48 protein-coding genes, 1 pseudogene and 1 riboswitch (1 of these 50 running past the window's edge) are annotated in these 57,671 nt (G+C 67.9%); of the genes and pseudogenes, 22 read left to right on the top strand and 27 right to left on the bottom strand.

Annotation, left to right across the window (positions count from 1 at the left end; genetic code table 11):
* The 5 genes from ACFC09_RS22155 to hisC all read right to left on the bottom strand — a co-directional run.
* Positions 1-1,212: the 5' portion of a GAF domain-containing sensor histidine kinase gene (locus ACFC09_RS22155; protein WP_376530949.1), read on the bottom strand. Its footprint begins 483 nt before the window's first position; the window shows 1,212 of its 1,695 coding nt (coding positions 1-1,212); its start codon is at positions 1,210-1,212; the stop codon falls past the left edge of the window.
* A 61-nt stretch (positions 1,213-1,273) separates the two neighbouring features.
* Entirely contained in the window at positions 1,274-4,924 is a 3,651-nt protein-coding gene (gene cydD / locus ACFC09_RS22150; RefSeq protein WP_376530947.1) for a thiol reductant ABC exporter subunit CydD, read from the bottom strand.
* A 70-nt stretch (positions 4,925-4,994) separates the two neighbouring features.
* A complete protein-coding gene (gene cydB / locus ACFC09_RS22145; protein WP_376530944.1) occupies positions 4,995-6,002 on the bottom strand; it encodes a cytochrome d ubiquinol oxidase subunit II in 1,008 nt (335 codons plus the stop codon).
* Between the two features lie 18 nt (positions 6,003-6,020).
* Positions 6,021-7,529: a cytochrome ubiquinol oxidase subunit I gene (locus ACFC09_RS22140; protein WP_376530942.1), complete on the bottom strand. Its 1,509-nt coding sequence runs from the start codon at positions 7,527-7,529 to the stop codon at positions 6,021-6,023.
* 319 nt (positions 7,530-7,848) lie between these two features.
* The gene (hisC, locus tag ACFC09_RS22135) at positions 7,849-8,928 is read right to left on the bottom strand and encodes a histidinol-phosphate transaminase (protein WP_376530938.1); all 1,080 of its coding nucleotides are present in this window, start codon (positions 8,926-8,928) and stop codon (positions 7,849-7,851) included.
* Between the two features lie 437 nt (positions 8,929-9,365).
* Between hisC and ACFC09_RS22130 the strand changes: the two genes are divergently transcribed.
* From ACFC09_RS22130 to ACFC09_RS22120, 3 genes are all read left to right on the top strand, one after another.
* The gene (locus ACFC09_RS22130; protein ID WP_376530936.1) at positions 9,366-10,478 is read left to right on the top strand and encodes a LacI family DNA-binding transcriptional regulator; all 1,113 of its coding nucleotides are present in this window, start codon (positions 9,366-9,368) and stop codon (positions 10,476-10,478) included.
* Between the two features lie 370 nt (positions 10,479-10,848).
* A complete protein-coding gene (locus tag ACFC09_RS22125) occupies positions 10,849-11,925 on the top strand; it encodes a metallophosphoesterase (protein WP_376530934.1) in 1,077 nt (358 codons plus the stop codon).
* A 180-nt stretch (positions 11,926-12,105) separates the two neighbouring features.
* Positions 12,106-12,975: a hypothetical protein gene (locus ACFC09_RS22120; protein WP_376530932.1), complete on the top strand. Its 870-nt coding sequence runs from the start codon at positions 12,106-12,108 to the stop codon at positions 12,973-12,975.
* Positions 12,976-13,197: 222 nt separating this feature from the next.
* Here ACFC09_RS22120 and ACFC09_RS22115 read toward each other — a convergent pair whose 3' ends face one another.
* Positions 13,198-13,344 carry a hypothetical protein gene (locus ACFC09_RS22115; protein ID WP_376531156.1) on the bottom strand — a complete coding sequence of 49 codons (147 nt, stop codon included), beginning with the start codon at positions 13,342-13,344 and terminating at the stop codon, positions 13,198-13,200.
* Positions 13,345-13,417: 73 nt separating this feature from the next.
* On the opposite strand from ACFC09_RS22115, the gene ACFC09_RS22110 reads away from it, so the two are divergent.
* On the top strand, positions 13,418-14,977 hold the full coding sequence (locus ACFC09_RS22110) for a recombinase family protein (protein ID WP_376530931.1): 1,560 nt from the start codon (positions 13,418-13,420) through the stop codon (positions 14,975-14,977).
* Positions 14,978-15,115: 138 nt separating this feature from the next.
* Here ACFC09_RS22110 and ACFC09_RS22105 read toward each other — a convergent pair whose 3' ends face one another.
* The 4 genes and pseudogenes from ACFC09_RS22105 to ACFC09_RS22090 all read right to left on the bottom strand — a co-directional run bounded on the left by ACFC09_RS22105 (position 15,116) and on the right by ACFC09_RS22090 (position 18,635).
* Positions 15,116-16,477: a replication initiator gene (locus tag ACFC09_RS22105; RefSeq protein WP_376531140.1), complete on the bottom strand. Its 1,362-nt coding sequence runs from the start codon at positions 16,475-16,477 to the stop codon at positions 15,116-15,118.
* A gap of 305 nt (positions 16,478-16,782) precedes the next feature.
* Entirely contained in the window at positions 16,783-16,980 is a 198-nt protein-coding gene (locus ACFC09_RS22100; protein WP_376530930.1) for a hypothetical protein, read from the bottom strand.
* Positions 16,977-18,281 carry an FtsK/SpoIIIE domain-containing protein gene (locus tag ACFC09_RS22095; RefSeq protein ID WP_376531138.1) on the bottom strand — a complete coding sequence of 435 codons (1,305 nt, stop codon included), beginning with the start codon at positions 18,279-18,281 and terminating at the stop codon, positions 16,977-16,979. Before ACFC09_RS22095 ends, ACFC09_RS22100 begins: the two co-directional genes overlap by 4 nt.
* Positions 18,281-18,635, bottom strand: a pseudogene (locus tag ACFC09_RS22090) (hypothetical protein). The gene ACFC09_RS22095 and the pseudogene ACFC09_RS22090 overlap by 1 nt, the downstream one beginning before the upstream one ends.
* A gap of 166 nt (positions 18,636-18,801) precedes the next feature.
* On the opposite strand from ACFC09_RS22090, the gene ACFC09_RS22085 reads away from it, so the two are divergent.
* A complete protein-coding gene (locus tag ACFC09_RS22085) occupies positions 18,802-19,581 on the top strand; it encodes a GntR family transcriptional regulator (protein WP_376530928.1) in 780 nt (259 codons plus the stop codon).
* 410 nt (positions 19,582-19,991) lie between these two features.
* Here the strand turns inward: ACFC09_RS22085 and ACFC09_RS22080 are convergent, their stop codons facing one another.
* Both ACFC09_RS22080 and ACFC09_RS22075 read right to left on the bottom strand, forming a co-directional pair.
* Entirely contained in the window at positions 19,992-20,288 is a 297-nt protein-coding gene (locus ACFC09_RS22080; RefSeq protein WP_376530926.1) for a hypothetical protein, read from the bottom strand.
* A gap of 322 nt (positions 20,289-20,610) precedes the next feature.
* On the bottom strand, positions 20,611-21,165 hold the full coding sequence (locus ACFC09_RS22075; protein WP_376530923.1) for an ATP-binding protein: 555 nt from the start codon (positions 21,163-21,165) through the stop codon (positions 20,611-20,613).
* 206 nt (positions 21,166-21,371) lie between these two features.
* On the opposite strand from ACFC09_RS22075, the gene ACFC09_RS22070 reads away from it, so the two are divergent.
* The gene (locus ACFC09_RS22070; RefSeq protein WP_376530921.1) at positions 21,372-22,754 is read left to right on the top strand and encodes a sporulation protein; all 1,383 of its coding nucleotides are present in this window, start codon (positions 21,372-21,374) and stop codon (positions 22,752-22,754) included.
* Positions 22,755-22,757: 3 nt separating this feature from the next.
* Here ACFC09_RS22070 and ACFC09_RS22065 read toward each other — a convergent pair whose 3' ends face one another.
* Positions 22,758-23,672 carry an aminoglycoside phosphotransferase family protein gene (locus tag ACFC09_RS22065; RefSeq protein ID WP_376530919.1) on the bottom strand — a complete coding sequence of 305 codons (915 nt, stop codon included), beginning with the start codon at positions 23,670-23,672 and terminating at the stop codon, positions 22,758-22,760.
* 1,590 nt (positions 23,673-25,262) lie between these two features.
* On the bottom strand, positions 25,263-27,101 hold the full coding sequence (thiC, locus tag ACFC09_RS22060) for a phosphomethylpyrimidine synthase ThiC (RefSeq protein ID WP_376530916.1): 1,839 nt from the start codon (positions 27,099-27,101) through the stop codon (positions 25,263-25,265).
* Positions 27,094-27,271, bottom strand: a riboswitch (TPP riboswitch). It overlaps the preceding gene by 8 nt.
* 71 nt (positions 27,272-27,342) lie before the next feature.
* Between thiC and ACFC09_RS22055 the strand changes: the two genes are divergently transcribed.
* A complete protein-coding gene (locus ACFC09_RS22055; RefSeq protein WP_376530913.1) occupies positions 27,343-28,866 on the top strand; it encodes a YibE/F family protein in 1,524 nt (507 codons plus the stop codon).
* Between the two features lie 85 nt (positions 28,867-28,951).
* Here ACFC09_RS22055 and ACFC09_RS22050 read toward each other — a convergent pair whose 3' ends face one another.
* The 4 genes from ACFC09_RS22050 to ACFC09_RS22035 all read right to left on the bottom strand — a co-directional run bounded on the left by ACFC09_RS22050 (position 28,952) and on the right by ACFC09_RS22035 (position 31,280).
* A complete protein-coding gene (locus ACFC09_RS22050) occupies positions 28,952-29,389 on the bottom strand; it encodes an SsgA family sporulation/cell division regulator (RefSeq protein WP_376530910.1) in 438 nt (145 codons plus the stop codon).
* 98 nt (positions 29,390-29,487) lie between these two features.
* Positions 29,488-30,348, bottom strand: a complete 861-nt coding sequence (locus tag ACFC09_RS22045; RefSeq protein ID WP_376530907.1) for an IclR family transcriptional regulator — start codon at positions 30,346-30,348, stop codon at positions 29,488-29,490.
* 198 nt (positions 30,349-30,546) lie between these two features.
* Entirely contained in the window at positions 30,547-30,759 is a 213-nt protein-coding gene (locus ACFC09_RS22040) for a DUF5326 family protein (RefSeq protein WP_376530904.1), read from the bottom strand.
* A 203-nt stretch (positions 30,760-30,962) separates the two neighbouring features.
* Positions 30,963-31,280 (bottom strand): cupin domain-containing protein, encoded by a 318-nt coding sequence (locus tag ACFC09_RS22035; protein ID WP_376530902.1) that lies wholly within the window; start codon positions 31,278-31,280, stop codon positions 30,963-30,965.
* Between the two features lie 59 nt (positions 31,281-31,339).
* Between ACFC09_RS22035 and ACFC09_RS22030 the strand changes: the two genes are divergently transcribed.
* The 5 genes from ACFC09_RS22030 (at position 31,340) to ACFC09_RS22010 (ending at position 35,064) form a co-directional block, all read left to right on the top strand.
* Entirely contained in the window at positions 31,340-31,720 is a 381-nt protein-coding gene (locus ACFC09_RS22030; protein ID WP_376530899.1) for a phage holin family protein, read from the top strand.
* A gap of 7 nt (positions 31,721-31,727) precedes the next feature.
* Entirely contained in the window at positions 31,728-32,219 is a 492-nt protein-coding gene (locus tag ACFC09_RS22025; protein WP_376530896.1) for a low molecular weight protein-tyrosine-phosphatase, read from the top strand.
* A complete protein-coding gene (locus ACFC09_RS22020) occupies positions 32,216-33,364 on the top strand; it encodes a cystathionine gamma-lyase (protein ID WP_376530894.1) in 1,149 nt (382 codons plus the stop codon). Before ACFC09_RS22025 ends, ACFC09_RS22020 begins: the two co-directional genes overlap by 4 nt.
* Before the next feature lie 224 nt (positions 33,365-33,588).
* The gene (locus tag ACFC09_RS22015) at positions 33,589-34,494 is read left to right on the top strand and encodes a LysR family transcriptional regulator (protein ID WP_376530891.1); all 906 of its coding nucleotides are present in this window, start codon (positions 33,589-33,591) and stop codon (positions 34,492-34,494) included.
* Positions 34,495-34,581: 87 nt separating this feature from the next.
* Positions 34,582-35,064 carry an NUDIX domain-containing protein gene (locus ACFC09_RS22010; protein ID WP_376530889.1) on the top strand — a complete coding sequence of 161 codons (483 nt, stop codon included), beginning with the start codon at positions 34,582-34,584 and terminating at the stop codon, positions 35,062-35,064.
* A gap of 22 nt (positions 35,065-35,086) precedes the next feature.
* Here the strand turns inward: ACFC09_RS22010 and ACFC09_RS22005 are convergent, their stop codons facing one another.
* A complete protein-coding gene (locus ACFC09_RS22005; RefSeq protein ID WP_376530886.1) occupies positions 35,087-36,649 on the bottom strand; it encodes a globin domain-containing protein in 1,563 nt (520 codons plus the stop codon).
* 533 nt (positions 36,650-37,182) lie between these two features.
* On the opposite strand from ACFC09_RS22005, the gene ACFC09_RS22000 reads away from it, so the two are divergent.
* From ACFC09_RS22000 to ACFC09_RS21990, 3 genes are all read left to right on the top strand, one after another.
* Positions 37,183-38,049 (top strand): GNAT family N-acetyltransferase, encoded by an 867-nt coding sequence (locus tag ACFC09_RS22000; RefSeq protein ID WP_376530883.1) that lies wholly within the window; start codon positions 37,183-37,185, stop codon positions 38,047-38,049.
* Between the two features lie 469 nt (positions 38,050-38,518).
* Positions 38,519-38,977 carry a MarR family winged helix-turn-helix transcriptional regulator gene (locus ACFC09_RS21995; RefSeq protein ID WP_376530880.1) on the top strand — a complete coding sequence of 153 codons (459 nt, stop codon included), beginning with the start codon at positions 38,519-38,521 and terminating at the stop codon, positions 38,975-38,977.
* 9 nt (positions 38,978-38,986) lie between these two features.
* Positions 38,987-39,439, top strand: coding sequence for a GNAT family N-acetyltransferase (locus tag ACFC09_RS21990; protein ID WP_376530877.1), 453 nt, complete (start codon positions 38,987-38,989; stop codon positions 39,437-39,439).
* Positions 39,440-39,538: 99 nt separating this feature from the next.
* On the opposite strand, the gene ACFC09_RS21985 is transcribed toward ACFC09_RS21990, so the two are convergent.
* Both ACFC09_RS21985 and dnaB read right to left on the bottom strand, forming a co-directional pair.
* Positions 39,539-40,924 (bottom strand): serine hydrolase domain-containing protein, encoded by a 1,386-nt coding sequence (locus tag ACFC09_RS21985; RefSeq protein ID WP_376530874.1) that lies wholly within the window; start codon positions 40,922-40,924, stop codon positions 39,539-39,541.
* 400 nt (positions 40,925-41,324) lie between these two features.
* Positions 41,325-42,803 carry a replicative DNA helicase gene (gene dnaB / locus ACFC09_RS21980; RefSeq protein ID WP_376530872.1) on the bottom strand — a complete coding sequence of 493 codons (1,479 nt, stop codon included), beginning with the start codon at positions 42,801-42,803 and terminating at the stop codon, positions 41,325-41,327.
* A 460-nt stretch (positions 42,804-43,263) separates the two neighbouring features.
* On the opposite strand from dnaB, the gene ACFC09_RS21975 reads away from it, so the two are divergent.
* Complete coding sequence (locus ACFC09_RS21975; RefSeq protein WP_376530869.1) at positions 43,264-44,601, top strand: MATE family efflux transporter; 1,338 nt, start codon at positions 43,264-43,266, stop codon at positions 44,599-44,601.
* A gap of 145 nt (positions 44,602-44,746) precedes the next feature.
* Here ACFC09_RS21975 and rplI read toward each other — a convergent pair whose 3' ends face one another.
* The 4 genes from rplI to rpsF all read right to left on the bottom strand — a co-directional run bounded on the left by rplI (position 44,747) and on the right by rpsF (position 46,470).
* A complete protein-coding gene (gene rplI, locus ACFC09_RS21970) occupies positions 44,747-45,193 on the bottom strand; it encodes a 50S ribosomal protein L9 (protein ID WP_376530866.1) in 447 nt (148 codons plus the stop codon).
* An 18-nt stretch (positions 45,194-45,211) separates the two neighbouring features.
* Entirely contained in the window at positions 45,212-45,448 is a 237-nt protein-coding gene (rpsR, locus tag ACFC09_RS21965; protein WP_003949403.1) for a 30S ribosomal protein S18, read from the bottom strand.
* Between the two features lie 70 nt (positions 45,449-45,518).
* Positions 45,519-46,106 carry a single-stranded DNA-binding protein gene (locus ACFC09_RS21960; RefSeq protein ID WP_376530864.1) on the bottom strand — a complete coding sequence of 196 codons (588 nt, stop codon included), beginning with the start codon at positions 46,104-46,106 and terminating at the stop codon, positions 45,519-45,521.
* 73 nt (positions 46,107-46,179) lie between these two features.
* Positions 46,180-46,470: a 30S ribosomal protein S6 gene (gene rpsF / locus ACFC09_RS21955; protein ID WP_376530862.1), complete on the bottom strand. Its 291-nt coding sequence runs from the start codon at positions 46,468-46,470 to the stop codon at positions 46,180-46,182.
* 262 nt (positions 46,471-46,732) lie between these two features.
* On the opposite strand from rpsF, the gene ACFC09_RS21950 reads away from it, so the two are divergent.
* The 3 genes from ACFC09_RS21950 (at position 46,733) to ACFC09_RS21940 (ending at position 49,459) form a co-directional block, all read left to right on the top strand.
* On the top strand, positions 46,733-47,044 hold the full coding sequence (locus tag ACFC09_RS21950; protein ID WP_376530859.1) for a hypothetical protein: 312 nt from the start codon (positions 46,733-46,735) through the stop codon (positions 47,042-47,044).
* Between the two features lie 178 nt (positions 47,045-47,222).
* The gene (gene femX / locus ACFC09_RS21945) at positions 47,223-48,344 is read left to right on the top strand and encodes a peptidoglycan bridge formation glycyltransferase FemX (protein WP_376530857.1); all 1,122 of its coding nucleotides are present in this window, start codon (positions 47,223-47,225) and stop codon (positions 48,342-48,344) included.
* A gap of 83 nt (positions 48,345-48,427) precedes the next feature.
* A complete protein-coding gene (locus tag ACFC09_RS21940) occupies positions 48,428-49,459 on the top strand; it encodes an alanine racemase (RefSeq protein WP_376530853.1) in 1,032 nt (343 codons plus the stop codon).
* Between the two features lie 193 nt (positions 49,460-49,652).
* On the opposite strand, the gene ACFC09_RS21935 is transcribed toward ACFC09_RS21940, so the two are convergent.
* Together ACFC09_RS21935 and ACFC09_RS21930 are read right to left on the bottom strand one after the other, a co-directional pair.
* Positions 49,653-51,161: a glycosyltransferase family 87 protein gene (locus ACFC09_RS21935; protein ID WP_376530850.1), complete on the bottom strand. Its 1,509-nt coding sequence runs from the start codon at positions 51,159-51,161 to the stop codon at positions 49,653-49,655.
* A 128-nt stretch (positions 51,162-51,289) separates the two neighbouring features.
* A complete protein-coding gene (locus tag ACFC09_RS21930; protein ID WP_376530848.1) occupies positions 51,290-54,025 on the bottom strand; it encodes a transglycosylase domain-containing protein in 2,736 nt (911 codons plus the stop codon).
* 363 nt (positions 54,026-54,388) lie between these two features.
* Here ACFC09_RS21930 and ACFC09_RS21925 point away from each other — a divergent pair, with 363 nt between their 5' ends.
* From ACFC09_RS21925 to ACFC09_RS21915, 3 genes are all read left to right on the top strand, one after another.
* Positions 54,389-55,072, top strand: a complete 684-nt coding sequence (locus ACFC09_RS21925; protein WP_376530845.1) for a helix-turn-helix transcriptional regulator — start codon at positions 54,389-54,391, stop codon at positions 55,070-55,072.
* A gap of 43 nt (positions 55,073-55,115) precedes the next feature.
* Positions 55,116-56,198: an inositol-3-phosphate synthase gene (locus ACFC09_RS21920; RefSeq protein WP_376530843.1), complete on the top strand. Its 1,083-nt coding sequence runs from the start codon at positions 55,116-55,118 to the stop codon at positions 56,196-56,198.
* Between the two features lie 86 nt (positions 56,199-56,284).
* On the top strand, positions 56,285-57,598 hold the full coding sequence (locus ACFC09_RS21915) for an MFS transporter (RefSeq protein WP_376530841.1): 1,314 nt from the start codon (positions 56,285-56,287) through the stop codon (positions 57,596-57,598).
* The last annotated feature ends 73 nt before the right edge of the window (positions 57,599-57,671 follow it).

Genomic DNA, 57,671 nt, shown 5'->3' with positions numbered 1-57,671 from the left:
GTCGACCGCCTTCCCCACGCCCTCCCGCACCTCGGGCACGACCGACCTGCGCTGCGCGCTCGCCAGCATCGTCCCCGTCGCGAACAACCGCTGGATGACCAGGTCGTGCAGGTCACGGGCGATCCGGTCGCGCTCCTCGAACACGGCGAGCCGTTCCCGGTCGCGCTGGGCCCCGGCCATCATCAGTGCCAGCGCGACCTGCGCGGCGAACCGCACCGCGAGGCTGCGTTCCGCCCGGGTGAAGGGCCGCTCCCCCTGCGCCCGCGGCATGACCAGAGCGCCGAGAACGCGGCCGTCGCTCTGCAAGGGCACCATCATGACCGGCCCGTAGCCGCTCGCGTACTCGGTGCTGGGGCGTCCGTCGGCGGCCACGTCGTCCATGAAAACCGGCTGCCCGGCCAGCAGTTCGGCGACGATCGCGCTCCGCGCCGGAAGCACCGCGCCCAGCAGGTTCGAGGACCGGTCCGAGGCGACGGCGACGGTCTCCAGGCCGCCGTCGGCGGCGGGCAGCAGCACGGTCCCGGCCGCCGAACCGGAGAGCCTGCGTGCCTGCTCCGCGACGACCTGAAGGGCGTCGTGCGGGTCTTTGCCGGACAGCAGGGCGGTGGTGACGGCCACCGCCCCGTCGATCCAGCGCTCCCGCTGCCTGGCGGCCTCGTACAGCCGGACGTTGCCGATGGCGATGCCGGCTTCCCCGGCCAGCACCCGGACGATGGTCAGATCGTCGTCGTCGAACGACCCGCCGCCGCGTTTCTCGGTCACGCAGAGGCTGCCGAAGATCTCCCCCTGCGCCCGGATTGGGGCGCCGACGAAGCCGGTCATCGGCGGATGGTGCGGCGGAAAGCCGCAGGAGCGCGGGTCCGCGGTCAGATCCCCGATGCGTACCGGGACCGGGTCGTGGACGAGCGCGCCGAACAGCCCGCGGTGCCCGTCCGGAAACCGGCCGATGCGCCGGGCGACGGTCTCGTCGACGCCGTGGTGGACGAAGTCGGCGAGCCCCTTGCCGTCCTCGGCGACGATTCCGATCGCCGCGTACCGGGCGTCGGCCAGATCGGCGGCCGTCCGGCAGATCCGGTCGAGCGTGGAGTGCAGTTCGAGGCCGCCGCTGTCCGCGCACCGGACACGCTTCGGCTGCGGAGGCACGGCCGGTAACGGCTCGGGCGAGGGGCGCGGGGGATGCGCCCCGGCGTCAAAGGGCGGTACGACGGACATGGAGCAGAGCGTAGATAGTCCCGTTTGCCAGGGAAAATCGAAGCCCGGCGGGGACACCTGGTTACGCTGCCGCGACCAGCAGTTCCGCTGCTGCCTCCCGCTCCGCCATCGTCCGCAGCGGCCCGTCCGCCGCGGCCAGTTCCGCGTACGTACCGCGCTGCACCACGCCGCCCTCGTCCAGCACGATCACCTCGTCCACGGCGTCGAGTCCGGCCAGCCGGTGCGTGATCAGCAGCGTGGTACGGCCCTCGGTGGCGGCCAGCAGATCTGTTGTGAGCGCGTCGGCCGTGGGCAGGTCCAGGTGCTCGGCGGGCTCGTCGAGCACGAGGACCGGGAAGTCGGCCAGCAGCGCACGGGCGAGCGCCAGCCGCTGCCGCTGCCCGCCCGACAGCCGCGCCCCGTGCTCACCGACGAGGGTGTCCAGCCCGTCGGGCAGAGCGTCCGCCCAGTCGAGCAGCCGGGCCCGAGCGAGTGCGTCCCGCAGTTCGGCGTCACCGGCATCCCTCCGTGCGAGCAGCAGGTTCTCCCGTACGGAGCTGTCGAAGAGGTGCGCGTCCTGGGCGCACAGCCCGACCAGGCGCCGTACGTCGTCGCCGTCGACAGCGCAGGCGTCCACGCCGGCCAGCGTGTAGGAGCCCGCGACCGGATCGACGAACCTCAGCAGGACCTGGCCGAGGGTCGTCTTACCGGCCCCGGACGGGCCCACCACGGCCACCCTGCGCCCCTGTTCCAGCGTCAGGTCGAGCCCGGTGAGCGCGTCCCGCCGCTGTCCCGGGTGCCGGGCGGTGAGTCCCTTCACGACGAGCGGGAACGGGGAGACGGGTGCTTGCCGGGGCCGCTGCGGCTCCCGTACGGGCTCCGCCGCGTCCAGGATTTCGTGCACGCGCTCGGCGCTGCGCCGCACCCGCTGGCGGTGGCGCACGGCGAGCGGCAGTCCGAGCACGGCCTCGAAGGCGGCCAGCGGTGTGAGGACGACCACGGCCATGGCCACGCCGTCGAGCCGTCCCGCGGCGACCGCCTGGGCGCCCAGCAGCGCGGTCGCCGCCACGGTCAGGCCGGAGATCAGCGCGGTGAGGCCGTCGCCGAGTGCGGTGGTGGCGGCGGCGCGCGAGGCGATCCGGGTGAGTGTGCCGTCGGCCTGCCGCGCCTGGCCGGTACGGGCGGGCAGCGCACCGGCGACGGTCAGTTCGGCGGTGCCGGTGAGCAGGTCGGTCACGCGGGTGGCGAGCAGCCCTCGGGCGGGCGCCAGTCGCCGCTCGGCGTGCCGGGCCACCGTGCCGGTCAGCAGCGGTACGCCGACGCCGGCCGCGAGCAGGCCCACCGCGAGCGCGGCCCCGGCCTCGGGCAGCAGCCACGCCGTGAACGCCACGGACCCGGCGGAGACGGTGAGCGCGACCCCGGCGGGCAGCAGCCAGCGCAGCCAGTAGTCCTGGAGTGCGTCCACGTCGGAGACCAGCCGGGACAGCAGGTCGCCCCGGCGGGCGGTACGGAGCCCGGCGGGGGCCAGCCGTTCCAGCCGCCGGTACACCGTGACCCTCGTGTCGGCCAGCATCCGCAGGACCGCGTCGTGTGCGACCAGCCGCTCCGTGTACCGGAACACGGCCCGCCCGATACCGAAGGTCCGCGTCGCCGTCACGGCCACCATCAGATACAGCACCGGCGGCTGCTGGGAGGCGCGTGAGATCAGCCATCCGGAGGTGGCCATCAGCCCGACGGAACTGCCGAGAGCCAGGCTGCCCAGCAGCAGCGCCAGCGCGAGGCGGCCGCGGCGGAGGCCGGCCATGGCCCGGACCCGGGCGAGGACACCGGATACAGGGACACGGGACCGGTCGCCGCCGTCGAGGGCGAGAGCAGGGGCGGACGTCCGGGTGGCGTCCGGGGCCGACGTCCGGACGGTGTCCCGGGCATCCACGGACGGGCCGTGTTCCGCCACTACGGGCGAGGACACGGACGCAGCCTCCACCGGAAAGGTCGGCATGGATACGGCCTCGGACGCAGCCTCCACCGGAAAGGTCGGCATGGATACGGCCTCGGACGCAGGCCGGCGGGTGGCCGCGGTCTCCGTCGACGGGCGGACAGACGCGCTCCCCTCCAGCCGCACCACCCGGTCCGCCACCCCCAGCAGCGCGGGCCGGTGTACGACGAGCAGGACCGTGCGCCCCACGGCCAGCCGCCGTACCGCCGCCACGACCTCGGCTTCGGTCGCCCCGTCCAGCGCGGCCGTCGGCTCGTCCAGCAGCAGCACGGGGCGGTCCGCCAGGAAGGCCCTGGCCAACGCCAGCCGCTGCCGCTGACCGGCGGACAGCCCGGCCCCATCCTCGCCGAGCGCGGTCGCCGCGCCGTCGGGCAAGGCATCCACGAACTCCAGCGCGCCCGCGTCACGCAGCGCACGGCGCACGGCCTCGTCGTCCGCGTCCGGACGGGCCAGCCGCACGTTCTCCGCGATCGTCCCCGCATACAGGTGCGGCCGCTGCGGCACCCAGGCGATTCGTGCCCGCCACTGCTCCGGATCGATGTCCGCGAGGTCGGCTCCCCCGATGCGCACCCGGCCTCCGACGGGCCGTACGAAGCCCAGCACCACGTTCAGCAGCGTCGACTTGCCCGCACCGCTCGGTCCGACGAGGGCAACGGTCTCGCCGGGTTCGACGGTGCAGGACACATCCGTCACGGCGTCCGCGGACCGCCCGGGATAGCGGACGGTGACCCCTTCGAAGGTCAGCGCGCCCGAGGGCACCGCGCCCTTCCCGGCCTCCGGAAGGGGGGTTTCCAGCACGGCGAAGATCTCTTCCGCCGCCGCCAGCCCCTCCGCCGCCGCATGGAACTGCGCGCCCACCTGACGTAGCGGCAGATATGCCTCCGGAGCCAGGACGAGGATGACCAGTCCGGTGTACAGCTCCATGTCGCCTTGGACGAGCCGCATGCCGATCGTCACGGCGACCAGCGCGACGGACAGGGTCGCCAGCAGTTCCAGCGCGAAGGAGGAGATGAACGCGATCCGCAGGGTGCGCATCGTCGCCTGCCGGTACTCGCCGGTGATCCGCCGGATGGACTCGGCCTGCGCCTTGGCCCGCCCGAAGACCTTCAGGGTCGGCAGACCCGCGACCACGTCCAGGAAGTGGCCGGACAGCCGGGACAGCAGCCGCCACTGCCGGTCCGTCCGGGACTGGGTGGCCCAGCCGATCAGCACCATGAAGACCGGGATGAGCGGCAGGGTACCGACGATGATCGCCGCCGACACCCAGTCCTCGGTGACGATCCGCGCGAGCACGGCGACCGGCACGACCACGGCGAGCCCCAGCTGCGGCAGATAGCGCGAGAAGTAGTCGTCGAGGGCATCGACTCCACGGGTGGCGAGGGTGACCAGCGATCCCGTCCGCTGTCCGCTCAGCCAGCCCGGACCGAGCGCCGCCGCCCGTTCCAGGAGCCGTCGGCGCAGCTCCGACTTCACCGAGGCGCTCGCACGGTGTGCGGCGAGTTCGGTGAGCCAGGAGACGACCGCACGACCGACCGCGACAGCGGCCAACAGCAGTAGGGGAGTGCGCAGTTCACCGACCGACAGGTGGTGCTGGAAAGCACCGACGACCACCTCGGCGATGAGCATGGCCTGGGCGATGAGCAGGCCGGCTCCGAGCGCTCCGAGGCCGACGACCGCGGCCAGGAAGAGGCGGGTTGCACGGGCGTAGTGAAGGAGACGCGGATCGATCGGTTTCACGTGAAACATGCCCTTCGGTCCGTGGAGGGGTGTTTCACGTGAAACATCGTGAAGACCCCTCCCGACAGACTCAGTGACCGGCTTCGGGAGCGATGTGCTGCGTCCCGATCCGCTTGCGGAACACCCAGTACGTCCAGCCCTGGTAGAGCAGCACGATCGGCAGAGCGATCACCGCGCACCAGGTCATGATCTTCAGGGTGTACGGACTCGACGAGGCGTTGGCGACCGTGAGGTTCCAGTCCGCGTTGAGCGAGGACGGCATGACGTCCGGAAAGAGCGACAGGAAGAACATCGACACAGCCGCCACGACAGTGACGCCGGAGAACGCGAACGACCAGCCTTCTCGGCCCGCCCGGTTCGCCACGAGTGCGGCCACCAGCGCGACCACCGCCACGACCATGGCCACCAGGCTCCTGTCGTTACCGCTGTCGACCTGTGTCCACAGCAGGAAGACGAAAGCCAGCACCGCCGTCACGAGACCGACCCACAGCCCGAGCTTCCGGGACCGCACCCGGATGTCTCCGACGGTCTTGAGCGCGACGAACACCGCACCGTGGAAGGTGAACAGCGTCAGTGTGACCAGACCGCCGAGCAGTGCATAGGGATTGAGGAGGTCACCGAGGCCGCCGACGTAGTCGAAGTGCTGGTTGATCTTCACACCGCGCACGATGTTGGCGAAGGCGACGCCCCACAGGAAGGCCGGAATCAGCGAGGCCCAGAAGATCGCCCGCTCCCAGTTGCGCTGCCAGCGCTCCTCGGGACGCTTCACCCGGTACTCGAAGGCGACACCCCGGACGATCAGGCACAGCAGGATCACCAGCAGCGGCAGGTAGAAGCCGGAGAACAGTGTGGCGTACCACTCCGGGAAGGCAGCGAAGGTCGCGGCACCTGCGGTGATCAGCCACACCTCGTTGCCGTCCCAGACCGGGCCGATCGTGTTGATCAGCACCCGCCGTTCGGCACGGTCACGGGCCAGCAGTTTGGTGAGGACGCCGACTCCGAAGTCGAAGCCCTCCAGGAAGAAGTAGCCGATCCACAGGACGGCGATCAGAACGAACCAGACATCGTGAAGTTCCATGACTGCAGCTCCCCCGGCCTAGTACGAGAAGGCCATCGGCTTGTCGGCGTCACGGGAGTCGCCGCCGATCTTCGTGGGCGGGTTGAGGTCGGCCTCGGTCAGTTCGGGCGGGCCAGCCTTGACGTACTTCACCAGCAGCTTGACCTCGATGACGGCGAGGATGGCGTAGAGCGCGGCGAAGGCGATCATCGAGGTGAGGACTTCGCCCTGCGAAACCTCGGGGGAGACCGCGTGCCGAGTCTGCAGAACGCCGTAGACGACCCACGGCTGACGGCCCATCTCGGTGAAGATCCAGCCCCACGAGTTGGCGATCAGCGGGAAGCCCAGGGTCCAGATCGCGATGCGCCAGTACCAGGGCGTGAGCTTCGGGCCGAGTGCCTTGTTCTTGAACAGCACCAGGTGCGGCACCTCGTCCTCGGCCACCCGCAGCTGCTGCGGCAGCATGAACTTCTTGCGGGTCAGCCAGAGACCGACCAGCCCGATGGCGAAGGACGCCATACCGAAGCCGATCATCCAGCGGAAGGCCCAGAAGGTGACGGGGATGATGGGCCGGTAGTCGCCCGGACCGTACTTGGCCTGCTCGGCCTTGTTGGTGTCGTTGATGCCGGGGATGTACGAGCCGAAGTCGTCGTCGGCGAGGAAGGACAGCACCCCCGGGACCGACAGTTCTACGCTGTTGTGCCCCTTGCTGACATCGCCGTATGCGAACACGGAGAACGGCGCGGAGTTCTGGCCGTCCCACAGGGCCTCGGCGGCGGCCATCTTCATCGGCTGCTGCTTGAACATGACCTTGCCGAGGGTGTCGCCGCTCACCGCGGTGAGCAGACCGGCGACGACGACGGTGACGAGGCCGAGGCGCAGCGAGGTCTTCATCACACGGATGTGCCTCTTGCGGGCCAGGTGGAAGGCGGCGATGCCGACCATGAAGGCGCCGCCGGTCAGGAAGGACGCCGTCAGCGTGTGGAATGCCTGGGTGAGTGCGGTGTTCTGGGTGAGCATCGCCCAGAAGTCGGTGAGTTCGGCGCGCCCCTTCACCTTGTCGATCTTGTAGCCGACGGGGTGCTGCATCCACGAGTTGGCGGCGAGGATGAAGTACGCCGACAGGATCGTTCCTATCGAGACCATCCAGATGCAGGCCAGGTGGATCTTCTTGGGCAGTCTGTCCCAGCCGAAGATCCACAGACCGATGAAGGTGGACTCGAAGAAGAACGCGATGAGTGCTTCGAAGGCGAGCGGGGCACCGAAGACGTCGCCGACGAACCGCGAGTAGTCCGACCAGTTCATGCCGAACTGGAACTCCTGCACGATGCCGGTGACGACCCCCATCGCGATGTTGATCAGAAAGAGCTTCCCCCAGAACTTCGTCGCTCTGAGGTACTTCTCGTTCTCCGTGCGCACCCAGGCGGTCTGCAGCCCGGCCGTGAGGGCGGCCAGAGAGATCGTCAAGGGAACGAAGAGGAAGTGGTAGACGGTGGTGATGCCGAACTGCCAACGCGCCAGTGTCTCCGGCGCCAAAGCCATTTCCACGTCGTCAACTCCTTACATCGCCGTGGTACAGCGGCGTTTTGCCCCTTTTGTCACACACATCATTGGGCAACCGGGACGTGCTTGTGAACGCGTTCACATTCACAAGCAAGTATGACGCATGGCCGTTCGACACCTGCCACCCGGGGGGGGGTGCTTCAACTCGGACCGCCCGGATCCGGACAACCACGGACCGGAGGCCCCACATACGACATCCGCCCCGGGTTCCTACCCGAGGCGGATGGGTCACCTTCGATACGGATGTGCCCGTTTCACGTGAAACGGGCACATCGGCGGGCGTCACGCCCGAGGAAGCGGAGCCCTACAGCCCCTTGTGGAACTCCTCCGCCACCTTCAGGAAGATGTCGTTCCCCTCGTTCTCCCCGATCGTCACCCGCACACCCTCACCGGGAAACGGCCGGACCACGACTCCGTGCTCCTCACAGGTCGTCGCGAAGGCGCTCGTGCGCTCCCCCAGCCGCAGCCACACGAAGTTGGACTGCGTCTCGGCGACGGTCCAACCCTGGGCGCGCAGGGCATCGACCACCCGCGTCCGCTCACACACCAGCGAGCCGACCCGGCCGAGCAGCTCGTCCTCGGCACGCAGCGAGGCGATGGCCGCCTCCTGAGCGAGCTGGCTCACCCCGAACGGCACCGCCGTCTTGCGCAGCGCCTCGGCCACCGGCTCATGGGCGACAGCGAAGCCGACCCGCAGCCCTGCGAGGCCGTACGCCTTCGAGAAGGTCCGCAGGACACAGATGTTCGGCCGGTCGCGGTACAGCTCGATCCCGTCCGGTACCTCGGGGTCACGGATGAACTCCCGGTACGCCTCGTCCAGCACCACCAGGACGTCACCGGGCACCCGGTCGAGGAACCGCTCCAGCTCCGCCCGCCGGACGACCGTGCCCGTCGGGTTGTTCGGGTTGCACACGAAGATCAGGCGCGTCCGGTCGGTGATCGCGTCGGCCATCGCGTCCAAGTCGTGCACCTCGCCCGGGGTGAGCGGCACCTGTACCGACCGGGCACCACTGACCTGCGTGACGATCGGGTACGCCTCAAAGGACCGCCAGGCGTAGATGACCTCGTCGCCGGGTCCGCTGGTGACCTGCAGCAGTTGCTGGGCCACGCCTACGGAACCCGTACCGGTGGCCAGATGGCTGAGCGGAACGGCGAAGCGCTCCGACAGCTCGTTCATCAGCCCGGTGCACGCCATGTCCGGGTAGCGGTTGAAGGACGAGGCGGCCGCGGTCACGGATTCCATCACGCCGGGCAGCGGGGGATACGGGTTCTCGTTCGAGGAGAGCTTGTAGGCGGCCGGGCCGCCCTGCGCCGCGGGCCTGCCCGGCTTGTAGGTGGGGATACCGTCCAGCTCGGCGCGCAACTTGGGGCTCGTCTCGCTCACCACAGTCCTCCTCGCGACCACCGGCCGCTCGTCAGCGCCGGCATCCAATACTCCTTACCTTATGAGGATTCGGCCTTCCTGCGTACAGGTGCGAGCGGGCGAGAAGCGTTGAGGGGAGAAACCCCACGAACCCCACTGGCATCACGGGCATCACGGCAGGAAGGCGCACGAAACGGGGGGCGCGTCTCACATATATCTACGCGCCGGTGGCTTGCGCCCTGGCGCGCATCCCTCATGCAGGTGAGTTGAGACCTCTTCGAGACATCGGGCACTTGGCAGGCCCATGCGCGCCGACAAGTCACGTCTTGCCATAGGAGCGGTCAACTTCCTTTCATTCGAAGGAAGTTACCCCTAAATGACCTTGCAGAAACGTGCCTGTCAACGCATGCATATGCGTCCGCACTACCCCACCGCATGAGCCCTACTATCGGCTCGCCATGACAGCAGCAGGGAAGCACCAGGTGAGCCGCGCGGAAACCTCACGTCGAGGCAGCCGGCCGGGTCGGGCGGGCATCAGGGACGTGGCCGCCGCCGCCGGAGTCTCCATCACGACCGTCTCCGATGCCCTGAACGGCAAGGGCAGGCTCCCGGACGCCACCCGCCGCCATGTCCGCGAGGTCGCGGACCGGTTGGGCTACCGCCCGTCGGCCGCGGCGCGCACGCTCCGCACGGGCAAGTCCGGTCTGATCGGTCTGACCGTGACGACGTACGGGGATGAACCTTTCACCTTCACCGAGTTCGCCTACTTCGCCGAGATGGCCCGGGCCGCCACCTCCGCCGCGCTCGCCCGGGGCTACGCGCTGGTGATCCTGCCCGCGACCTCGCGCCACGACGTGTGGTCCAACGTCGCCCTGGACGGCACCGTCGTCATCGACCCGTCCGACCAGGACCCGGTGGTCAGCGAGCTGGTCCGGCAGGGCTTACCGGTCGTCTCCGACGGCCGCCCGGCGGGTCCGATCCCGGTCACCGCCTGGGTCGACAACGATCACGAGGCCGCCGTCCTCGGGATCCTCGACCACCTCGCCGACGCCGGCGCCCGCCGCATCGGCCTGCTCACCGGGACGACGACGGACACCTACACCCATCTGTCGACCACCGCCTACCTGCACTGGTGCGAACGCGTCGGCCAGGACCCGGTGTACGAGGCGTACCCGGCACACGACCCGTGCGCGGGCGCGGTCGCCGCGGACCGGCTGCTGGCCCGCCCGGACCGCCCCGACGCCGTCTACGGGCTGTTCGACCCCAACGGCACAGACCTGCTCGCCGCCGCCCGCCGCTACGGTCTGCGCGTCCCCGACGACCTGCTCCTGGTGTGCTGCAGCGAATCCATGGTGTACGCGAACACCGAGCCGCCCGTCACCACGCTCTCCCTGAAGCCACGCCGCATCGGCACGGCCGTGGTCCAGCTCCTCATCGACGCCATCGAAGGAGTCGAGTCGGAGCAACCGGTCGAGCAGGTGATACCGACCGAACTGATCGTGCGCACCTCGTCCCAGCGGCGTCCGCCGCGCACGACGGTCAGCCCCCCGCGGGTGCCGGAAGAGAGCTGAGCGCCGCGCCGGCCGGCCGGCCGTGATGCGTCGTCGTTCGTCCGTGGCGCCATCGCGGCCGGTCGCTTCCCGAGTTCCCGGCTTCGCTCGAACGGGGGCACCGCCCATGACGCCGTTCCGCGCCGGGCAAACGTTGTCCGCGGGCGCGCCGGACGGCAGGGCGGACGGCGAAACGCGCCCCGGACCGGGCGGTGACAGCAGGGACCAATCGGGGCGAAAGCCACGACGAACGGGAGTCCTGCTCCGATTCACCACCCCTGGGTCATCACATGGCGCGATCCGCATTCCTATGATGGGCCCACGACACCGCGACCGCTGCGACCAGGCAGTCCGACGCGGTGCAGACGCGGCGTGATGGTGGAGGGGTCGGATGACTCAGGGGGCCGGTCGGGGACCCGAAGTGGAGCGGGCGGAGACGTTGCGCGACTTCCGGGTGCCCGCGTACGTCAACGAGGCCGGTCCGTACGTCCACAGCACCGACCCCGGCGGCGCTGCTGCGTCCACCGAGGAGGGCTACCCGGAGGGGTACACGCCCACCGAGCGCGACCTGCCCGTCATCGACCGCGGCGACACGCTCCAGATGCCGGTGGAACCGGCGCCCGCCCCGGCCGCACAGCCCCCGGCCGGCCCCGGTCCGCTGTACGTCGTCGGCGATGTGCACGGCTATTTCGACGAACTGGTGGCGGCCCTCCAGCAGCAGGGCCTGATCGACGACGCGGGCAACTGGTGCGCGGGCAACACACGTCTGTGGTTCCTCGGCGACTTCACCGACCGCGGTCCCGACGGCATCGGCGTCATCGACCTCGTGATGCGGCTGTCCGCCGAGGCAGCCGCGGCCGGCGGCTACTGCAAGGCCCTCATGGGCAACCACGAACTGCTCCTGCTGGGCGCCAAGCGGTTCGGCGACACCCCGGTCAACTCCGGCGCGGGCACCGCCACCTTCCAGGCCGCCTGGCTGCTCAACGGCGGCCAGAAGACCGACATGGACCGGCTCCAGGACCACCATCTGCAGTGGATGGCCCGCCTCGACGCCATCGAGGCGGTCGACGGCTATCTGCTCGTGCACTCCGACACCACCGCCTACCTCGACTACGGCGACTCGATCGAGGCCGTCAACGACACCGTCCGCGAGACGCTCACTCGCAATGACGCGGACGAATGCTGGGATCTGTTCCGGAAGTTCACCAAGCGCTTCTCCTTCCGCGACGAGGGCGGCGCCGACTCCGTGCGCTCCCTGCTCGACACGTACGGCGGCACCCGGATCGTGCACGGTCACAGCCCGATCCCCTACCTGCTCGGGGAAGTCGGGTCCGAGGACGGCGAGGAAGACGCCGGGCCCGTGGTCGAGGGTCCGCACGTCTACGCCGACGGACTCGCCATCGCGATGGACGGCGGAGTGACCATGGCCGGAAAGCTGCTGGTCCGGCAACTTCCCCTGGATAGCTGAGCATCCGCGGGGCAGACGCCTCGCCACGACGTCCGCGCAGGCCGGACACCAATTTCCGGCAACCCCTGTCACCGCGTACCGTCACGGCTCTACCATCGGCTTATCCGTAGCAGGCTCCCCTCCGTTTCTGCCCGACGGCTCGCCGGCGTGCGAGCCCCAAGCCCTACGGAGCATCGGGGGATGCACATGAACAGCGTTCCGCAGCACCTGCTGAGCGAGGACCGCCAGGATTACGAGCGGATCCTCGATGAGGCGCTGCGCTCCGCACCACACCGTCCTGACCTGGCCGCTGTCGGTCAGCGGCTGAACCTCGAACAGCTGCGCACGATGGCGCTGAACGCCACCGCACTCATCACGGCGTCCGCGGCGACCGAGTACCAGCACTACGTGAAGGTCCGCGAGGAACTGCGCCAACCGGTGCAGTCCACCCCGTCGTCGTCCACCCGCGCGTCCGCTCCCACGGATCCGAGCTCGGGCGCGATAGGGCTCGCCACCACCCTCGGCGAGGCCGCCGAGACCACCGGCGCGGGCGCCGTGGCCGTCGTCGCGGTCCTGGCGCCCGTTCTCGCCGGAACCGCCGCGGCGATATTCCTGCTCGTCGGCTACATCCTGAAGATGCTCACACCTGAGCCGGCGTTCGCCCAGACCATGCTCACTGCGGGATGGATGTTCGGCGCGGTGGCCGCGGCCGCGATCCTCGTGGCCGCCGTCGGGCTGTTGCTCACCGCGTTGCGCAACCACCCCTCGCGAGAGACCGCAACGTACACCGCGGCGAACACCGAAGTCCTCCGGGCCAGGGAAGCCTGGCAGGAAGCCCTGCTGGAACGGGGCATCCTGCCCTTCCTGCGGGACTCGCTGGCGGAACCCGGCGCTGTGGCGGCCCGCCGTACGTCCCCGCCGACACCGACCGGCCGCATGCCCCGCCTCGGCTACGGCCGGCCGGGCTTCAGCAGCCCCGAGGACACCTCCGCACCGGGCTCGCGCCCGAGCTTCAGCAGCCCGGACTACTCAAGCCCGGACTTCGGCGGCCCGGACCACCAGCCGGAGTGAGTCCGGCTTGCGCCCCCGCGGGGGCGCAAGCCGGGCACCCCGGTGGCACCACTCGATCACCGGGACACTCCGACGCCCAGGACATAGCTTTCCGGCCACATTTCCAGCGGCCGGGACGGCGTCCCACGGCGGGTGGCTCGCGCGGACACCGGCTCGCGGCGGTCTCCCGTCCCGAGGTCCGGTTTCCTCCGCGGGCGGCGGTGAACTCCGTACCGAGGTGTGTCAGTCGGCGATCGGCAGATACACCCGGTTGCCGCTCGCCGCGAACTCCTTCGATTTCTGGAGCATCCCCTCGGCGATCTCCTCGGGAGAGGCCCCGTCGGCCGAATCACCGCCGAAGCGTTCCGTGATCGTGTGGCTGATCTTCATCGAGTAGAGCATTAACAAAGTGACTACATGCGCTACGGTCGTCCGACCAGCCCGTTGGATGGAGGGGGACACCGTGGACAGGCGTGAAGAGGTCATCAGCAAGCTGCGAGGCGTGCCCGAGGAGCTGCCACCCGTCGAAGAGGTGCGCGCGATGGTGGCCGCCGACCCCAAGCTCAGGTGCGTCGTGTGCTACGCGCGGATCTCGTTCGACGGCCGGGTGAAGGACGCGCACGGCATCGAGGATCAGCATCGCGACATGACCGAGAGCGCGCGCAGGCTCGGTTGGCTGGTCGTCTACCGCTACACGGACAACGACAAGAGCGCCAGCAAGGAAGGTGTTGTTCGTGACGACTTCGAGCAACTGCTCACCGATCTTGCAGCCGGAACGACGCCGGAGGGGTACCCGGTTCACGGCGTCATGGCCGTCAACGATGACCGCCTGTACCGGCGCCCAAGCGACTGGGAACGGTACCTCAAGGCGTTCACTTCACTTGAGGGACGCGTCTACCACGACTCGAACGGCATCCAGGATCTCTACGCAGAAGGGTTCGAGATCAAAGGGCTCGTAGGAGTCGCCATGTCGCTCAGCGAGACGAGGAAGAAACAACGGCGCAGCCGAAACAGCCACCGCAGCCGGGCAATCTGGGGCCAGTCCGTGGCCGCGTGGCGGCCGTTCGGGTGGGACGACGACAAGGTCACTCTACGAACGCATGAGGCGGAAGCAATCCGGAAAGCCGTTCACGACGTAATCGCCGGAGCATCGGTCTTCGAGATCGTCCGCCGATGGAACGATGCCGGATTCATCACGAGCCGAGGAAACGCATTCCAGCACCAGACGGTCAAGTCGCTACTGACGAACCCGAGGCTCTGCGGTTATCGCGAGATCAAGGGGGAGTTGGTACGAGACGGGGATGACCAGCCGATTGTCGGAAATTGGCAAGCGATCATCACCCCGAAGGAGTGGTTTGCCATTTCCGGCAAGTTCCGAGAGAACAAAGGAGCTGGTATCCCGCACGGCAAGATGGTTCACAAGTACCTCCTGACTGGCATCCTGCGTTGTGGCAACACACTGGATGACGGCACCACGTGCAACGGCAAGATGATCGGAATGCGAGCCAGGAAAGACCTCTCATACGATTCCACCTACATGTGCCGGAAGACTCTTGGAGGCTGCAACAGCAACTATAAGCGTGCGGACAAGACGGATGAACTCATCGAAAAACTTGTCATCGCGAAGCTGGAGCAGGAAGCAGCAACCTACTCCCAGGGAGTTTCGGACTGGGACAAAGCCGATGCGCTGGAGCGTGCCGTCAAGAGCCGGAACGAGCTGGAACGACGATGGCACGACGACGAGGACGCGGACGTCGACGATGAGATGTTCTTCCGCAATCTCCCCGTCCTTGAGCGCCGGATCAAGGAGCTGCGCGCCGAGCAGGCAAAACACGAGGCACTGAAGGCAAAGGCCGAGGCAGCGGAGGAAGATATTGCAAAGGCGTGGTCGACGAAGACTCTCACGCAGAAACGCGAGGCCATCAAGAAAGTACTCACGGTCGTGATTGCCATCCCGAGTGGCAGGGGAAGGAAGCCGTTTAACCCGGACCTACTCAAGCCTGTGTGGCGGACCTCCGAGTAAGCCGGATCCCCAAGATCTCCCCCACCCTCCGTAATTGATCGTCGGAGAGTGGGGGTGAGTCACGTAGGTGTTTCTCAATCCACGCGCGAATTGCTGCGTCTTCGCCCTCTGGGGAGCAGCGATTCATCCCGGGAGCAGTCAGACGGCATCACCGACCACAGTCAATGCTGCGTCTTTTCTCAATTCCTGAGCCTGAGTCAGGTCTTCGGCAATACCGGAGGCAATGAGGGCAGCTCCAGGCGTGTACCCCGATCCGGCATAGCGCCACCGGGTGTCCGTGACCGTGCCGGGCATCTCGCTCTGCCCCCGGTGTCTTGCCCGATCGGCGCGGAGAGCGGCGTAGGTCGTCGAGTAGGCGCGGGATTTGGTGAGGATGTGGCCGCGGTAACCGAGGGTGTGAGTCCAGGTTCGAAGGTTCAGTGGCTCGTACTCGGGGAGTCCGCCCAGGCGCCAACAGGTGCGCATGAGGATGCGGACGTGTCCGCTCACGGGTGCCGTATCGATGTCGCCCCAGATGGTGACCTTGTGGTCGAGACCGGCGCCTGTCTCGCTCGCGCCCTTGGTGACGTACTTGGCCACGTACGCCGCCACCGCGTCATCGTCCGGGCTGCCGCTGTCAGAACGCAGGGGCCGCGCGTCGACCTGGGCGCCCCAGCGGAGGGCCAGCTCGCCCACGGCGGCGCTGTACGGCGTGTGGACCAGGACCCGGCAGGCGGAGGCGCGTACGGCGTCGATGAGTAGTTCCGCAGTTCCCCAGGTCGGAGGCTGGTCGTCGGGTCCGTCCGGGCCATCGAGGCGGACGACGGCATGGACGTGGACAGCCGCCCGCTTCTGGTACTCGGCCACGCGGGCGAAGGACAGCCGCGCATGCTGCGCGAAGCGGGACTGTACGAGGCCGGCGGAGGAGGCAAGGCGCCGCCGTACGTCGATGACGAAGCGGTCCCAGAGCTTGGAGGCGTGGGCGTGCCACAGCACGTGGGCGGTGTAGTCGTAGCAGTCGGGGCACAGCGGTTGGCCGACCGCGGAGGCGTCCGGGGCGTGGACAGCGCTGCAGCCGAGGGGACGGCCGTGTTCGCAGGTGCCGCCGCCGCGCCGGGGACGGCATCGTTCTCCGGCACGGTGGACGGGTCCGAACGACGGGGCGGTGAGGGTGACGAACAGCCGGGGTCGGTCGCGGACCGCGGCGGGGACGTTCTTGCCGCCGAGGAGGCCCGCGCGGACGAGGTGGTAGGTGTCTCCGGCGTGGAGGCGGGAGCAGGCCGGGCAGACGGTTGCGCGTCGGTTGCGGCAGCGGATCAGGAGTCGTTCGCCGGGTTCGTTGCGGGTGTCGTAGTGGTGCAGGATCTCGCCGGTGGTGCCATCCAGGGTGGTGGTCGAGCCGGAGAGGTGGACGGGGCGGGAGCAGCCGCCAGTGGCGGTGATCTGTTCCAGCAGGCGGGGGAACCGGGGGTCTTGGACGAGGCGGATGGCGTCGCGGTCTGCTTCGGGGAGCTGACGCAGGCGTGCCGCGCGGTCGAGGGCGGCACGCCGGTAAGCCGGGGTGGTGGGATGCGGGGTGATGGTGGGGACCTTCCGGGGTGGGCCGCCGAAGCGGCACGGATGGTGGCTGGTGGTGCGCTGTCGTCCATGGGCGGGTTCCTTCGTTGCGTGGGTGGTTGGTCAGCGGATGGTGCCGGTGCCCCGGCAGACGCGGCAGCGGCGCAGCCGTCCTGTCCAGGTCTTGCGGGCTCCGTCGCCCTTGCAGTGGGGGCACCTCACGCGGCGCATGGTCATGCCGTTGCGTTCCCTTCGGTGGTCAGACGCGGTCAGGTGTGGGAGAAGCCGCTGATCGCCCAGGTGACGAGGCTGTGGATGGTGAAGACCACGGGCGTCTGGCCGAGGTAGAGGCCGAAGAGGCCGACGCAGACCGCTTCCCAGGCGCGGACATCGCGGGAGCGGACGAGGAGGACGGTGATGATCCCGAAGATCACCGCGAACGTGAACGCCACACCTTCGCTGATCACTTGTCGTCTCCTTCCAGCACCGCAAGAGCGCGGTCGACAGCGGGCAGTTCGGGGGTCGTCGCGCTGTACTTCCGGGCCATGGAGACGGCCTCATCGGTGGGGGTGAGGTGGGAGCGGGCACGGCTCCATCCGCCGTCCGGGCCGGTGCAGACGGCCACACCGCGTTCCTGGGCGGTGATGGACTGGGCGACGGCCACGGCGTCCTTGTTCAGATCGCCAAGGGTCATCTCTGCCGTGCCGGGGTCGTTGACGCGGTGGCAGATCCGGCCGGCGAGCTGGGCCCGCAGCGCGGTGACGCCGGGCCCGAGGTCGGAACCGACGCGCTGTCCGGCGACCACCAGGTGGATGCCGAGCGCGGCCCCGAGCTGTGCCAGCCGCAGCAGCAGGGTGGAGCACTGCTCCGCTTCCGCCCTGCTCTCACGGGTGCCGTCCGAGAGGTACAGTTCCGCGATCTCGTCGACGATGACGACCACGGGAACCGGCCGGAGCTTGTCCGGCAGTTCCCACACCGAGCGGACCCCGGCGTCCCGGCACGCGTTCATCCGGTCCTGCATGTCGACCACGAGGGCGGCCAGCACGGCGACCGCCTCACGCCTGCACGTGGCCAGCGCGCTCAACCGGTCTGCGAACAGGCCCAGCTCCATGCCGCCCTTGCAGTCGATCCCGACGAGGGCGATCGGCTGACTGGCGAGCTGGGTGATCAGTCGGGCCAGCAGGGTGGACTTGCCGGACCGGGTGGCTCCGGCGATCAGCCAGTGCGGGACGAGCCGCAGGTTCATGACCCAGGCGCCGCCGCTCTCCAGGACGCCGATCAGCGCCGACAGCAGTTCGGCGGCCGGTGCCGTGGCTAAGCCGGGCCGCTCCAGCGGATCCATGGCTGTCGCGGTCAGCAGTACGAGCCCGCGTTCCGGGGAGGTGACCCGGACTGCGTGGACCTTCCATGCGTGCACCAGTGCGTCAGCCGCCTTCAGGTAGGTGGCCGGGGTCTGGCCCGCGTGCAGGCGCACGGTCACTGTCAGGCCCATGCGGGTGGCCCGCGGGAATGACATCCGCGGAGTCACCGGCCGCAGCGGATCGCCCTTGACGACCAGGTCGCCGAGCAGACCGCGGGGCGGACGCCGGGATACGGCAAGGTCGTTGAGCGCGGCGACCTTGCGCCAGGTCACCAGTACTCGGCGGACGGTTGCCGGGTAGCCGATGAAGTACCAGTGCCAGGCCGGGCGGTGCCGGCGCACCAGGTCACCGACGACGAGCAGCCAGGCCAGTACCGCCAGGCCGAGGGCGAGCAGGGTCGGTTCCATCACGCGGCACCGCCCTTGCCCTGCGCCGCCGGGCCGTGCACGGGAGTGATCGCGTCGGCGCGGAAGCTGACACCGTGCCGGTCGCCCATCGCCCATCGCCCACATGAACGCGGTCAGGCCGGTCACCCTGACGATCTGACCTTCCTCGATGCCCTTCGGGACACCGCTGACAGCGATCTCGATGACAGAGATCCGCCGCCCGTCCTGCCGCACGGTGACGGCCACGGTGTAGACCGGGTTGCCGTCCCGGTCTCTCTTCACCTCCTGTGTCTCGGTGTTGGTGATCTTCGCTTCCGGCGCGATGGCGCACCGCAGTACGCCCAGTCGCGCTGTGTCCACGGGAATGGACTGCATCTTGTTCGGCCTCCTTGGCCAGTCACGGACCTCAGAGAGATTCTGACGTCACTTGTCCTTACGAGTTACGACTATGGAGCCCTGTACGGCACGAGCGCAAGTACTTATGCTGACGAGTGATGTCGCGCGTGCGACGTGACTACGACCCCGAGCCGGAGATGACCCGATGTCGGAGATCCAACGCCCCGGAGCGCTCTACCAGCAGGTGGCCGCCGCGATCCGCGAAGCGATCCTGTCCGGCGAGTTCGCACCGGACTCCTTGCTGCCGTCCGAAGCTCAGTTGATGGCCCGCTACGGGGTCTCCCGCCCCACCGTCCGCAACGCCATCGCCGCACTGCGCGCGGAAGGTCTCATCGACGTCCGCCACGGCAAAGGCAGCTTCGTACGCTCCAGCGGACAGCCACGCCTCACCCTCGAACGCCGTATCGGCCACACCGCCGAAGGCAGGTTCGTCATGCCCAACGGCGACATCTGGCAGGAGGCCGAGGAGCCGGGTACCTACCGCACCCGCACCACGAAGGAGACCGGACGTCTCCTCCAACTCGATGAAGAAGAAGCCCTGTTCGGCTGTGACCGGCTGCTCATCGACCCCAGCACCGGGACACGTGCCATGCACCGCACACTGATCCCCTTCGAGGTCGCCGAAGCCGTTCCCCTGCTCGGCAAGGAGCCATGCAAGCCCGCGGCGGCGATCTACTGGGTCCTCACCCAGGCCGGACACCATCTGTCGTGGACCGAGACCGTACGCGCGCACATGCCCCTGCCCGACGAGCGCACCACGCTCCAGCTCCCCGACGCGACCCCGATCCTGCACGTGGCCCGCACCGCGCACGACACCGACGGCCGCCCGCTGTTCCTCGAAGAACTCCGCTTCGGCGCCGACCGTGCCGAACTCGCCTACCGGATCACCGCCGACGAGCAGCACGCACAGCGGACCCGCGCCTGAGCAGGAGAGGGCATCGGTCGAAACAACCTTCACTTCCTCAAGGGCGCGCCTGCGGCGCGCCGGGGCGCCCAGCCGCCCCGGCCGGGCGTGCGGCGTGACCGCCGGTCCCGTCCGGTCGGCCCACGCCCCTGCCCACGACACGCACGAGGAGTCGAGGCGGCGACCGGCCGTCGCAGACCAGGGTCCACGGGGCCGGGGGTCGCCGGCCTCCGAGACTTTAGGCAGCCACCATGGGGCGAGCCTCGAAGAACAGGGGGCCCATCGGGCACAAACGCGGGCAGGACCAGTACCTGCCCGATTCGCCGAGCCAGCGTAAGGCCCCCTGTTCACTCGCCCCATGGCAGCTCCCGCCCAAAGTCTCTCCGGCTGGCGACGTGCCCACCCGCACCGCTCACCAGCGAAAAGACGCCTCACGCCGCACCGCCCCGACCGTCCGCGCGCCCCTCCAGGAAGCGAGCCAGACGGTCTACGGCGACTGGCCGGCCCGCCAGCCGCACCACCCCGCGCCCGTCCTCGTCGGTCGAGGCGACCGCCCTCACGTCCGCCAGCTCGAAACCCGCACCCAGGAGCGCACGGTTCAACCGGTCGGCGGACTCCCGCGCCTCACGCCAACCCGAGATGTAGTCGACGCCGGACACCCACAGACCGAAGTCCGCGCCCGCCGCATCGAGACCGTCACTCAGCCAACCTTCGCCCGAGCCAGTCACCTTGCCCACCTCTGCCCTGATCTAGGTAACGGATCATCAACTTCCTTGGACCAGAGCCAGAACGCAGCGCGACGGCCCCGGTACCATCAGGCACCGGGAACCGTCGCGTTCCCTCCCGGACCACCCCGGTAGCTGCCAGGCGCAGGGGTGGTCCGGTCTCGGTATGGGGTTGTGGAGCGCGGCTCCCCAATCGGGAGGGGGAGCCTCTCGGATGTCCGAGGAGCCGCGCCCGTGGCCGGAGTGGTCAGACTCCGGCCGGTGACCGGGTCGCCGCCCACTCCCGATCGCGAGGGAGCAGACCGGGGCGGCGACCCGGCGTCTGTCAGGCCGGGTTTTCAGTCCACAGCCGATCGAGGTCAAGGCGGCACCACACGGTCTTGCCTCCCTTGGTCCCCGGCGACCACCAGACCGCCTCCGCCAGCCGCTGGACGATCAGCAGCCCACGCCCGCGGTCCAGCAACAGCGCCTCGGAGAAGTCACCCGCCAGCGCAGGGGAGATGAACTCACCCAGCGGGAGATCAGGCGGAGTCGAGTCCTCATCCGACACACCGATCACCAGCACCTCAGGCCAGGTCATCAGCGACACGTCGACCCGCCGCGCACCACCGGGCACGGCCAGGCGGTCATCCGGTACCGCGTGGTGTACGGCGTTGCCGACGAGTTCGGACACGATGAGCCGCGCGTCATCGACCGCGTGCGCCAGCCCCCAGGTACGCAGATAGGAGCCGACCGCGTCCCGCGCGGCCTTGACACAGTCCCGGTCCTCAGCACAGAGCGTCAGCGACCGGAAATGTCCGTTCGACGGATCGTGCACCGAGCGGCGCGGAGTACCCGTAGCCGAGGCGTTCGCCGTGTGTTTGCTCTGCTGCACGTCCACCGCGTTCCCTCCCGAGCGCTGGCGAGCCCGACAGCCCGCCGATCTGTGTCGACCAGTGAACGACTGCGGAGACGCAGGCGGGAGCGTTCACCCGGGGGTTCAAATGAACACCCGCAAACCCGAGGGGGGTTCACAAATGGACCCCCAAGACGAGGCCGCTGTGACACGATGAACACTCGCCGTCATTCTCGGGTTGGCAGGGGAGCATGAGCCGAGAAACAAACGCGCAGTTGATCGCCGTGATGGACGAAGCGAAAGTCTCGAACAAGGGACTTGCGAAACGCATGGCGGACGAGGCCACACGGCGCGGTCTCGATCAAGGCTCAGGTACCACGCACATCGCCGTGAAGAGATGGCGAGAAGGCGCGGGCATCCGGCCGCAGACAGCGGCACTCATGGCAGACGTGTTTTCAGCCAAACTCGGACGCCGGATCACACCGGGCGATCTCGGGTTCTTCGACCACACCAAGACGACGCCACCCGAGCCGATCGGATACCCGAGCACCGTCCCCGACGTCCTGTCCATGCTCGACGGACTGGCCCAAGAGCGTGCCGACCACCCCGCTCCAAGCCAACTGATCGTCGCAGACGCAGACCTCAGCTCAGCCGTCCTGTCATGGATGATCGCCCGCCCCGACGGCATCCAGGCGGACAGGCCCGCTCACGAACGAGTCGGAATGCGCGACGTCCGCGCGATCAGAGACGCAGCCGGAACCTTCATGGCACTCGACTTCAAGTACGGCGGAGGCCACGGCCACAAGGCACTGCGCCACTACTTCCGGCACGAGGTCTTGCCCCTCCTGAACGCGAGCTACAGCGAGAAGGTAGGCACCGCGTTATTCGGCGCCGCCGCGGAGGTCTCCCAGCTACTTGCATGGACCGCGTACGACGCCGGTAATCACCGACTCGCCCACCGCTACCTCACCTCCACACTGCGCATGTCCCAGGTCATCGACGACCGCATGTTCGGCGCCCGCATCCTCGGCAACCTCAGCCACCAGGCCAACTACCTGGGCAATCACGCCCAGGCCATCCAGTTGTCCCGCGCCGCCGTCGAGGGTGCCAAGGGCCGGGCCACGCCACGCGCTTTGTCGAACTACTCGGCAATGGAAGCCCGCGCCCTGTCCAACGCGGGCGACAGCATCGCGGCAGCTCGTGCCATGAAGGAGGCAGAGCGCCACTTCGAACGCGCCGACACAGCCGACGACCCCGCATGGCTCGGCTACTTCGACGAGGCGGAACTCATGGGCGAACTCTGCCACTGTTTCCGCGACCTCAAGATGCGCAGGGAAGCGGTCGAGCAAGCTCAGCGCGCCGTTGACAGCACGGACCCGAAGTACGCCCGCACCCTGGGCTTCTGCCGCATGGTGCTCGCTCAAAGCCAACTCCTCAACGGCGAACTGGAGGCAGCCGTCACGACCGCGAGCCTTGCAGTCGACGGTGGCGACTCCCTCCAGTCCACCCGCTTCCAGCGCTACGTGACCGATTTCCAGAACGAGGTCAGCGTGCACACGACGAACCCCACCGTCGCAGCCTTCAATGAGAAGGTACGAGACGCACTCGCCCGCCTGGACGAGGACGACGAGTAGCAGCTACCAGGGCCGCCAGTCCCGGGGCGCATCGTCATCGCGCAGCCCTGCCACGCGCCGGCGGTACTCGGCCGCGGTCTCCTCGTTCTCCTGCACGTTCTGCATGAGCCAGGTCGTCATCCCGAACTCCTGGATGCCACGCAGCGTCTCGTAACCGTGCCAGTCGTACAGGTCACGCCCGTACGCCGCTACGAAGTCGGCGTACTGCTCCTCCGTCTGCCAACCAAGACTGTGGTGCTCCACCGCCGTGACCATGAGATCCCACTCGGGATGGTCGTAGCAGAAGGCTTCAAAGTCGATCAGGATCACACGGCCCTGGTCATCCACCATGAGGTTCTGCACATGAGCGTCCCCGTGCACCGGCCCCTTGGGCGTCTCGAACCTCAGCTCCGCGTACTTGTCCTGTAGCTCATGCCAACGCTTCCGCAAGAAGACCTTGTCATCGTTCGGGATGACGGCACGGTCGACTCGCAGCTCTTGCTTGTCAAAGGGACTGAACGACGGCAGCGACAGCCCGTCCGGCACGGTCAGCGAGTGCAGATCCCGCAGGACCTTGCCCAGCTCCCCGTACGTTGCTTTACGGTCTCCCTCAACGATCAGGTGCCAGAACGTCACCGGGTGACCGTTGATCAGGAGAGGCTGCTCAAGATCCTCAACGATCCGAGCAGCCGGGAACTGTTCCTCCGCCAGCCACCGCGACACATCCACTTCGCCGCGAGCCTTGGACAACCACTCTTCCCCCCGCGCCACGCGCACGACCACCGGCGCGGATGCCAGCCGAAACAGCGCGTTCTCCCCGAGGCGGATCAGCTCCGCGCCTGTGTCATCGAGCCCCGCGGCCCGGCACGCGGCAGCCATCACCCGCGCAGCCCTCGCCGACGTGAACCCCTCTTCCGATCGAGCAGCGTCAACCGCCATGCCCGTACCAGCTCCCCTAGTCGCGCGCGATCAACCAGCGCACGAATACGGGTGACCAACCCGACGTACGCCGGACACGACCACGACGGTATCGAGGGAAGCACCGCAACACGAGGGTACGAACGCCAGCGACAAGGGCGCAGACAGCGTATGTGTGGGACGACACGGCTTGTATGCGGGTTTGGGTGGGACTGGCTACTGCGGAAACAGCTGGACGAGAAGATGCGTGGACACACAGTATGAGGAGGACGTCAAAGCCATCCTCTTGATAAGCACCCAGCACTCCGGGCGCCAACCCTGTGCCTTCACATAGGATCTTTACTTGTCAGGAGGTTGTCTCCCAGATTTCAGCGGTAGCAGCAAAAGAGCCACTAGCACGATCAAAGGCCCCAACCTTAATAAAGGCGATTCGCCCTGCTGCCGTCTTGACGCAAAAGCGATCCCCGCTGGCCACTGGCGAGGTCTCCGCACTCCACGTGGTAATTTTGTCTAAACATTGCTGACGATTAGGTCTAGTCGAATCGGACCACTGTGCAATTGTGGACTGTGTCGTAAAAGAGCCTCCGCCAAGGCCGTACAAGGTTGCCCCCTTGGCCTCTGCTTTACCTTCTGCGTCGGACTCAGTGTAGACCCAGACGCTTGCACCAGTATTACTGGATAGCCTTTTAGGGGGAAGCGAGTCAAGGTCGACGAAGCTCAGATTGATGGCCCCTGAATACCGGATACTAGTTGAGCTTGGGGCAGGTGCACCTGTGGTGCTACTCGTAGCCTCTCTAGAAGAAGAGTCTACGTCGGAGGCAGCCGAAGTGCTGGAGGTTTTCGATGGTTCGTCGGATTTCCCGACAGTGTTCCCCTTGTTACCATCCCCGCAGAGCGCCCCTGAATAGCAATTTGTTTTACTATCCGAACAACCCGCAAGAGGGGCGGCAATCACGAGGGACGCCACCAAAAACAACATGCGACCTAAACGAACTCGCACAAAATCCCCCTAACCACCCTTTAAGGATTTGCGGTTTCATTTTTGCCGCCGTTGACACTGTTTCCAGAGTTACTGTCACCACAGATCGCACCCTGACTGCATTCAGTCCGCTTCCCCCCGTCGTCACCCTGAAAGACGCCGGTGATTATGGCCGCAATAATTAGAGCAACCGCACCGATTCCAGCACTCCACAGGGCTACCTTGTTATTTCTACCCAGCCCGGCCACATCACTCCCAGCGATCAGCCGATTACGCGAAGTAATCAAGATCCGATTCCCCGCGTACCGGACAGCGACTTCAACACCCGGGATCGTAGCGCAAGGATCTTCAATGCGCCGTCGACCAATGATGTGTAGTAACAGCGAACGCGCCTGTGATCAAAAGTAGTTGATGCCTCAGACGCGCAAGCAGTGAACGACTCCGGCTCGATGCGGATGTGCCGTCATGCATGGCCCTCACGCTCCACCGAAGGCGCGCGCCAGCGGACCAATCCAATAGTGCAGTTGCAGACCAAGCACTACCGGCAGTGGGTGCACAAAGCGGCTCGTACAGCCAAGCGCCGAGCGCCGGCCCAGGCCCCCTCGGAGTCCTAGGCCGCCGCCTACCTGGGCCTACTCCGCCATCGGCAGGTAAACCCGATGCCCCGCCTCCGCGAACTCCTTCGACTTCTGGAGCATCCCCTCCGTGATCTCGTCCTGTGTGGCGCCCTCAACGGCAGCGGCACCGAAGCGAGATGTGATGGTTTTGCTAATCTTCATCGAGCAGAATTTCGGTCCGCACATGGAGCAGAAGTGGGCCGTCTTGGCGGGCTCGGCCGGGAGCGTCTCGTCGTGGAACTCCCGTGCCGTGTCCGGGTCCAGGGCGAGGTTGAACTGGTCCTCCCACCGGAACTCGAACCGGGCGTCGGACAACGCGTCGTCCCACTCCTGGGCGCCCGGGTGTCCCTTGGCGAGGTCGGCCGCGTGGGCAGCGATCTTGTAGGTGATGACGCCGGTCTTGACGTCGTCCCGGTTGGGCAGGCCCAGGTGCTCCTTGGGCGTGACGTAGCAGAGCATCGCCGTGCCCCACCAGGCGATCATCGCGGCCCCGATGCCGGAGGTGATGTGATCGTAGGCCGGAGCGACGTCCGTCGTCAGCGGGCCGAGCGTATAGAACGGAGCTTCATCGCAGATCTCCTGCTGCAGGTCGATGTTCTCCTTGATCTTGTGCATCGGGACATGTCCCGGGCCCTCGATCATCGTCTGTACATGGAAACGCTGGGCGATCCGGTTGAGTTCCCCGAGCGTGCGCAGTTCCGCGAACTGCGCCTCGTCGTTGGCGTCCGCGATCGAACCGGGGCGCAGGCCGTCGCCGAGCGAGTACGTGACGTCGTAGGCGGCGAGGATCTCGCACAGTTCCTCGAAGTTCTCGTACAGGAACGACTCCTTGTGGTGCGCAAGGCACCAGGCCGCCATGATCGAGCCGCCGCGCGAGACGATGCCGGTCTTGCGGTTCGCGGTCAGCGGCACGTACGGCAGCCGGACGCCCGCGTGGACCGTCATGTAGTCCACGCCCTGCTCGGCCTGCTCGATGACCGTGTCCTTGTAGATCTCCCAGGTCAGTTCCTCGGCCCTGCCGTCGACCTTCTCCAGCGCCTGGTAGAGCGGCACCGTGCCGATGGGGACGGGGGAGTTGCGCAGCACCCACTCGCGAGTGGTGTGGATGTTGCGGCCGGTGGACAGGTCCATGACCGTGTCGGCCCCCCAGCGGGTCGCCCAGGTCATCTTCTCGACCTCCTCCTCGATGGAGGAGGTCACCGCCGAGTTGCCGATGTTGGCGTTGACCTTCACCAGGAACCGTTTACCGATGATCATCGGCTCGATCTCCGGGTGGTTGACGTTGGCCGGCAGGACGGCCCGTCCCGCGGCGATCTCCTCGCGGACCACCTCGGGAGAAACGTTCTCCCTGATCGCCACGAACTCCATTTCCGGAGTGATCTCGCCACGTCGCGCATAGGCGAGTTGCGTGACCGCCGCGACGCCGTCACGGCTCCGGCGCGGCTGCCTGGGGCGGCCGGGGAAGACGGCGTCCAGGTTGCGCAGCCCGCCGCGCGGCGAGGTGTGCTTGATTCCGTCGTCCTCGGGGCGGACGGGACGGCCCGCGTACTCCTCCGTGTCCCCGCGAGCGATGATCCAGCTCTCCCGCAGCGGCGGCAGGCCCCTACGGACATCGGTCTCGACGAGCGGATCGGTGTACGGCCCCGAGGTGTCGTACAGCGTGACCGACTTCCCGTTGGTGAGGTGCACCTGACGGACAGGCACGTGCAGGTCGGAGCGTGAGCCCTCGACATACCCCTTGTGCCAGCCGATGGACTTCCCCGTCGTCGCGCCCTCGACGCCGTCGGATCCGTTGACGGCTCCGATCGTCGCGTGCTGCGTGGAGACAGGCGTGCGTTCGTCCTTGTTGGTCATGAGACCTACTCCCTACGCCGGCATTACCCGGTAACAGGTTCAGCGGTCGACGCAGCGGCTTCCGTTCATCGGTGTTCCATGTGAAACATCGATCGTTCCACGTGAAACATCGCGAATACGGAGGTCAGCGCCCTCTCAGCCCGGTGCTCCGAGCTCCCGCGTGTGCAAAGGTGCCTCCACGCTAGCGTCACTTCGGGCGCGGTGAACAGAGGGCCCCTGTCGTTCTTGCGATGATCGGTCGGTGACCACGATGCAGCAGTCCCCGTCCCCCCCACCCGAGCCGCAGCGCAGACGCGGCTCCGAGCAGGGCGGCGGACACGGCCACGCGGGCCACGGTCCCGGTGCCGGACACAACCGTGGTCCGGGCCATGAACACGGTCCGGGAGTCGGTCAGGGTTCCGGCCAGAGCCCCGGTGAGGGCCACGGACACGGCCATGCACACGGACACGGCCACAGTCACAGCCACGGGCCCGCGGCGCCCGTCTCCAAGCATCTGCGCAAGGTCATCGCGGCCGTCCTCATCCCGTTCACGGCGGCGGTCGTCGTCGGGCTCGTGGTGCTCTGGCCCGGCGGGGCCCCGCCGCACGAGCGCACCGGGGTCGGCTTCGACCGGCAGACGCAGCAGGCCACGGTCACCCAGGTCGTCGCGGTGAGCTGCAAGTCGGTGAACGCCTCGGGGGACACCCCGACCGGCGACACCTCCACCGCCGAGGGCAACTCGGCACAGCAGCAGGCCACCGGTACCTGCAAGAAGGCCACCGTCCGGGTCGACACCGGCAAGGACAAGGGCCGTACGTTCACGGAGATCGTGCAGCCGGACCAGCCACGGCAACTGCACCAGAACGAGAAGGTGGTCGTCGCCTACGAGCCGTCGGCACCGAAGGACCTTCAGTACTCGGTCACCGATGTGAACCGGAAGCTCCCGCTGGCACTGCTCGCCGGCATCTTCGCGCTCGCCGTCGTGGTGGTGGGCCGACTGCGGGGCGTGATGGCGCTCGTCGCCCTTGCCATCAGCTTCCTGGTGCTGACCCTCTTCATCCTGCCCGCCGTTCTACAGGGCTCGAATCCACTGGTCGTGGCCGTGATCGGTTCGAGTGCCATCATGCTGATCGCCCTGTACATCTGCCACGGCCTGTCGGCCCGGACCTCGGTGGCTGTCCTCGGCACGCTGGTCTCGCTGCTGCTGATCGGCGTCCTCGGCTCCGGGTTCATCGGCTGGGCGGCGCTGACGGGCAACACGGACGACAACACCGGCCTGATCCACGGTCTGTACCCGTCGATCGACATGAGCGGTCTGCTCCTGGCCGGCGTCATCATCGGCTCGCTGGGCGTCCTGGACGACGTGACGGTGACACAGACGTCCGCCGTCTGGGAACTGCACGAGGCCAATCCCTCGATGGGCTGGCGCGGGCTGTACCGCGCGGGCATCCGCATCGGCCGTGACCACATCGCGTCCGTCGTCAACACGCTCGTCCTCGCCTACGCCGGCGCCGCTCTGCCGCTGCTGTTGCTCTTCTCGATCGCGCAGAGCAGTGTCGACACGGTCGCCAACAGCGAGTTGGTGGCAGAGGAGATCGTCCGCACCCTGGTGGGCTCGATCGGTCTGGTCGCCTCGGTGCCGGTCACCACGGCGCTGGCGGCGCTGGTCGTGTCGGCCGACCGGCCGGGGCCGGCAGCCCCGGCTCCCGTGGGGGCGGCGGTCCCGGCGGGCACGGCACCGGCCGCCGTAGCCCGCGGCGGGAGGGGCAGGCGCCGCAAGCGGTGACGCGCCGCCCAGAACGGGAAGGTCCGAGAGGAAGCGTTCCTGCACAATCCGCCGTCGGCACCGCCCGCACCCGGCCGACCACGTCTCAGCCGGCGCTCTGCTCCTCGGCCAGGATGCGGTCCAGGGCCTCTTCGAGGTGGGCGTCGAAGTCGGCGAGCGCCCCCTCCTGGCCCAGCGGCACCAGCTTGTCCGTACGGTCCAGGAACGCCACCAGCGGCGGTGCCGAGGACCGGAACACCGCTTGGTCGCCGCCGACCTGGAGCCGGATCAGCACCTCGCCCAGGGCCTCGGAATCGATGGGTGCGATGTGCACGTCACCGTCCCCGCACGGTCGGCCCACCCCGTCGATCAGCAGCTCCCGCCCGAAGGCCCAGGTCACCGGGGCGTCTCCGGGCAGGTGGAAGGTCAGCCGTACGGCATAGGGATCGCAGGTCTCGTACCGCAACTCCACCGGAATGCGGAAGGAGAGCTCCTCGGAGACGAGGAAGCTCATCATGACCTCTGCCTGTACGGACTCGCGCATCGCCTACCCCGTCATGTCATGCGGACTGGCCTGGAATGACCCATTGGCCCTGATGGCATCTTGCTGAACGTACACGACAGATCACAAGGAGTGAGTTTTCAGATACTGATAGAGATCGCGAGTGTCCCGAGATGACGTGTGATCTCGGCCTGCAGAAGTTCCACCGCGGGCAGCAACCGGCCGGCCTGATGGAAGGGCACCGAGATGGCCATGGTGGCGGCCGTGGTGCCGATCGTGATCGGGATGGCCGCGCAGACCGTGCCCAGCGCGTACTCCTGCCGTTCCGCCACCGGAGTCATCCGGCGCACGCGCTCCAGGCGTCGCAGCAGGCTGTGGTCGTCGCGCACGGTGTACGGGGTGATGGACTGAACGGGGTGGCGGTCGAGATGGTCGCGCCGGGCCGCCTCGTCAAGCTGCGACAGCAGGCACTGCCCGATCGCGTGAGCGTGACCGGTCTCGCGGAAGTCCGCCCACTCCTCGACCGCCGGGGTGCCCGGGCTGTCGGAGATGCACATGATCTCGATCTCACCCTCGCGGTACGCGGCGTAGTACACGGGCACACCGATGGAATCGCGCCACTGTGCAAGCGTGGAGGCCACGGTGCTGCGACGTTTCTGCCGCGCGCCGCTGCTGCTCAGCCGTACCGCTGCCTCACCGAGGAAGAACAGTCCCTTGTCCCGCCGTAGATAGCCCTCGTGCACGAGAGTGCGCAGCAGGTGGTAGGCCGTGGGGAGGGCCAGTCCGGTCTCGCGGGCCAGTTGCTTGGCGGGGGCGCCGTACTCGTGCCCGGCGACGCACTCCAGCAGGCGCATCGCGCGCTGCACGGAACCGATGAGGGTCGCGGAGTGCGGCTGCTCGGGGACCGACACCGCGGGCGGCCCCGGTACACGGGGCGCGTCCGAGGGCGGCGGTGCGAAAAGCGTGTGCGTTTCCGCAAGTGCGGTATCAACCGTGGCCAAAGGTCACTCCCGAAGCGCGAGAGGCAACCCCGTGCGGAGGAGACACGGGTGGGGGGTCTGCACCGCTCGGGAGGGCTGGACCCCGCGTGGAGTTCCGGACTCTAACCGTCGGCCACGGTTCTCGGACGGCCTGCCGGGAAACTTCCCTCGCCCGAGGGATCCGGTGACTCCTGTTTCGTCACCGGTCTCCCGCGGGGCTCACCAGTCGCCGCGCGACGAGGAACCGGACATGAATTTCCGTACCACGTAGATGAGTCCACCGACCAGCGCCACGAAGATCAGCGCCTTGAAGAGGAGGCCGATCACGAAGCCGACCACGGTCGCGATCAGGCCGCCGAACACGACCAGGGCGATGACCGGCACCGCGATCCACTTCACCCACCACGGCAGTCCCGTGAAGATCCCTCGCATTGCCCTCGTCCTTCTCTGTGTTCCCAACATTGCCGGACATGCCCGCCGGTTGACGACACCTGCCGGGCGGTTCCCGATGCCCCGACGCCTGTCCACGGTCGTCGTGTCCTGTTCTCGATGCTAGAGCCGCGAGGTGCCCTCGCGGGCACCTCGCATCCCTTGCGCTCCCCTGACCGTTCCCCTAGGGAATCCGGGGCCCGAGGTCACGCCTCGGGCGGAGAGAACACCACCAGGACCCGCAGATCCTCGCTGATGTGATGGAACTTGTGGGCGACCCCGGCGGGCACGTACACCACGCTGCCGCGCGCGACCTGCGTGGTCTCCGTGCCGACGGTGATCGACGCGCGGCCGCTGACGACGAAGTACACCTCGTCCTGACGGTGGGGCTGCTGCGGGTCCGAGTCTCCCGCGTCGAGCGCGTACAGGCCGACCGACATATTCCGTTCGCGTAGAAACTGCAGGTAAGCACCCTCGTTGGCGGCGCGTTCCGCCTCCAGTTCGTCCAACCGGAATGCCTTCATCGTTCTTGCCGACCTCGCCCCACTGCTCGTCGCCGTTCCCGTCTGCCACGATCAGACACATGAAGAATTTCGTAGTCAAGACGATCGCCAATGCCGGGGCGCTGGCCGTCGCCGTGTGGCTGCTCGACAAGATCACCCTGACAGGTGACAACACGGCCAAGAAGATCGGCACCCTGATCGTCGTCGCCCTGGTCTTCGGCTTGGTGAATTTCCTGGTCAAGCCGATCGTCCAGGTGCTCACCTTCCCCCTGTTCATCCTGACGCTCGGCCTGATAACGCTGGTGGTCAACGCGCTGATGCTGCTGCTGACCTCCTGGCTGTGCGACAAGCTCGACCTGAGCTTCCACGTGCAGGGTTTCTGGACCGCCGTCCTCGGCGGCCTGATCATCTCGATCGTCTCCTGGGCGCTGCACCTCGTCCTGCCCGACGGCAAGGACTGAGCCCGCGATGACCTACCGCGTCTGCTTCGTCTGCACCGGCAACATCTGCCGCTCCCCCATGGCCGAGTCCGTCTTTCGCGCCCGCGCCGAGGAAGCGCACCTCCAGGATCTGGTCGAGGTCGACAGCGCCGGCACCGGCGGCTGGCACGAGGGCAACGGCGCCGATCCGCGCACCGTCGCCGTCCTGGAGGAGCACGGCTATGACATCGACCACACGGCCCGTCGGTTCCAGCCGTCCTGGTTCGCCCGCCTCGACCTTGTGATCGCCCTCGACTCCGGCCACCTCAAGGCCCTGCGCCGCCTGGCGCCCACGGAGGAGGACGCCCGCAAGGTGCGGCTGCTGCGCTCCTACGACCCCGCCGCCGGGGACGACCTCGACGTACCCGACCCCTACTACGGCGGGCTGGACGGCTTCACGGAGTGCCTTGGGATGGTGGAGGCGGCGAGCACGGGGCTGCTCGCCGCCGTACGCGACCGTCTGGAGGAACAGGCCGGATGAGCGACAACCCCGAGAACGACGGCCGGCCCGGCGACGGCACACGCGTCGTCCGCGCCGGACTGCCCGAGCCGGTCAAAAACGAACCGACGCTGCCCGGACCGGTCTTCGCCGCCCATTTCCATCTGCCGGGCGAGGTGACGGGCCCCTACTCCTACGGCCGCGACGACAACCCGACCTGGACCCTGCTGGAGCGCGCCATCGGGGAGCTGGAGGCGCCCGGAACGGACGGTGCGGAGACACTGGTGTTCGCCTCCGGCATGGCGGCCATCTCGTCGGTGGTCTTCTCCCAGCTGCGCGCCGGGGACGCGGTCGTACTGCCCTCCGACGGCTACCAGGTGCTGCCGCTGGTACGCGCCCAGCTGGAGGCGTACGGCATCGAGGTGCGCGTCGCGCCGACCGCCGGCGACGCCCAGCTCGACGTGCTGGACGGCGCGAAGCTGCTGTGGATCGAGACGCCGTCGAACCCCGGGCTCGACGTGTGCGACATCCGCCGCCTGGTCGGGGCGGCACACGCGCGTGGCGCGCTCGTCGCGGTCGACAACACCCTCGCCACACCCCTCGGGCAGCGTCCGCTGGAGCTGGGCGCGGACTTCTCGGTGGCCAGCGGCACCAAGCAGCTCACCGGCCACGGGGACGTCCTCCTGGGCTACGTCGTGGGGCGCGACGCCGAGGCCATGGCCGCCGTACGTCGCTGGCGCAAGATCGTCGGGGCGATCCCGGGACCCATGGAGGCGTGGCTGGCCCACCGGTCCATCTCCACGCTACAACTGCGCGTGGACCGGCAGGACACCACGGCGCTCGCGGTGGCGCGGGTGCTGCGGGACCAGCCCGAGGTGACCGGGCTGCGGTATCCGGGGCTGCCCGAGGACCCTTCGCACGGGACCGCCGCGCGGCAGATGCGGCGCTTCGGGTCCGTGGTCTCCTTCACGCTGCCCACGCGCGCGCGTGCCGAGCGTTTCCTCGCATCGCTGCGGCTCGTCGAGGACGCGACGAGCTTCGGCGGGGTCCGGTCCACCGCCGAACGCCGTGGGCGCTGGGGAGGAGACGCGGTTCCGGAGGGCTTCATCCGGCTCTCGGTGGGCGCGGAGGATCCCGAGGACCTGGTGGCCGATCTGCTACGGGCGCTGGACGAGTCCGCGACGTGACCGGGCGGGGAGACGGCTCGGGTTCCTGTCGGGCGCGACGGGCGGTCCGAGCCTCCCCCCTCGTGGTTCGGACCGCCCCGGTTCCACGCGAAGAACCGCGCGAACAAGGCTAGTTGACTCTGTGTCAGTGTCCAATCACAGTAGCGACAGAGACCTATCGACTTATTTATAGTTGGGCTCTGCCTGGGGGCGAGGAAAGGGGCAGGGGAAAGGAAGGGCGTGCCATGGATCTGGCCTTGCTGCGCACCTTTGTGACCGTGCACCGGGCCGGTTCCTTCACCCGCGCCGCCGCGCTGCTGGGCCTGTCGCAGCCAGCGGTCACCTCCCAGATCCGCACCCTGGAGCGACAGTTGGGCCGGCCGCTGTTCCTGCGGCAGGCCCGCGGGGTGACTCCGACGACCATCGGCGACGAACTCGCGCACAAGGCCGCCCCGCATCTCGACGCACTGGTGGAGATAACCGAGACCGGCCTGGACGACGAGTCCTCGCTGCGGACCCTGCATCTCGCCGGTCCGCCCGAGTTCACCGCCGAACGGGCCCTTCCCGCGCTCACGGAACTCACCGGCGACGAGGGCCAGGGCTTTGCGCTCCGGGCCTCCTTCGGGAACGCCGAGGAGATCCTGGAGGGGCTGGCCGCCGGACACCACGACCTGGCCATCGGCACGGCCCGGCCGCGGGGTGCCCTGCTCACGGCGACCCCGCTCTGCGACGAGGAGCATGTGCTGGTCGCCGCCCCGCGCTGGGCGGGGGAGATCGACTCGGCGCAGTCGCGCGGCAAGGGGGCGCCCGCTCTGGAGAACCTGCCCGTCGTCGAGGTCCACGAGTCGCTGCCGTTCGTCTCCCGTTACTGGGCCTCGGTCTTCGACTGCCGCCCGGCCGCCTCGGGCACCGTGATCGCCCCCGACCTCCGGGCGGTCCTCGCATGTGCGACGGCGGGGGCGGGTCTGGCCGTCCTGCCTCGTTATCTGTGCGCTCCTGCCCTCGATCGCGGCGAGGTGGTCGCGCTGCACGAGCCCGCGGTACCTCCGCTGCGGACGTACTTCCTGGTGGTGCGCACCGGCACCCTCGCCATGCCGCACATCGCGCGGGCGCACGAGTGGCTCCAGCGAGCGGCCGCGGACTGGGACTGAGCTGCCCCTGGGCCGGGTCACGCCGTGCGGTCGGGTCGTGGCACTTTGCGATGTTTCACGTGGAACCAGCCGGGCCACATTCCCTCCATGACCGTCCGACCCGTGGTCAAGCGCACCGCCCGTGCCGTTCTCCTGGACGACGACGACTTGATCCTGATCAAGCGCACCAAGCCCGGAGTCGATCCCTACTGGGTCACCCCCGGTGGCGGGGTCGAGCCGAAGGACATGACTGTCGTCGACGCCCTGCACCGTGAGGTGCACGAGGAACTCGGCGCCAAGATCACCGACGTGGTGCCCTGCTTCGTGGACACCGTGGAGCACATCGGTGCGGATGGCGGCGCGACCGGTGTGAAAGTGCAGCATTTCTTCGTCTGCCGACTGGAGTCCATGGACCCGGCCCTGCGTCACGGTCCCGAAGTGGAGGAGCCCATGGGCGAGTACGAGATCGTGCGGGTGCCGTTCACCCGTGTCGGCATCGCCTCCGTCCATCTCGTACCGCTGTCGCTGCGGCACTTCCTGGACGGGAACATCGAGGGCGTGCGCGCCATGCACGCCCCTGACCTCGGCTGACAGTTGGTTCTCGGCTGACAGTTCACCCGACGGTGACGAGTTCCTCGACCGAGTCGTGCCGTATGCGCTCCGAGGGGATCCCGGCGTTCCGCAGCATGGTGACCCCGCTGCGGATCATTCCGGGCGGTCCCGAGAGGTAGGCGTCGTACTCGTCCCAGGGACCGTATTCCCGGATGGCCTCGGGGAGCTGAAGATGCGCCTGCCGGTCGATGATCGCCCGGACCGAGAGCCAAGGATGGGCCTGCTGGAGCCGGAGCATCGTGTCGATGTCGTACAGATCGTGATCGGTGCGGGCGCCGTAGAACACCTCGACCGAGCGGCGCTCGCCGTGTTCGGCGACATCCTCGACGAGGGCCTTGATGGGCGCTATGCCGGTGCCGCCGCCGAGGCAGAGCAGACCGCTGTCGGTGGTGTGGTCGACGGTCATCGAGCCGGCGGGCGGGCCGAGCCGGATGATGTCGCCGGGGCCGGCGCGGTGCACGAGCGCGTTCGAGACCCAGCCCGCGGGGACGGCCTTCACATGGAACATCAGCAGCCCGTCCGAACGGGGCGCGGAGGCGAAGGAGTAGTGCCGCCAGACCCGCGGCCACCACGGGGTCTCCACGCTCGTGTACTGGCCGGCGAGGAACGGATAAGGCTGGTCCGGGCGGACGGTGATGACCGCTACATCGGGTGTCCGGAGGTCATGGCTCACGACCTCCGCCTGCCACCAGGCCGGGGCGCGCAGTTCGTCCAGGGCCGCCGCATCGATCATCACCTGCGAGATCTTCGTGTACGCCCGCACCCACGCCCCCTCCGTCTCCTCGTCCCACACGGTGGAGGCGTACTTGCTCAGCGCACCGATGAGGCACTCGCCGACGGCCGGGTAATGCTCTGGCCGGGTGCCGTACTTGCGGTGGCCCCGGCCGAGGTTCTGCAGGTAGTCGACGAGGACCGGGGCGTTGTCGATGTGCTCGGCCGCGGTCAGCAGTGCCTTGAGCAGTCGGTCCCGCTGGGCGTCCATCGCGGCCGGGAACAGCGGACGAAGATCGGGATGGCGGACGAAGAGAAGCGCGTAGAAGTACGAGGTGACCTTGTCGGCGATGGGGGCGACCTCGGCCATGGTGCGCCGGATGAGGATGGCGTCCGGGGATGCGTCGGGGGTCGCGGGTGCGGAGCGCTGCGAGGGCACCCGCGGTTCGTGCTGCGGAGGCTCGGACGGAGCAGGCAGAGCCTCGGGGGGTCCGGATGCGGGCCCCGGTATTCGTTCCCCGGACTCCGGGACTCCGGCGGTGCCGGTCGCGGTTCCGGGGGCAGGAGCGGCGGGACCGGTCGCGGCATGGGGGACAGGCGCGGCGGATCCACGCGTGGGATCGGGGGCGGGAGCAGCGGATCCGGTCGCCGAAGTGCGCTCGCGGCTCTCTGCCGCGCGCCGGCCCACCGGTCGCAGGACCGCGGGGCGGCGGCCGTCCGGCGCCTCCTGCTCGCCGTCCGACGGCTCGATCGGCGGCATCTTGCGTGGCGTGAACCAGCCGCCCCCGCCAGAGGTGCCGTTGTCCGCCGACGTGGTGGTCGGAGCGTCCATGGTGTGCCTCGCCTCGAACATCTTTCGGTCGGTCTGCGCACTTCCTCGAACGGGAGGTGCCTGCTGTCCCTGCGGACGATGTGCCCTTCCCGCGTCGGCCCGGCGGCCGGTGAAGCCACCGCAGCTTCCCACTCCGGGCGGTGGTCCGCGCCGCATACCCGGAAATGCGGGTGTTCGATCTCTCCGTCCCGTGAGGCTCCTTTACCCTTCGGCTCGAACGGGATGGCTGAACTTCACCCCGGACATGAACCGGAGTCGACCATACCGGCAGCCGCCGCCCACACAAGTCCCCCCTTCCTCCCTCACGAATCGAACAACGGGCGAACCATGGATTCCCTCAATTACCGGGCGTGCCCGACCAATTCATAGATATCCCGCAGATCCCGCCCACCCTGGCAAGGCAAACCTGTAGTGGTCAGACACCTCTTCAGGTTTCACGTGAAACACCTCCACCTGTCCACTTGCTGTCCAGCTGGCCACGGCGTGGCCAAAAGCACATGCGTCTGCTCGAAACAGGTGGACGCCGGGGGTGCCATTCGGACAGCCTGACCTGCGTGCCGACTCCTTCCCTCGCCTCTTTGCCCATCCGTCGCCTGACGCCTCGTGATCTCAGCGCCTGCGCCGACTTGTCAGAGAATCGGGGGTGGCCTCGCGAGGAACACAAGTGGGGCTTCCTCCTTACGGCAGGGAGGGGTTACGGCATCGATGACCCCGACGGTGGTCTCATCGCCGCTTGCGTCGTCACGCGGTACGGACCGCAGGATCGCCCCGACCTGGCTGCCATCGGGATGGTCCTGGTCGCCGAGCGGCATGCCCGCCGAGGCGTGGGGCGCCGCCTGATGCGTCACGTCGTGTCGACGATGGAGACCACGCCCCTGACGCTGTACGCGACGCCGTACGGGCGCCCGCTGTACGAGGAGTTGGGTTTCAAGGTCACCGGCCGCGCGGAGATGGTGCGCGGGCACTTCCGCCCTCAGGGTCCGGAGTCTTCGGTGGCGACCCGCGCGGCCACTGCCGAGGACCTCAGCTCGATCGTCCGACTGGACGAGGAGGTGTTCGGCGCCGATCGCACCTCCCTCATCACCCGACTGCCGGCTTTCGCCGACCAGTTGTGCGTGGCTGAGGACAACGGCCGGATCATCGGGTACGCGGCGGCCTGGCCCAATCTGGACACTCAGGTCGTCGGACCGCTGATCGCCCGTGACACGGAGACCGCACAGGCCCTGATCACCACACTCGCCGCCCGCACCGACCGTCCGCTGCGCACCGACATCGACGTACGGCATGAGGGGTTGCTGGCGTGGGCCAGGGAGCGCGGGCTGGCGTCCGTGTCCTCCAATGCCGTGATGGTGTACGGCAGCACGGAGTTGCCGGGCGACTGGACCCGCAGGTTCGCCCCGCTGACGGTAGCGGCAGGCTGAGAGACGGTCTCGGGGACCGGGGCAGGCCGGCGGTCCGGGCCGGCGCCGTGACCAGGCGGGCGCCGTCAGCGCCCCGCCCCCAGGAGAGCAGCCCGCCGCGCAGCCCGGCGGCGCCAGATACAGCGGCCCGTGGCGCCAGACGGCGGGCCGTATCTGGGGACCAGGCGGCCGACGACTGCTGGGCCGACGAGGCCGAGGGCCGCGACGGTGACGCAGGCCACCGTCGGCCGACCTGGCGCCCGCTGGTCATGCCCAGCGGGACGCCGACGTCATCGGCGACGTTGAGCCCAGGCTGAGCGTCATCCCAAAGGCCCGGCCTTCTCGCCCAGGGCGGCCAGTTCCGCAGCGGCGACCGCCCCGGCAAGAAGAAGCCCTGAATTAATTGCATACGCGGGCTATACGCAATCGCAGTCTATTGCGGATGTGCTCTACCCTGGTATCTGCCGGTTCCGGGACGGAGGAAACGCCCATGACAGCGAGCGACCCCTCACTCACTGCACTCGCCCAGGGCTGGTGCGCCCTCTCCCTGCTGCACGGAAGGATCGAGGCTCGCATCGAGCGCGCCCTGCAGACCGGCCACGGCCTGAGCGTGCGCGAGTACTCCCTGCTCGACGTGCTCAGCCGACAGCATGACGGCGAAGGCGGCCATCTCCAGATGAAGCAGGTCGCCGACGCGGTCGTCCTCAGCCAGAGCGCCACCACCCGACTGGTCACCCGGCTTGAGGACCGCGGGCTGCTGGAGCGCTATCTGTGCCCGACCGATCGCCGCGGCATCTACACGAACGTCACCGAGGTGGGACTCACCCTTCTCAAGGAAGCGCGGCCCACCAACGACGCAGCCCTGCGTGAGGCACTCGACGAGGCGGCCGCCAACCCCGAGTTGGCCCCGCTCGTACAGGTCGTCGAGTCACTGAACGTGCCCGCGTAGGCTGCGAGCATGGGAGATCTTGAAATACGCGCCGCCGTCGCCGACGATGTCCCCGCCATCGTCGCCATGCTCGCCGACGACCGGCTGGGCGCCCAGCGGGAGTCTCCGGACGATCTCACCCCGTATCTGGCCGCCATGGACCGGCTCGCCGCCGACCCGAACCAGTTGTTGGTCGTCGCCGTACTCGACGGCCGCACCGTCGGCACGCTCCAGCTGACCTTCATTCCCGGACTCTCGCGACGTGGTGCCACCAGGGCGCTCGTCGAGGGCGTGCACATCCACGCCGACCAGCGCGGCAACGGCCTGGGCACACAGCTCATCGAATGGGCGATCGAGGAATCCCGGCGCCAGAACTGCCAGTTGGTCCAGCTGACCTCCGACAACAGCCGCACGGATGCACACCGCTTCTACAAGCGGCTCGGGTTCGCCGCCTCGCACACGGGCTTCAAGCTTCAGCTCTGAGCCCCGTGCCCGTGTGGCCTGTTTCACGTGAAACAGGCCACCTCCGCTGCCACACGGCCCGCAACGCCCGCCTTACCGGCAGCGGCGCCCTGTGGCCGGCTAGCGGATCCCTCGCCATCCCCCGAGGTCCACTCCACCGGGCACGGGAGCGCCCTCCTCGTACGGCTGCCGCGTGAACACGAACGACCCCAGGTCGAGATGGCTCACCGACCCGTCCGGACGCCGTACGGCCCGCAGCAGCTCTCCGTGGTAGTAGCCCTCCAGCCCGGTCCAGGTGCCGTCGCCATTGACCCGGAAGCGCGAACCGCGGCCATTGCCGGCGAGCGGCCCCAGAGAGACGAGCCCGTCGGCCGTCACCCGCAGGCCGAAGGCATGGGTGCCCCAGTACCACTGCCCTGCCAACTCCAGCACGGACGGATCGATCTCGCGCAGCGGCCGCCACGGCTCGGGGATCCTCGGCTCGGCCTCGGCCACGATCCGGACGAGGTCGGCGCCGACCGCGCCGAGCAACGGACCGGAGGTGCAGTTCGCCAGCACCACGGCGGCCATATCGTCCGCGACGCTGATCGTGAGATTGGCCAGGAAGCCGGGAAGCGAACCGGAGTGACCCACCAGCAGTCGGCCGTGACGGTACTGGATCTGCATGCCGAGCCCGTAGGTGATCCCGTCCGCCACATCGGCCGCCTCGGCAGGCGCCGCGGGTGTCCGCATCTCGCGCACGCTGTCCGCACTCAGGACCCGTTCGTCCCCCCGAGCCAGAAAAACAGCGAACCGAGCCAGGTCGCCGGTGGTGGACCACAGCTGACCGGCCGGGGCCATCCTGCCGAGGTCCTCGACCGGCTCGGGCAGCAGCGCGTCGGCCCAGGGGTGGACGGCCCATCCGCCCGCGTGCGGGGCCCGGGGACGGCCACTGGTGCGGTCGAGACCGAGTGGTTCGAGCACTTCCCAGCGGAGCACTTCCTCCCACGGCGCGCCACGCACCTCCTCCACCAGCGCACCCAGCAACGTGTAGCCGGGGTTCGAGTAGTGGTGCAGACGACCGACCGGATGTACCAGCGGCTTTTCACCCAGCACATCGCTCAGTTCGGGGCGCAGCGCTCCTGGGGTCCGTTCCCACCAGGGAGACGGTGACTCGGCAGCCAACCCGCCCGTATGCGCGAGTAGTTCGGCGATGGTGGCCTCCCCCGCGCCGGTGCCCGGCAGATGCTTCTCCAGCGGATCGCCGAGATCCAGCACGCCCTCGTCCCGTAGCCGCAACACGAGAACGGCCGTGAACGTCTTCGTGATCGACCCGATCCGGTACTGCACGTCCTCGTCCGGACCATGCCCGTCCACCGAGGTCCGGGACCCGTGCCACACGGTCCGCCCGTCCCGTACGACCGCGGCCACCAGCGACGGCGCCCGTCCCTCGGCCTGCGCCACGGCGATCCTGTGCAGCAACGCCCGTCGCGTGGCGGGGAGCAGTTCTTCTGGAGATGTCGTCATGCCCCCAGTCCATCCTCCAGAGGCAACCACGTCGACTTCATTTCTTTCGTTTCACCGGCGGCCGACTCGTCGCTCGGGTCCCGCACTCGATGAACCAGCCTCCCGGAGATCACCCGGGCGCTCCTGTCACCGTCCGGGGCACCGGATTGCCGATGTGCGGGGCGAGGTCGCGTCGGCGTAGGCAGGCTCCCGGGTCCGTACACCCGCCGTCGACGACGCCCTGGCGGCGTTGCTCAGCGAGGACAACCAACTCGTACGTCTGGGGGCCGCATACGGCCTCACCCTGCGCGACGGCCCACGCACGGTGCTCCGAGCCGGGAGTCTCACGATGGTCACGATGGCCTGCACACATGCCATCCATCCACGAACAGCCGGCTCTGAGACCCCGCACATCTCACGATCAGGTCTGCGCCATGTCCACGAACCGCGAGTAGTGGCCCTGGAAGGCGACCGTGATCGTCGCTGTGGGGCCGTTTCGGTGCTTGGCGACGATCAGGTCCGCCTCGCCCGCGCGGGGTGACTCCTTCTCGTACGCGTCCTCACGGTGCAACAGGATGACCATATCGGCGTCCTGCTCGATGGAGCCCGACTCACGCAGGTCCGAGACCATCGGTTTCTTGTCGGTGCGCTGCTCGGGGCCGCGGTTGAGCTGGGAGAGCGCGATGACGGGAAGCTCAAGCTCCTTGGCGAGGAGCTTGAGGTTGCGGGACATGTCCGAAACCTCCTGCTGGCGGCTCTCGGCACGCTTGGACCCACCGGACTGCATCAGCTGGAGGTAGTCGATGACGACCAGCTTGAGGTCGTTGCGCTGCTTCAGCCGACGGCACTTGGCACGAATCTCCATCATCGACAGGTTCGGGGAGTCGTCGATGTAGAGCGGGGCGGCCGTGACATCCGGCATACGGCGGGCCAGTCGGGTCCAGTCCTCGTCGGTCATCGTCCCGGACCGCATGTGGTGCAGCGCGACACGCGCTTCGGCGGACAGCAGACGCATCGCGATCTCGTTGCGGCCCATTTCGAGCGAGAAGATCACACTGGGCAAGTTGTTCTTGATCGAGGCGGCTCGGGCGAAGTCCAGCGCCAGCGTCGACTTGCCCATGGCGGGACGCGCGGCGATGACGATCATCTGCCCCGGGTGCAGACCGTTCGTCAGGGAGTCGAAGTCGGTGAACCCGGTGGGCACTCCCGTCATCTCCCCGCTGCGCGAACCGATCGCCTCGATCTCGTCGAGAGCACCCTCCATGATCTCGGCAAGTGGCAGATAGTCCTCGCTGGTCCGCTGCTCGGTGACCGCGTAGATCTCGGCCTGGGCCTGGTTGACGATCTCGTCGATGTCGCCGTCGGCCGCGTATCCCATCTGGGTGATGCGGGTACCGGCCTCGACCAGGCGACGCAGGACCGCCCGCTCATGGACGATCTCCGCGTAGTACTCGGCGTTCGCCGCCGTCGGCACGGTCTGGACGAGAGTGTGCAGATAGGACGAGCCGCCGACCTTGTTGATCTCGCCGCGTTTGGTGAGTTCCGCGGCGATGGTGATGGGGTCGGCCGGCTCGCCCTTCGCATAGACGTCGAGGATCGCCTGGTAAATGGTCTCGTGAGCGGGCTTGTAGAAGTCGTGGCCCTTGAGGACCTCCACGACGTCGGCGATGGCGTCCTTCGACAGCAGCATGCCGCCGAGAACGGACTGCTCGGCGTCGAGGTCCTGTGGCGGTACCCGCTCGAAGGACGTGCCACTGCCATCCCATCCGCTGCTCTCCCGGCCGCGTTCGTGCTGCTCGTCCCGGCTCGGACCGGCATCCCCGCGGCGACGGGAAGCAGGCAGACGATCACTGGGCCCACTGTCGGCCCACGGGTCGTCCAAGGGCTCGGAAATACTCACCGAGCCACCTCCTCCCGTCCGCCGAGCGGACCTCGCCGTGCCCCTCTTTTGTACGGCACGGCACTGACAAATGAAGACGCCCAATTCCGGTTGTGACACGTCGGTTTTGTGAGGGTTCCGAGGCCAGTACCGCGGGCGGGCGCCGGACCACGTTAGGCCCCTCGGCACCGTCAGCCAATCTGGTTATCCACAGGCCATGTGGACGACGGCCCCGATGCTGTGGAGAACCTGGCAAAACCTGTGCACGACACGGTGGACAGCCCTGTGAACAAGCCCCCGCCTCTTCCATGGAAGCCCATCTGACCTGCACGTTTCCCGTCCACTGGCTGTGCAGAAGAAAAACTTCCCCGGTCGGACCAAGTTCGTGTCGAACAGCGCGCGAGAGCACGCTCCGTGGCCATCGAAGTAAGGGACACAACAGCATTGCATCTCTTACCTGTGGACGATTAGATTAGCGCCCATGCCACAGGCTCCCGCGATACCCAGGGCCACCCTCCGACGGCACGACCGAGAGATCGTCGCTCTGGCCGTACCGGCCTTCGGCGCACTGGTCGCCGAGCCTCTGTTCGTCATGGCGGACAGCGCGATCGTCGGACATCTGGGCACGACACAGTTGGCCAGCCTCGGTGTCGCCTCGGCCCTCCTGACGACCGCCGTCAGCATCTTCGTCTTCCTCGCCTATGCCACCACGGCGGCGGTCGCCCGACGGGTGGGCGCAGGCAATCTCAAGGCCGCCATCCGCCAGGGCATGGACGGCATCTGGCTGGCATTGCTGCTCGGAATCGCCGTCATCGTCGTCGTCCTGCCACTGGCCCCCGCCATCGTGGACCTCTTCGGCGCCTCGTCCACCGCGGCGCCGTACGCGACGACCTATCTTCGGATCTCCTCGCTGGGCATCCCTGCCATGCTGGTCGTGCTGGCCGCCACCGGTGTTCTCCGCGGGCTCCAGGACACCCGGACCCCGCTCTACGTCGCAGTGGCGGGCTTCGTCGCCAACGCGGCCCTCAATGTCGGGCTCGTCTACGGCGCCGGACTCGGCATCGCCGGCTCCGCCTGGGGCACGGTCATCACTCAGTGCGCAATGGCAGCGGTCTATCTCATCGTGGTTGTCCGAGGCGCCCGTGAGCACGGTGCATCGCTACGGCCCGACGCCACCGGTATCAGAGCCTCCGCACAGGCCGGTGTTCCCTTGCTCGTCCGTACGCTCTCGCTACGGGCGATTCTCATGATCGCCACAGCCGTAGCGACGCGGCTCGGAGACGCCGACATCGCCGCCCACCAGATCGTACTGTCGCTCTGGAGCTTGCTGGCTTTCGCCCTCGACGCCATAGCGATCGCTGGGCAGGCCATCATCGGCCGCTATCTGGGAGCCGACGATCCACAGGGTGCTCGGGAGGCATGTCGTCGCATGGTGCAGTGGGGCACAGCGGTCGGAGTAGCGCTGGGGCTGCTGGTAGTCGCGGCTCGTCCGGTGTTTCTGCCCCTGTTCACCGGCGACCCCATCGTCAGGGATACCGCGTTGCCCGCCTTGCTCATCGTGGCGCTGTCCCAGCCGATCTGCGGAGTGGTCTTCGTACTCGACGGCGTCCTGATGGGCGCGGGGGACGGGCCGTATCTGGCAGGAGCCATGGTGCTCACTCTCGCGGTCTTCGCCCCGGTGGCCCTGCTTGTGCCCGTGTTCGGCGGCGGGCTCACCGCAGTCTGGGCGGCCATGACGCTGATGATGACCATGCGGATGCTGACGCTCTGGCTGCGTTCTCGCTCCGGCCGCTGGATCGTCACGGGCGCCACACGCTGAGCGTTTCACGTGAAACACCGCGTGCTGCCACGTTTCACGTGAAACGCGCTCACCACCAACGCCACACAGCCATGCGGCGACCACGTAGAAGGGGCCATACCCAAGACGGGTACGGCCCCTTCTACAGCTGATCCGAGAGCAGCGATCAGGCCGCGATGACCTCGACGTTGACCTTGGCGGCAACCTCGGGGTGCAGACGCACGGACGTCTCGTGGGCTCCCAGGGTCTTGATCGGAGCGGACAGCTCGATACGACGCTTGTCGACCTCGGGGCCACCGGAAGCCTTGATCGCGGAGGCGATGTCGGCCGGAGTGACGGAACCGAAGAGACGGCCGGCGTCGCCGGAGCGGACGGCCAGACGGACCTTCACGCCCTCAAGCTGGGCCTTGACCTGATTGGCCTGCTCGATGGTCTGGATCTCGTGGATCTTGCGAGCACGACGGATCTGCTCGACGTCCTTCTCGCCGCCCTTGGTCCAGCGGATCGCGAACTTCCGCGGGATCAGGTAGTTGCGAGCGTAACCGTCCTTGACGTCGACGACGTCGCCTGCGGCACCGAGGCCGGAGACCTCATGGGTGAGGATGATCTTCATGAGTCGGTCACCCTTCCCTTAGCGCGCAGTGGAGGTGTAGGGCAGCAGCGCCATCTCACGGCTGTTCTTGACGGCCGTGGCGACGTCACGCTGGTGCTGCGTGCAGTTGCCGGTCACGCGACGGGCACGGATCTTGCCGCGGTCGGAAATGAACTTCCGCAGCATGTTCGTGTCCTTGTAGTCAACGTACGTGACCTTGTCCTTGCAGAATGCGCAGACCTTCTTCTTCGGCTTGCGCACAGGCGGCTTCGCCATGGTGTTTCTCCTGTGTGATCAAGAAGTGTGGGTACGGCCCACCCCTGGTCCCGGATCTGGATCCGAGGACCTAGAAGGGGGGCTCGTCCGAGTAGCCGCCACCGCCGCCGGAGCCACCGCCCCAGCCGCCGCCACCCTGCTGGCCACCACCGGCGGGAGCGCCGGTCGCCCAGGGGTCGTCGGCAGGAGCGCCGCCGCCCTGCTGGCCACCACCGGGGCCGCCGCCCCAGCCGCCGCCACCCTGCTGGCCGCCGCCACCGCCGCCGTAACCACCCTGGCCACCGCGGCCGCCACCACTGGTCTTGGTGACCTTGGCCGTGGCATTGCGGAGGCTGGCGCCGACCTCTTCGACGTCCAGCTCGTAGACCGTGCGCTTGACGCCCTCACGGTCCTCGTAGGACCGCTGCTTCAGCCGGCCCTGCACGATGACGCGCATGCCTCGCTGGAGCGACTCGGCGACGTTCTCCGCTGCCTGACGCCAGACCGAGCAGGTCAGGAACAGGCTCTCGCCGTCCTTCCACTCATTCGTCTGACGGTCGAAGGTGCGCGGAGTGGACGCGACGCGGAACTTCGCGACCGCCGCACCGGACGGGGTGAAGCGCAGCTCGGGGTCGTCGACAAGATTGCCGACGACCGTGATGACGGTCTCGCCTGCCATGGGGAACCTCTCGGCGGGTTTGCTCTGGCTGCTTGCTTGCTACTCGGATCCCGAGTTCAGACTGAGCGGAAGCTCAGTGCATCTCGGGGCGGAGGACCTTGGTCCGCAGGACCGACTCGTTCAGGTTCATCTGGCGGTCGAGCTCCTTGACGACCGCAGGCTCGGCCTGCAGGTCGATGACCGAGTAGATGCCCTCGGGCTTCTTCTTGATCTCGTACGCGAGACGACGACGGCCCCAGGTGTCGATCTTCTCGACCTTGCCTCCGCCGTCACGGATGACGGACAGGAAGTTCTCGATCAGCGGGGAGACAGCGCGCTCCTCAAGATCGGGGTCGAGGATGACCATCACCTCGTAGTGACGCATGTGGAACCCACCTCCTCTGGACTCAGCGGCCACGGTCGTTCCGTGGCAGGAGGGTTGTGATGCGTACGCAACGGTATCCGCCGCCACTGACGATCGGGGGTCCCGCCGGGACACCCGCAGCGGTCCAGGCAGACACCGGTGCAGACCGTACACAGTACCCGGACACCGGCTTCCGGTTGAAATCCGGTCGTGGGGGCCGTCAATCTGTACACATCGGGTGTGTATGGCGCTACGATGCGCCGCCTTCCGCAGGAGGTGCCCTATGGCACAGGTATTGCGACCCAACACCGCCGGATCCCTCTTCGCCACGGACGACAAGCCCCATCCGCTCCAGGACGCCCTGCTCGCCGTGACACTGGTGCTCGGGCTGACGGCCTTCATCTCGTCGTTCTTCCACAGCCTGCACCTGCTCAGCTCCTGGACCGGTCTGGTGGGCATCCTCACCGGCGCCTGGGGGCAGTGGGTCTCGGAGACCACGCGTCAGCGCTTCGGTCTGGTACTGGGTCTCGGTGCCGCGGGCGTCGGCCTGCTGATCGGAATGGCGCACGGCGGCCTGTTCGGCGGCCTTCTCTGAGCCGCGGACGCCATCTGCCGAACTCCATGTAAAGCATCTCGGAACGCCCCGGCCGTGCACAGGCCGGGGCGAAGGTTCCGTACGGCCAGTCGGGGCGCCGGAAAGGCGCAGTAGGCTTCGGCGCGAGAGCCGGAGCCCCTGTACCCAGGGGGACACACCAGCCCGAGGAGCGCCCCGAATGAGCCTGACCCTGAGGACCATCAGCCGCGAGCAGCATCTGGCCTACATCCAGGGGCTGCAGGCGGCGAGCCACATGCAGGTCCCGGCCTGGGCAGACGTCAAGGCGGAGTGGCGCTCCGAGAGCCTCGGCTGGTTCGACGACCGCTCGGGCGAGTTGGTCGGCGCGGGCCTGGTCCTCTACCGCCAGTTGCCCAAGATCAAGCGCTACCTCGCCTATCTGCCCGAAGGCCCGGTCATCAACTGGTTCGCACCCAATCTGGACGACTGGATCCAGCCGATGCTCGCCCATCTCAAGCAACAGGGCGCCTTCTCCGTGAAGATGGGCCCGCCGGTGATCATCCGGCGCTGGGAGGCCAACTCCATCAAGCAGGGCATCCAGAACCCGGATGTGAAGCGCCTGCGGGACATCGAGGCCGACTTCATCGAGCCGCGTGCCTTCGAGGTGGCCGACAAACTGCGTCGTATGGGCTGGCAGCAGGGCGAGGACGGCGGCGCCGGCTTCGGCGATGTCCAGCCCCGCTATGTCTTCCAAGTACCGCTCGCGAACCGCTCTCTCGAAGACGTCCACAAGAACTTCAACCAGTTGTGGCGGCGCAACATCAAAAAGGCCGAGAAGGCCGGCGTCGAGGTCGTCCAGGGCGGCTACCACGACCTTGAGGAGTGGCAGCGGCTGTACGAGATCACCGCTGTTCGCGACCACTTCCGGCCCCGCCCGCTCTCGTACTTCCAGCGCATGTGGACGGCCCTCAACACCGAGGACCCCAACCGCATGCGGCTCTACTTCGCCCGGCACAACGGCGTGAACCTCTCGGCGGCGACGATGCTGGTCGTCGGCGGTCACGTCTGGTACTCCTACGGCGCCTCCGACAACATCGGTCGCGAGGTCCGGCCCTCGAACGCGATGCAGTGGCGGATGCTGCGCGACGCCTACGCGCTCGGCGCAACCGTCTATGACCTGCGCGGGATCTCCGACTCGCTGGACGAGACCGACCACCTCTTCGGACTGATCCAGTTCAAGGTGGGCACGGGTGGACAGGCCGCCGAATACCTCGGCGAGTGGGACTTCCCGCTGAACAAGCTGCTCCACAAGGCTCTGGACATCTACATGTCGCGCCGCTGAGCGCACGTTGGGTGCTGCGATACCGTCGATAGCTCTCATACCTCTGATACACCGCAGCCACGAGAAAGGTTCCAGGTCCGGCCATGGCGCTCACGCTCTACGTCGACACCGCGCGCTGGCGGGCGCACCACAAGCACGTGCAGGAGCAGTTCCCCGCGCTCGTACCTGTCTGCAAGGGCAACGGCTACGGCTTCGGGCACGAGCGTCTGGCGGAGGAGGCCACGCGGCTGGGCTCCGACGTCCTCGCCGTCGGCACGACGTACGAGGCCGCACGGATCAGGGACTGGTTCGGCGGTGACCTGCTGGTGTTGACGCCCTACCGGCGCGGCGAGGAACCGGTACCGCTGCCCGACCGGGTGATCCGCTCGGTGTCGTCCGTGGACGGCGTGTACGGCCTGGTGGGCGCCCGTGTGGTCATCGAGGTGATGTCCTCGATGAGGCGGCACGGGATCAGTGAACGGGAGCTGCCGCAGCTGCACACCGCCATAGAGAACGTCCGGCTTGAGGGCTTCGCCATCCACCTGCCGCTGGACCGCACCGACGGCTCGGACGCCGTCGAGGAGGTCATCGGCTGGATGGACCGGCTGCGGGCGGCCCGGCTGCCGCTGCACACGATGTTCGTCAGCCATCTGAAGGCCGAGGAACTCGCCCGGCTCCAGCAGCAGTTCCCGCAGACCCGGTTCCGCGCTCGTATCGGTACCCGGCTGTGGCTCGGGGACCACGAGGCCACCGAGTACCGCGGCGCGGTCCTGGACGTCACCCGTGTCGCCAAGGGGGACCGCTTCGGCTACCGGCAGCAGAAGTCCGCCTCCGACGGCTATCTGGTGGTCGTGGCGGGTGGTACGTCGCACGGGGTGGGACTGGAGGCCCCGAAGGCGCTGCACGGCGTCATGCCGCGGGCCAAGGGCGTGGCGCGGGCGGGCCTCGCCACCGTCAACCGGAACCTTTCTCCATTCGTCTGGGGCGGCAAGCAGCGCTGGTTCGCCGAGCCGCCGCACATGCAGGTGTCGATCCTGTTCGTGCCCTCGGACGCGCCCGAACCGCGGGTCGGGGAGGAACTGGTGGCCCATCTGCGGCACACCACCACTCAGTTCGACCGGCTGATGGACCGCTGAACGACCGCCTGAAACAGCCGAAGGGCCGTACACGGACTGCGTGTACGGCCCTTTTCTTGGCCCTGATGCGCCCCGGGCCCTGGGCCGGTCCGTGCCACGGCCCGGTGACGCCCCGTGGCACGGTTACCTCAGCTCCATGGCACGGTAGGCCGGTTCACGGGCGGCGGAGTGCCCGTGAACAGAGTCTGTTCGCTCAGAGCGAACGGTCGCTGGAGGACGGATGCCCGTCGACACCCCACTCCACCTGAGGCGCGTCGAAGTGGGCGGCATGGCGTGGCGGATGGGCGGCGATGCCGAGGACAAAGACGTCCTCCGCTCCGTCGAGCACGCCGCCGGAGGGATCGTCGTCCCCGGACCGGCGCACGACGTCCCGCTCCGGCATCAGGATGTCCCGGACGATCATGGCGCAGAGGAACAGCGTGCCCAGCAGGTGCACCGCGATCGCCCAGTGGTACCCCTGGGTGGGCAGGCCCTTGTGGGCGTCTCCGCTGGTCGTGTAGGCGAGATACATCCAGATCCCCAGGAAGTACGCCACCTCGCATGCCTGCCAGATCAGGAAGTCCCGCCACTTCGGTCGGGCCAGGACGGCGAGCGGCACCAGCCACAGGACGTACTGCGGCGAGTAGACCTTGTTGGTGAGGATGAACGCGGCCACGATCAGGAAGGCGAGCTGTGCGAAACGCGGCCGGCGCGGGGCGACGAAGGCCAGGGTCGCGATGCCGCCGCAGCACAGCAGCATCAGCAGCATGGCGAGTGTGTTGACCGTGTCGGTGCTGGGCGGGTTTGTCGAGTTCTGCGACCAGATCAGCCAGAAGGAACCGAAATCCACACCCCGCTCCTGGCTGAACGTGTAGAACTTCGACCAGCCCTCGAAGGCGAAGAGCATCACCGGCAGGTTCACCACGAGCCAGGAGACCGCTGTACCGCCCAGGGCCTTGCCGAAGTCCTTCCATTTGCCCGCGCGCCAGCACAGGACGAGGAGGGGTCCCAGCAGCAGCACGGGATACAACTTGGCGGCCGTGGCAAGCCCCAGGAGGACCCCGAAGGCGAGGGAACGACCCCGCGACCACATCAGCATCGCCGCGGCCGTCAAAGCCACCGCCAGCAGGTCCCAGTTGATGGTTGCGGTCAGGGCGAGGGCGGGTGCAAGGGCGACCAGCAGGCCGTCCCAGGGGCGCCTGGCGTGCGTACGGCTCACGCAGACGACGATGACGGCGACGCACACCATCAGCATTCCGGCGTTGACGAACCAGTACCACTGTTCCTGGTGCTGGATGCTGCCGCTGCCAGGCGTGAGCCAGGCGGCCACCTCCATGAACACGCCGGTGAGAACCGGGTATTCGAGGTAGTTCATGTCGCCCGGGAGCTTGTCGAAGTAGGGCACGAGCCCGTCGGCGAAGCCGCGTCCCTGATAGAGGTGCGGGATGTCCGAGTAGCACGCATGCGTGTACTGCGAGCTGGCACCGAAGAACCAGCCACTCGTGTAGCAGGGTGCCTTCTGGACCAGGCCAAGGGCGAACATGCCGATCGCCACCAGCGCGATCACCCGGACGGGCGTCCACCAGGACGTGCCGAGCAGGGCACGCCGACCGATGGGGCCACCGATCAGCTCACTGCCGGCCGCGGCGACCTTGTCCTCCCGGGTCGGCCGCACCGGCTCCGGCTCGTGCACGCTTGCGGGCGTCATTTCTGCACTGGGCATGGTGCACATCCTGCCGTACGTGCCTGCGAACATGCGGAGGGCCGCCGCACCTCACAGGTGCGGCGGCCCATGTTTCACGTGAAACACCTCGGCAGGCAGATGGACCACCTACCGGTCACGCTTGATGACTATCCGTTCTGACCAGCGATAAAGCCGCCACTTCCGTTTCCGTTGCCTCGGGTGTTGCCATTGCCGGTTGTCTCCGTGCTCGACGGACTCGGAGGCGAACTACCGCCCGGGCCTCCGTTGCCGGTCCCGCCGGCATCGGCGCCACCACCCGTGCCGCAGTTGTTCCAGAAGCCGCAGGTCTCGGTGGTACTGGGGCTCGGGGAGGACTCGGTCGCGCTCGGCGTCAGGCTCGGCGTCGGGCTCGACTCCTCACTATGGGTGGGCGACGGAGTCAGCGACGGGGGCGGCTCCGCGTTGACCACCTCACCGATGGGTTCGGGGGTCGGAAACTTCTCGGGCTGCGTGCCCTGCAGCGCTTCGGCCATGTAGTCGTGCCAGATCTCGGCCGGGAACGAGGCACCGTGGATCTTCTTCTGGCCGCCCGTTCCGTACATCTCCTCGAACGTCCGCTTCTTGTTGTTCGCGTCGTCGTCGAGGCGGAACATGCTGATCGCGGTGGACAGCTGGGGGGTGTAGCCGACGAACCAGGCCGACTTGTTGCCGTCGGTCGTACCGGTCTTACCGGCCACATCACGGCCCGGCAGCTGGGCGGCGGTACCGGTGCCCTTGTCGACCACTGTCTTCAGCACGTCGGTGACGTTGTCCGCCACCTTCGCGGTGAATGCCTGTTTGGCGTCCGCCTTGTGCTGGTAGACCAGCCCGTCCTTGCTTTCGACCTTCGTGACCGAGTACGGCGAGTTCTGGCTGCCGCTCGCGGCGAAGGTGGCGTAGGAGCTGGCCATGCGGATCGCGCTCGGGTCGGAGGTACCGATGGAGAACGACGGGTAGTCCGAGCTGGCGAGGCTGCTCTCCAGTATGCCCGCGTCCAATGCCGCCTGCTTGACCTTGTCGAGGCCCACGTCCATGCCGAGCTGGACGTAGGCGGAGTTGACCGAGTCCTTCATTGCCTCACGAAGGTCGATCTTGTAGTCCGGCGCATCGCCGACGGAGTCGTTGCCGTCGTTCGTCTGCAGCCACTCCTTGTCGTCCTTGTCCGTCCAGACCGACCCGTCGTAGTTCTTGATCTTCAGTTTGTTCTTGCCGCTGTACAGGCTCTTGGGAGAGACGATCGTGCGCTCGTCCCGTGCTTGTGTCCCCTGGCCGTCGGGGTTCCGTACTCCCCAGTCCATCGCAGCGGCCAGCACGAACGGCTTGAATGTCGAACCCACCTGGGCACCGGTCGAGTCCGCGTTGTTGGTGAAGTGCTTGGTCGCGTCCTCACCGCCGTAGATGGCCTTGATGGCTCCTGACTTCGGGTCCACCGAGGCGCCGCCGAACTGGACATGCGTGTCGGTCTTCGGGCGCTCATCGGGCTTGATGTTCGCCTTCTGGACCTTCGTGACCGCGGCCTCCAGCTCGTTGACCTTCTTCTTGTCGAAGGTGGTGTGAATCTGGAAGCCGCCCCTCTGCAGATCGTCGGAGGTGATGCCGGTCTCTTCGCTGTTGTTGGCCAGGTAGGACTTGGCCAGGTCGACCAGATAGCCGATCTGGCCGCTGAGCCGGCTGTTCGACCTCGGGTTCTGCCACTTCGGGAGAGTGGTGTACTTGGCCCGCTCCGCGGCGCTCAGATGGCCGTACTGGACCATCTTGTCGAGGGTGTCCTGCATCTGCGTCAGGGCGCGTTTCTGGTTGGCCTCGGGGGTGGCGGACGCGTCGAGCGAGGTCGAACCCGCCGGGTCGTAGTAGGTGGCGCCCTTCAGCATCGCCGACAGGAAGGCACACTCGCCCGGGTTCAGATCCGCGGCGTCCTTGTTGAAGTACGCGCGTGAGGCCGCCTGGAGCCCGTAAGCACCCCGGCCGAAGTACGCCGAGTTCAGGTAGCCCGCCATGATCTTGTCCTTGGGGACCTGGGCGCCCACCTTGATCGCGACGAAGATCTCCTTGAACTTGCGGGAGACGGTCTGCGACTGGTCGTCCAGCATGGCGTTCTTGACGTACTGCTGGGTGATGGTCGAACCACCCTGCGTCTGACCACCCCGGGCCATGTTCAGGAATGCGCGCGCGATACCCGCCGGGTCGATGCCCTTGTCGGTCTCGAAGGTCTTGTTCTCCTGGGAGATGACGGCGTACCGCATCGCCTTGGGGATGTCGGCGAAGTTGATGATCTGGCGGTTGATCTCACCACCGGTGGCGACCATCACCGAGCCGTCGGACCAGTAAAAGACGTTGTTCTGCGCCTCCGCCGTCTTCGCGACGTTGGGCACGCTCACCATGGCGTACCCGATGCCCGCTACGGCCACCAGGCTCCCGAAGAAACCGATGAACATGCCCGTCACGAGCTTCCAGGACGGCACCCAGCGGCGCCAGCCGTACTTGCCCACGCGGGGGTAGTCGATGATCCGTTTCTTGCCGGGCGGGGCCGTACGGCCCCGGCCGCGTCCGGGCCCGGTCGAACCTCCGGGGCCGCGTCGGCCGGCCGGATCGGCTCTGCGGCGCCCGCCGCTACTTCTCTGTGCCGCGCGGCGAGCCTCGGCACGGCCGCTGTACGGCCGCTCCTCGCCTCCTGAACCGTAGGACGTCGACCCGTGGGAGCTCGACGTATACGAACCGGAATCCGGTCCAGGAGAGTCGGCAGGTGATCCGGTGGCGCCTCGCGGTGCCGCGCGGCGGCCGGGGGACGAGCCGGACTGGCCGCGTCGGGCCGCGGCACGTCCGCCTCCCTGCGGCTGCGGCGGTTTGCGACGGTGCTCGCTCATCGAACGATTACTCCTCGGGCAGGCGCACCCTTGCGCGCCTGGAAACGGCGGCTGGTTTCCGGTCCCCCCGAAGTACGGATGCGGTTGTTCCTGCATTCACCCGTACTGCACCGAGGACGAGGACGCCCCCAGTCGTCACTTGGTTCCCGGCGGCGTGCATGCCGCACAGACTACGCACCGCCAAAACCCACCTAGCGCCGAAGTTCACCCCAAATCAGGCAAGTTGCTTCCTACGAATCAGTGATGTGATTCCGTTCACCGTTCTCCCTCTTGTCGCACGAGGAGCACCGTTCTATCGTCGTGATGTATCGAGTCGATACATCAGAGCGAGACAAGCGGGTAAGGCGGACGAGAGGAGGGATGATGAGCCGGCGCTCCGGCATCCTTGAGTTCGCCGTGCTCGGCCTGCTTCGCGAATCTCCTATGCACGGCTATGAGCTGCGCAAACGTCTCAATACATCACTGGGCGTGTTCCGAGCCTTCAGCTACGGAACGCTCTACCCCTGCCTGAAGACGCTGGTCGCCAACGGCTGGTTGATCGAGGAGCCGGGCAACACCCACGAGGACGCGCTGGCAGCCCCCCTCGCGGGTCGGCGGGCCAAGATCGTCTACCGGCTGACGGTGGAAGGCAAAGAACACTTCGAGGAACTGCTCTCGCAGACGGGTCCGGACGCATACGAGGACGAGCACTTCGCGGCTCGCTTCGCCTTCTTCGGGCAGACGTCACGGGACGTACGCATGCGCGTACTGGAGGGGCGCCGCAGCCGGCTGGAGGAGCGTCTGGAGAAGATGCGCGTCTCGCTGGCCCGTACCCGGGAGCGCCTCGACGACTACACGCTTGAGCTCCAGCGCCACGGGATGGAGTCCGTGGAGCGCGAAGTGCGCTGGCTGAACGAGCTCATCGAGAGCGAGCGGGCCGGACGGGACCTGAAGGGTTTCGCCTCCGGGGGAACCGCTCAGCACAACACCACAACTGGAGCGACGGGCGGCCTGCCCCGTCCCGGGGACATACCCGGGACGGATACGCCCGACGACACCGCCACGTGAAGCCCGCTCAGGGCCTCACTCGTACACACAGGGAGCAACCGGAATGGGTTCGGTTCGCGTAGCCATCGTCGGCGTGGGCAACTGCGCCGCATCGTTGGTGCAGGGAGTCGAGTACTACAAGGACGCCGACCCGGCGTCCAAGGTCCCCGGGCTGATGCATGTGCAGTTCGGCGACTATCACGTGCGTGACGTCGAGTTCGTCGCCGCCTTCGATGTCGACGCCAAGAAGGTCGGCCTCGACCTCTCGGACGCCATCGGTGCCTCCGAGAACAACACCATCAAGATCTGCGACGTGCCCACCACCGGTGTCACCGTCCAGCGCGGCCACACCCTCGACGGTCTCGGCAAGTACTACCGCGCCACCATCGAGGAGTCCGACGCCGAGCCGGTCGACGTCGTCCAGGTCCTCAAGGACAAGCAGGTCGACGTGCTCGTCTGCTACCTGCCCGTCGGCTCCGAGAGCGCGGCGAAGTTCTACGCCCAGTGCGCCATCGACGCCAAGGTCGCCTTCGTCAACGCCCTCCCGGTCTTCATCGCCGGCACCAAGGAGTGGGCGGACAAGTTCACCAAGGCGGGCGTCCCGATCGTCGGCGACGACATCAAGTCGCAGGTCGGCGCCACCATCACGCACCGGGTCATGGCGAAGCTGTTCGAGGACCGGGGTGTCATCCTGGACCGCACGATGCAGCTGAACGTCGGCGGCAACATGGACTTCAAGAACATGCTGGAGCGCGACCGCCTGGAGTCCAAGAAGATCTCCAAGACGCAGGCCGTCACTTCGCAGATCCCCGACCGGGACCTGGGGGAGAAGAACGTACACATCGGCCCCTCCGATTACGTCGCCTGGCTCGACGACCGCAAGTGGGCCTACGTTCGTCTGGAGGGCCGCGCCTTCGGTGACGTTCCGCTGAACCTCGAATACAAGCTGGAGGTCTGGGACTCCCCGAACTCCGCAGGTGTCATCATCGACGCCCTGCGTGCCGCGAAGATCGCCAAGGATCGGGGGATCGGCGGCCCGATCCTGTCGGCGTCCTCCTACTTCATGAAGTCCCCGCCGGTCCAGTACTTCGACGACGAGGCCCGCGAGAACGTGGAGAAGTTCATCCGCGGAGACGTCGAGCGCTAGACCACGCCGAAATCGCTCCTGCCAGGGCTGTGAGGGTCCCCGGGTCCATGACCCGGGGACCCTCCTCATGTGTGAGGCTGTGCCCCATGCCCGTCGTCCGTGATCTGCGCGTCCTGCTGCGCCTGCGGAACTTCCGTCGTCTGCTCTCCGTACGCCTTCTCTCCCAGGGCGCCGACGGCGTCTATCAGATCGGGCTCGCCACGTACGTCGTCTTCTCCCCCGAGAAGCAGACCTCGGCCGGTGCGATCGCCTCCGCGATGGCGGTGCTCCTGCTCCCTTATTCTCTGGTCGGCCCGTTCGCGGGTGTCCTGCTGGACCGCTGGCCACGGCGCCAGGTCTTCGTGTACGGCAATCTGCTGCGCGCCGTCCTCGCGGCCGCCACCGCGGCCCTGATGGTCACCCGTGTCCCGGACTGGCTGTTCTACGCCTCCGCGCTGTGCGTCACAGCGGTCAACCGCTTCGTCCTCGCCGGCCTGTCCGCCTCCCTGCCGCGTGTGGTCGACGCCGAGCGGCTGGTGCTGGCCAACTCGCTCTCTCCGACCGCCGGGACGCTCGCCGCCACCGTGGGAGGCGGTCTTGCCTTCGCGGTACGGCTGATGGCGTCCGATTCCGATGCCGCGGTGGTGCTGCTGGGCGCCGCCCTCTATCTGTGCTCTGCCCTTGTGTCGCTCACCATGACGCGGGAGTTGCTGGGCCCGGACCGGGGATCGCTGCAACCGCGCCTCGGGGTCGCTCTCATATCCACCGCGCGGGATCTGCTGGCCGCCGTACGCCATCTCGCCGAGCCCCGCCGCCGGGAGGCCGTGTGGGCACTGTCCGCGATGACGCTGATGCGCTTCTGCTACGGCGCACTGCTCGTCCTGGTGCTGATGCTCTGCCGGTACTCCCTCGCGGCCACCCCCGACGACGGCCTGCGTCTGCTGGGGCTCGCACTGGGGGTGTCCGGCGCGGGCTTCTTCGCGGCCGCGGTGGTGACTCCCGGGGTGGCCGGACGGATCGGATCGGGTCGCTGGATCGCGGTGTGCGCCGCAGCCGCCGCCGTCCTTGAGGCCGCGCTCGGACTGCCGTTCGCCACGGTGCCGACGCTGGTGGCGGCCTTCGCCCTGGGGCTGACCACCCAGGGCGCGAAGATCGCCACGGACACGATCGTCCAGTCGTCCGTGGACGACGACTTCCGAGGCCGGATCTTCTCCGTGTACGACGTGTTGTTCAACGTGTCTTTCGTGGGCGCTGCGGGAGTGGCCGCCCTGATGCTTCCCCCGGACGGCCGGTCGACGGCCCTCGTGCTGATGGTCGCCGTGGTCTACGCGGCGGTAGCGGTGACCATGGTCCGCTTCGAGCGCCGGAAAGAGACACACCGTTGGCACCAGGCCCCTCCGGACGAGAACTCGCTCGCTTGAGCCTCAGGAACTGAAGCTCGGCGGCGCCCGGTCCGAAGTGATGCGGCGAGCCGCGATGTTTCACGTGAAACAT

The sequence above is a fragment of the Streptomyces sp. NPDC056161 genome (assembly GCF_042268025.1).
Classification (GTDB): domain Bacteria; phylum Actinomycetota; class Actinomycetes; order Streptomycetales; family Streptomycetaceae; genus Streptomyces.
The sequence above is the reverse complement of the archived record's forward strand: the minus strand, read 5'-3'. Positions and strand labels throughout refer to the sequence as shown.

Excerpts from the sequence above, each read along its gene's own strand:
- cydB (WP_376530944.1), bottom strand. The coding sequence starts at position 6,002 with ATGGAACTTCACGATGTCTGGTTCGTTCTGATCGCCGTCCTGTGGATC.
- ACFC09_RS22130 (WP_376530936.1), top strand. The coding sequence starts at position 9,366 with ATGACAGCAGCAGGGAAGCACCAGGTGAGCCGCGCGGAAACCTCACGT.
- ACFC09_RS22125 (WP_376530934.1), top strand. The coding sequence starts at position 10,849 with ATGACTCAGGGGGCCGGTCGGGGACCCGAAGTGGAGCGGGCGGAGACG.
- ACFC09_RS22120 (WP_376530932.1), top strand. The coding sequence starts at position 12,106 with ATGCACATGAACAGCGTTCCGCAGCACCTGCTGAGCGAGGACCGCCAG.
- ACFC09_RS22115 (WP_376531156.1), bottom strand. The coding sequence starts at position 13,344 with ATGAAGATCAGCCACACGATCACGGAACGCTTCGGCGGTGATTCGGCC.
- ACFC09_RS22095 (WP_376531138.1), bottom strand. The coding sequence starts at position 18,281 with ATGGAACCGACCCTGCTCGCCCTCGGCCTGGCGGTACTGGCCTGGCTG.
- ACFC09_RS22085 (WP_376530928.1), top strand. The coding sequence starts at position 18,802 with ATGTCGGAGATCCAACGCCCCGGAGCGCTCTACCAGCAGGTGGCCGCC.
- ACFC09_RS22070 (WP_376530921.1), top strand. The coding sequence starts at position 21,372 with ATGAGCCGAGAAACAAACGCGCAGTTGATCGCCGTGATGGACGAAGCG.
- ACFC09_RS22065 (WP_376530919.1), bottom strand. The coding sequence starts at position 23,672 with ATGGCGGTTGACGCTGCTCGATCGGAAGAGGGGTTCACGTCGGCGAGG.
- thiC (WP_376530916.1), bottom strand. The coding sequence starts at position 27,101 with ATGACCAACAAGGACGAACGCACGCCTGTCTCCACGCAGCACGCGACG.
- ACFC09_RS22050 (WP_376530910.1), bottom strand. The coding sequence starts at position 29,389 with ATGCGCGAGTCCGTACAGGCAGAGGTCATGATGAGCTTCCTCGTCTCC.
- ACFC09_RS22040 (WP_376530904.1), bottom strand. The coding sequence starts at position 30,759 with ATGCGAGGGATCTTCACGGGACTGCCGTGGTGGGTGAAGTGGATCGCG.
- ACFC09_RS22035 (WP_376530902.1), bottom strand. The coding sequence starts at position 31,280 with ATGAAGGCATTCCGGTTGGACGAACTGGAGGCGGAACGCGCCGCCAAC.
- ACFC09_RS22030 (WP_376530899.1), top strand. The coding sequence starts at position 31,340 with ATGAAGAATTTCGTAGTCAAGACGATCGCCAATGCCGGGGCGCTGGCC.
- ACFC09_RS22025 (WP_376530896.1), top strand. The coding sequence starts at position 31,728 with ATGACCTACCGCGTCTGCTTCGTCTGCACCGGCAACATCTGCCGCTCC.
- ACFC09_RS22020 (WP_376530894.1), top strand. The coding sequence starts at position 32,216 with ATGAGCGACAACCCCGAGAACGACGGCCGGCCCGGCGACGGCACACGC.
- ACFC09_RS22015 (WP_376530891.1), top strand. The coding sequence starts at position 33,589 with ATGGATCTGGCCTTGCTGCGCACCTTTGTGACCGTGCACCGGGCCGGT.
- ACFC09_RS22010 (WP_376530889.1), top strand. The coding sequence starts at position 34,582 with ATGACCGTCCGACCCGTGGTCAAGCGCACCGCCCGTGCCGTTCTCCTG.
- ACFC09_RS22005 (WP_376530886.1), bottom strand. The coding sequence starts at position 36,649 with ATGTTCGAGGCGAGGCACACCATGGACGCTCCGACCACCACGTCGGCG.
- ACFC09_RS21995 (WP_376530880.1), top strand. The coding sequence starts at position 38,519 with ATGACAGCGAGCGACCCCTCACTCACTGCACTCGCCCAGGGCTGGTGC.
- ACFC09_RS21990 (WP_376530877.1), top strand. The coding sequence starts at position 38,987 with ATGGGAGATCTTGAAATACGCGCCGCCGTCGCCGACGATGTCCCCGCC.
- ACFC09_RS21985 (WP_376530874.1), bottom strand. The coding sequence starts at position 40,924 with ATGACGACATCTCCAGAAGAACTGCTCCCCGCCACGCGACGGGCGTTG.
- ACFC09_RS21975 (WP_376530869.1), top strand. The coding sequence starts at position 43,264 with ATGCCACAGGCTCCCGCGATACCCAGGGCCACCCTCCGACGGCACGAC.
- rplI (WP_376530866.1), bottom strand. The coding sequence starts at position 45,193 with ATGAAGATCATCCTCACCCATGAGGTCTCCGGCCTCGGTGCCGCAGGC.
- rpsR (WP_003949403.1), bottom strand. The coding sequence starts at position 45,448 with ATGGCGAAGCCGCCTGTGCGCAAGCCGAAGAAGAAGGTCTGCGCATTC.
- ACFC09_RS21960 (WP_376530864.1), bottom strand. The coding sequence starts at position 46,106 with ATGGCAGGCGAGACCGTCATCACGGTCGTCGGCAATCTTGTCGACGAC.
- rpsF (WP_376530862.1), bottom strand. The coding sequence starts at position 46,470 with ATGCGTCACTACGAGGTGATGGTCATCCTCGACCCCGATCTTGAGGAG.
- ACFC09_RS21950 (WP_376530859.1), top strand. The coding sequence starts at position 46,733 with ATGGCACAGGTATTGCGACCCAACACCGCCGGATCCCTCTTCGCCACG.
- femX (WP_376530857.1), top strand. The coding sequence starts at position 47,223 with ATGAGCCTGACCCTGAGGACCATCAGCCGCGAGCAGCATCTGGCCTAC.
- ACFC09_RS21940 (WP_376530853.1), top strand. The coding sequence starts at position 48,428 with ATGGCGCTCACGCTCTACGTCGACACCGCGCGCTGGCGGGCGCACCAC.
- ACFC09_RS21935 (WP_376530850.1), bottom strand. The coding sequence starts at position 51,161 with ATGCCCAGTGCAGAAATGACGCCCGCAAGCGTGCACGAGCCGGAGCCG.
- ACFC09_RS21930 (WP_376530848.1), bottom strand. The coding sequence starts at position 54,025 with ATGAGCGAGCACCGTCGCAAACCGCCGCAGCCGCAGGGAGGCGGACGT.
- ACFC09_RS21925 (WP_376530845.1), top strand. The coding sequence starts at position 54,389 with ATGAGCCGGCGCTCCGGCATCCTTGAGTTCGCCGTGCTCGGCCTGCTT.
- ACFC09_RS21920 (WP_376530843.1), top strand. The coding sequence starts at position 55,116 with ATGGGTTCGGTTCGCGTAGCCATCGTCGGCGTGGGCAACTGCGCCGCA.
- ACFC09_RS21915 (WP_376530841.1), top strand. The coding sequence starts at position 56,285 with ATGCCCGTCGTCCGTGATCTGCGCGTCCTGCTGCGCCTGCGGAACTTC.